Annotated in this window: 49 protein-coding genes and 1 pseudogene (2 of these 50 running past the window's edge); 12 read left to right on the forward strand and 38 right to left on the reverse strand. The window is 72.0% G+C overall.

What is annotated here, in order from left to right; genetic code table 11:
* The 10 genes from OHB41_RS12590 to OHB41_RS12635 form a co-directional block, all read right to left on the reverse strand.
* On the reverse strand, positions 1–1,814 hold the 5' portion of the coding sequence (locus OHB41_RS12590; protein WP_266698025.1) for a DNA polymerase III subunit alpha. It extends 1,675 nt beyond the left edge of the window; only the first 1,814 of its 3,489 coding nucleotides appear in the window; the start codon lies at positions 1,812–1,814; its stop codon lies off the left edge, out of view.
* A gap of 464 nt (positions 1,815–2,278) precedes the next feature.
* A complete protein-coding gene (locus tag OHB41_RS12595) occupies positions 2,279–3,361 on the reverse strand; it encodes a S1 family peptidase (protein ID WP_266698031.1) in 1,083 nt (360 codons plus the stop codon).
* A 278-nt stretch (positions 3,362–3,639) separates the two neighbouring features.
* Positions 3,640–4,647, reverse strand: a complete 1,008-nt coding sequence (locus OHB41_RS12600; protein WP_266705819.1) for a slipin family protein — start codon at positions 4,645–4,647, stop codon at positions 3,640–3,642.
* Positions 4,648–4,870: 223 nt separating this feature from the next.
* A complete protein-coding gene (locus OHB41_RS12605; RefSeq protein WP_266698032.1) occupies positions 4,871–5,776 on the reverse strand; it encodes a S1 family peptidase in 906 nt (301 codons plus the stop codon).
* Between the two features lie 289 nt (positions 5,777–6,065).
* Positions 6,066–6,848 carry a DUF1684 domain-containing protein gene (locus tag OHB41_RS12610; RefSeq protein ID WP_266698033.1) on the reverse strand — a complete coding sequence of 261 codons (783 nt, stop codon included), beginning with the start codon at positions 6,846–6,848 and terminating at the stop codon, positions 6,066–6,068.
* 4 nt (positions 6,849–6,852) lie between these two features.
* On the reverse strand, positions 6,853–8,112 hold the full coding sequence (locus OHB41_RS12615; protein ID WP_266698034.1) for an LLM class flavin-dependent oxidoreductase: 1,260 nt from the start codon (positions 8,110–8,112) through the stop codon (positions 6,853–6,855).
* Entirely contained in the window at positions 8,109–9,161 is a 1,053-nt protein-coding gene (locus OHB41_RS12620) for an LLM class flavin-dependent oxidoreductase (RefSeq protein WP_266698035.1), read from the reverse strand. Before OHB41_RS12620 ends, OHB41_RS12615 begins: the two co-directional genes overlap by 4 nt.
* An 87-nt stretch (positions 9,162–9,248) precedes the next feature.
* The gene (locus tag OHB41_RS12625) at positions 9,249–10,001 is read right to left on the reverse strand and encodes an amino acid ABC transporter ATP-binding protein (RefSeq protein WP_266705821.1); all 753 of its coding nucleotides are present in this window, start codon (positions 9,999–10,001) and stop codon (positions 9,249–9,251) included.
* 123 nt (positions 10,002–10,124) lie between these two features.
* Entirely contained in the window at positions 10,125–12,038 is a 1,914-nt protein-coding gene (locus tag OHB41_RS12630; RefSeq protein WP_266698037.1) for an FAD/NAD(P)-binding protein, read from the reverse strand.
* Positions 12,035–12,886 carry an amino acid ABC transporter permease gene (locus tag OHB41_RS12635; RefSeq protein WP_266698038.1) on the reverse strand — a complete coding sequence of 284 codons (852 nt, stop codon included), beginning with the start codon at positions 12,884–12,886 and terminating at the stop codon, positions 12,035–12,037. The genes OHB41_RS12630 and OHB41_RS12635 overlap by 4 nt, the downstream gene beginning before the upstream one ends.
* Positions 12,887–13,322: 436 nt before the next feature.
* Between OHB41_RS12635 and OHB41_RS12640 the strand changes: the two genes are divergently transcribed.
* Positions 13,323–14,288 carry an ABC transporter substrate-binding protein gene (locus tag OHB41_RS12640; protein WP_266698040.1) on the forward strand — a complete coding sequence of 322 codons (966 nt, stop codon included), beginning with the start codon at positions 13,323–13,325 and terminating at the stop codon, positions 14,286–14,288.
* A 113-nt stretch (positions 14,289–14,401) separates the two neighbouring features.
* Here the strand turns inward: OHB41_RS12640 and OHB41_RS12645 are convergent, their stop codons facing one another.
* Complete coding sequence (locus OHB41_RS12645; RefSeq protein ID WP_266698041.1) at positions 14,402–15,634, reverse strand: DUF5685 family protein; 1,233 nt, start codon at positions 15,632–15,634, stop codon at positions 14,402–14,404.
* A 289-nt stretch (positions 15,635–15,923) separates the two neighbouring features.
* On the opposite strand from OHB41_RS12645, the gene OHB41_RS12650 reads away from it, so the two are divergent.
* Positions 15,924–16,364 (forward strand): cell division protein SepF, encoded by a 441-nt coding sequence (locus OHB41_RS12650; RefSeq protein ID WP_266698056.1) that lies wholly within the window; start codon positions 15,924–15,926, stop codon positions 16,362–16,364.
* 39 nt (positions 16,365–16,403) lie between these two features.
* Here OHB41_RS12650 and OHB41_RS12655 read toward each other — a convergent pair whose 3' ends face one another.
* Entirely contained in the window at positions 16,404–17,597 is a 1,194-nt protein-coding gene (locus OHB41_RS12655; RefSeq protein WP_266698058.1) for an acyl-CoA dehydrogenase family protein, read from the reverse strand.
* A 143-nt stretch (positions 17,598–17,740) separates the two neighbouring features.
* On the reverse strand, positions 17,741–19,351 hold the full coding sequence (locus OHB41_RS12660) for an MFS transporter (RefSeq protein WP_266698063.1): 1,611 nt from the start codon (positions 19,349–19,351) through the stop codon (positions 17,741–17,743).
* A 258-nt stretch (positions 19,352–19,609) separates the two neighbouring features.
* On the opposite strand from OHB41_RS12660, the gene OHB41_RS12665 reads away from it, so the two are divergent.
* Positions 19,610–20,779 (forward strand): glycosyltransferase family 39 protein, encoded by a 1,170-nt coding sequence (locus tag OHB41_RS12665; RefSeq protein WP_266698065.1) that lies wholly within the window; start codon positions 19,610–19,612, stop codon positions 20,777–20,779.
* Between the two features lie 240 nt (positions 20,780–21,019).
* Positions 21,020–22,063: a phosphatase PAP2 family protein gene (locus OHB41_RS12670; protein WP_266698066.1), complete on the forward strand. Its 1,044-nt coding sequence runs from the start codon at positions 21,020–21,022 to the stop codon at positions 22,061–22,063.
* 294 nt (positions 22,064–22,357) lie between these two features.
* On the opposite strand, the gene OHB41_RS12675 is transcribed toward OHB41_RS12670, so the two are convergent.
* The 4 genes from OHB41_RS12675 to OHB41_RS12690 all read right to left on the reverse strand — a co-directional run bounded on the left by OHB41_RS12675 (position 22,358) and on the right by OHB41_RS12690 (position 25,794).
* On the reverse strand, positions 22,358–22,573 hold the full coding sequence (locus OHB41_RS12675) for an I78 family peptidase inhibitor (RefSeq protein WP_266698068.1): 216 nt from the start codon (positions 22,571–22,573) through the stop codon (positions 22,358–22,360).
* Positions 22,574–22,904: 331 nt separating this feature from the next.
* On the reverse strand, positions 22,905–23,942 hold the full coding sequence (locus OHB41_RS12680) for a helix-turn-helix transcriptional regulator (protein ID WP_266698069.1): 1,038 nt from the start codon (positions 23,940–23,942) through the stop codon (positions 22,905–22,907).
* Between the two features lie 88 nt (positions 23,943–24,030).
* Entirely contained in the window at positions 24,031–24,897 is an 867-nt protein-coding gene (locus tag OHB41_RS12685; protein WP_266705823.1) for a hypothetical protein, read from the reverse strand.
* A 192-nt stretch (positions 24,898–25,089) separates the two neighbouring features.
* Complete coding sequence (locus tag OHB41_RS12690) at positions 25,090–25,794, reverse strand: transglycosylase family protein (protein ID WP_266698070.1); 705 nt, start codon at positions 25,792–25,794, stop codon at positions 25,090–25,092.
* A gap of 539 nt (positions 25,795–26,333) precedes the next feature.
* Between OHB41_RS12690 and OHB41_RS12695 the strand changes: the two genes are divergently transcribed.
* Together OHB41_RS12695 and OHB41_RS12700 are read left to right on the forward strand one after the other, a co-directional pair.
* Positions 26,334–27,107: a DUF8842 C-terminal domain-containing protein gene (locus OHB41_RS12695; RefSeq protein WP_266698071.1), complete on the forward strand. Its 774-nt coding sequence runs from the start codon at positions 26,334–26,336 to the stop codon at positions 27,105–27,107.
* 207 nt (positions 27,108–27,314) lie between these two features.
* The gene (locus tag OHB41_RS12700) at positions 27,315–27,731 is read left to right on the forward strand and encodes a hypothetical protein (protein ID WP_266698073.1); all 417 of its coding nucleotides are present in this window, start codon (positions 27,315–27,317) and stop codon (positions 27,729–27,731) included.
* A gap of 73 nt (positions 27,732–27,804) precedes the next feature.
* On the opposite strand, the gene der is transcribed toward OHB41_RS12700, so the two are convergent.
* The 6 genes from der to OHB41_RS12730 form a co-directional block, all read right to left on the reverse strand.
* Positions 27,805–29,292, reverse strand: coding sequence for a ribosome biogenesis GTPase Der (gene der, locus OHB41_RS12705; RefSeq protein WP_266698075.1), 1,488 nt, complete (start codon positions 29,290–29,292; stop codon positions 27,805–27,807).
* Between the two features lie 78 nt (positions 29,293–29,370).
* Positions 29,371–30,084 (reverse strand): lysophospholipid acyltransferase family protein, encoded by a 714-nt coding sequence (locus OHB41_RS12710; RefSeq protein ID WP_266698077.1) that lies wholly within the window; start codon positions 30,082–30,084, stop codon positions 29,371–29,373.
* On the reverse strand, positions 30,042–30,737 hold the full coding sequence (gene cmk, locus OHB41_RS12715; protein WP_266698079.1) for a (d)CMP kinase: 696 nt from the start codon (positions 30,735–30,737) through the stop codon (positions 30,042–30,044). The genes OHB41_RS12710 and cmk overlap by 43 nt, the downstream gene beginning before the upstream one ends.
* A gap of 165 nt (positions 30,738–30,902) precedes the next feature.
* Positions 30,903–31,988 (reverse strand): prephenate dehydrogenase, encoded by a 1,086-nt coding sequence (locus OHB41_RS12720; protein WP_266698080.1) that lies wholly within the window; start codon positions 31,986–31,988, stop codon positions 30,903–30,905.
* The gene (gene aroH / locus OHB41_RS12725) at positions 31,985–32,347 is read right to left on the reverse strand and encodes a chorismate mutase (protein ID WP_266698081.1); all 363 of its coding nucleotides are present in this window, start codon (positions 32,345–32,347) and stop codon (positions 31,985–31,987) included. The genes OHB41_RS12720 and aroH overlap by 4 nt, the downstream gene beginning before the upstream one ends.
* A gap of 129 nt (positions 32,348–32,476) precedes the next feature.
* Positions 32,477–32,974, reverse strand: coding sequence for a YidB family protein (locus OHB41_RS12730; protein ID WP_266698082.1), 498 nt, complete (start codon positions 32,972–32,974; stop codon positions 32,477–32,479).
* A 99-nt stretch (positions 32,975–33,073) separates the two neighbouring features.
* Here OHB41_RS12730 and OHB41_RS12735 point away from each other — a divergent pair, with 99 nt between their 5' ends.
* The 4 genes from OHB41_RS12735 to OHB41_RS12750 all read left to right on the forward strand — a co-directional run bounded on the left by OHB41_RS12735 (position 33,074) and on the right by OHB41_RS12750 (position 35,681).
* Entirely contained in the window at positions 33,074–33,748 is a 675-nt protein-coding gene (locus tag OHB41_RS12735; RefSeq protein WP_266698083.1) for a hypothetical protein, read from the forward strand.
* A gap of 127 nt (positions 33,749–33,875) precedes the next feature.
* The gene (locus OHB41_RS12740; RefSeq protein WP_266698084.1) at positions 33,876–34,460 is read left to right on the forward strand and encodes a DUF6529 family protein; all 585 of its coding nucleotides are present in this window, start codon (positions 33,876–33,878) and stop codon (positions 34,458–34,460) included.
* Positions 34,457–34,894: a Rieske (2Fe-2S) protein gene (locus OHB41_RS12745; RefSeq protein WP_266698085.1), complete on the forward strand. Its 438-nt coding sequence runs from the start codon at positions 34,457–34,459 to the stop codon at positions 34,892–34,894. Before OHB41_RS12740 ends, OHB41_RS12745 begins: the two co-directional genes overlap by 4 nt.
* Positions 34,895–34,916: 22 nt before the next feature.
* A complete protein-coding gene (locus OHB41_RS12750; RefSeq protein ID WP_266698086.1) occupies positions 34,917–35,681 on the forward strand; it encodes a nucleotidyltransferase domain-containing protein in 765 nt (254 codons plus the stop codon).
* On the opposite strand, the gene OHB41_RS12755 is transcribed toward OHB41_RS12750, so the two are convergent.
* The 12 genes from OHB41_RS12755 to pyrG all read right to left on the reverse strand — a co-directional run bounded on the left by OHB41_RS12755 (position 35,586) and on the right by pyrG (position 49,761).
* The gene (locus tag OHB41_RS12755) at positions 35,586–36,359 is read right to left on the reverse strand and encodes a nucleotidyltransferase domain-containing protein (protein WP_526024911.1); all 774 of its coding nucleotides are present in this window, start codon (positions 36,357–36,359) and stop codon (positions 35,586–35,588) included. The two genes, OHB41_RS12750 and OHB41_RS12755, sit on opposite strands and share 96 nt — an antisense overlap.
* A gap of 3 nt (positions 36,360–36,362) precedes the next feature.
* Positions 36,363–37,388, reverse strand: coding sequence for an ADP-ribosylglycohydrolase family protein (locus tag OHB41_RS12760; protein WP_266698087.1), 1,026 nt, complete (start codon positions 37,386–37,388; stop codon positions 36,363–36,365).
* On the reverse strand, positions 37,388–38,143 hold the full coding sequence (locus tag OHB41_RS12765) for an NUDIX hydrolase (RefSeq protein ID WP_266705827.1): 756 nt from the start codon (positions 38,141–38,143) through the stop codon (positions 37,388–37,390). The genes OHB41_RS12760 and OHB41_RS12765 overlap by 1 nt, the downstream gene beginning before the upstream one ends.
* Before the next feature lie 417 nt (positions 38,144–38,560).
* Positions 38,561–39,667 (reverse strand): pseudouridine synthase, encoded by a 1,107-nt coding sequence (locus tag OHB41_RS12770; RefSeq protein ID WP_266698088.1) that lies wholly within the window; start codon positions 39,665–39,667, stop codon positions 38,561–38,563.
* A complete protein-coding gene (gene scpB, locus OHB41_RS12775) occupies positions 39,667–40,332 on the reverse strand; it encodes an SMC-Scp complex subunit ScpB (protein WP_266698089.1) in 666 nt (221 codons plus the stop codon). The genes OHB41_RS12770 and scpB overlap by 1 nt, the downstream gene beginning before the upstream one ends.
* Positions 40,329–41,612 (reverse strand): segregation and condensation protein A, encoded by a 1,284-nt coding sequence (locus tag OHB41_RS12780; RefSeq protein ID WP_266698090.1) that lies wholly within the window; start codon positions 41,610–41,612, stop codon positions 40,329–40,331. The genes scpB and OHB41_RS12780 overlap by 4 nt, the downstream gene beginning before the upstream one ends.
* A gap of 18 nt (positions 41,613–41,630) precedes the next feature.
* Positions 41,631–42,212 carry a hypothetical protein gene (locus tag OHB41_RS12785; protein ID WP_266698091.1) on the reverse strand — a complete coding sequence of 194 codons (582 nt, stop codon included), beginning with the start codon at positions 42,210–42,212 and terminating at the stop codon, positions 41,631–41,633.
* Positions 42,197–43,324, reverse strand: a complete 1,128-nt coding sequence (locus tag OHB41_RS12790) for a ParA family protein (protein ID WP_266698092.1) — start codon at positions 43,322–43,324, stop codon at positions 42,197–42,199. Before OHB41_RS12790 ends, OHB41_RS12785 begins: the two co-directional genes overlap by 16 nt.
* A gap of 425 nt (positions 43,325–43,749) precedes the next feature.
* Entirely contained in the window at positions 43,750–44,874 is a 1,125-nt protein-coding gene (gene ald / locus OHB41_RS12795; RefSeq protein WP_266698093.1) for an alanine dehydrogenase, read from the reverse strand.
* A gap of 163 nt (positions 44,875–45,037) precedes the next feature.
* Positions 45,038–47,119: a tetratricopeptide repeat protein gene (locus OHB41_RS12800; RefSeq protein ID WP_266698094.1), complete on the reverse strand. Its 2,082-nt coding sequence runs from the start codon at positions 47,117–47,119 to the stop codon at positions 45,038–45,040.
* A 237-nt stretch (positions 47,120–47,356) separates the two neighbouring features.
* Entirely contained in the window at positions 47,357–47,983 is a 627-nt protein-coding gene (locus OHB41_RS12805) for an NUDIX domain-containing protein (RefSeq protein WP_266698095.1), read from the reverse strand.
* Between the two features lie 110 nt (positions 47,984–48,093).
* The gene (gene pyrG, locus OHB41_RS12810; protein ID WP_266698096.1) at positions 48,094–49,761 is read right to left on the reverse strand and encodes a CTP synthase; all 1,668 of its coding nucleotides are present in this window, start codon (positions 49,759–49,761) and stop codon (positions 48,094–48,096) included.
* A 496-nt stretch (positions 49,762–50,257) separates the two neighbouring features.
* Here pyrG and OHB41_RS12815 point away from each other — a divergent pair, with 496 nt between their 5' ends.
* Together OHB41_RS12815 and OHB41_RS12820 are read left to right on the forward strand one after the other, a co-directional pair.
* Complete coding sequence (locus OHB41_RS12815; protein WP_194280903.1) at positions 50,258–52,060, forward strand: glycoside hydrolase family 15 protein; 1,803 nt, start codon at positions 50,258–50,260, stop codon at positions 52,058–52,060.
* A 213-nt stretch (positions 52,061–52,273) separates the two neighbouring features.
* On the forward strand, positions 52,274–53,914 hold the full coding sequence (locus OHB41_RS12820) for a PucR family transcriptional regulator (protein WP_266698097.1): 1,641 nt from the start codon (positions 52,274–52,276) through the stop codon (positions 53,912–53,914).
* Positions 53,915–53,938: 24 nt separating this feature from the next.
* Here the strand turns inward: OHB41_RS12820 and OHB41_RS12825 are convergent, their stop codons facing one another.
* From OHB41_RS12825 to recN, 3 genes and pseudogenes are all read right to left on the reverse strand, one after another.
* Entirely contained in the window at positions 53,939–55,075 is a 1,137-nt protein-coding gene (locus OHB41_RS12825; protein ID WP_266698098.1) for a glycosyltransferase family 4 protein, read from the reverse strand.
* Positions 55,076–55,419: 344 nt separating this feature from the next.
* Positions 55,420–56,151, reverse strand: a pseudogene (locus tag OHB41_RS12830) (hypothetical protein); the annotation flags it as partial.
* A 430-nt stretch (positions 56,152–56,581) separates the two neighbouring features.
* Positions 56,582–57,671: the 3' portion of a DNA repair protein RecN gene (gene recN, locus OHB41_RS12835; protein ID WP_266705831.1), read on the reverse strand. 629 nt of this gene lie beyond the right edge of the window; the window shows 1,090 of its 1,719 coding nt (coding positions 630–1,719); its start codon lies off the right edge, out of view — the gene reads right to left on this strand; its stop codon occupies positions 56,582–56,584.

The raw sequence follows: 57,671 nt of genomic DNA on the forward strand, positions 1-57,671 counted from the left end.
ATGCGGTTACCGGTGGTCCGTTCGATCTCGGTGACGGCGTGGGCCATCGAGGACAGCATCCGGACGCCCAGGACGTCCAGTTTGATATTGCCCAGCGCCTCGACCTCCTCCTTGGCCGCCATCGCCATCGGGTAGTCGCCCTGGGGGGTGGGTTGTACGGGCAGGCGGTCCAGTAGCGTCGCGTCGCTGATGACCACGCCGCAGGGGTGCATGGCCATGCCGTGGACCAGGGAGTCGAGGCCTTCCGCGAGCTCCCACAGAGGCCCGTAGCGGTGCGCATCCGCCGCCAGCCGGCGCAGTTCGGGCAGTTCGGCGAGCGCACCGGTGATGTCCGCGGCCCGCAGGTGCGGGAAGCTCTTGGCGATCCGGTCGACGTCCGCGGGCGCGATCCCGAGGGCGAGGCCGGTGTCCCGCAGGGCCCGGCGTGCCCGGTAGGTCTCGGGCATGGCGGTGACCGCCACCCGTTCCTTGCCGAACCGTTCGAAGATCACGTCGTAGCACTCCAGCCGACGGGCGGACTCCACGTCGATGTCGATGTCGGGCAGGGAGGCCCTGCGCACACTGAGGAAGCGTTCGAACAGCAGGCGGTGGTCGAGCGGGTTGGCCGTCGCGATGTCCAGCGCGTGGCAGACCATCGACCCGGCGCCCGAGCCGCGGGCCGCGACCCGGATGCCCTTGGCCCGGATGTCGGCCACGACCTGGCCGACGGCGAGGAAGTACGAGTCGTAGTTCAGCCGGGAGATCACGTCGAGCTCCTCGTCCAGCCGGTCGAGCACCGCCCGGTCGTGGTCGAGGCCCCGCCGGGCCAGGCCGGCCTCGCACTGCCTGCGCAGCAGTTCAGCGGCTCCTCGCGCGCCGGGTTCGGCGCCGAAGATCGACGGCTCCGGGAAGTGCGGGACGCCCAGCCCGAGATCCGCTCGGGGATCGATGGTGCACGTGGCCGCGGTGTCGGCGGTGTCCGCCATCAGCCGGCGGGCCCGCCGGACGTCCGCTCCGGCGCATTCGGCGACCATGCGCGCGACGACCGTCATCGCCCGCTCGTCCTTGAGCCAGCGCTGCCCGCTGTCCAGGCGGCGCCGGTCGATCGGCCGCAGCAGCCGGGCCGCGTCCAGGACGTCGGCGAGGCGGTGCTGGTCGGGGTCGGCGTAGCGGACGGCGTTGGAGAGCACGGCGGTGGTACGGGTGCGGTCGGCCAGGGTGAGGGTGCGGGCGGCCAGGCGCAGCGATCCCGGACCCGTGCCGAAACGTTTCTGCGCAACGACTTCCAATCGGACCTCCCTCCCGAAGATCTCCTTCCAGGGCGCCAGCAGCTTCATCGCGACGTCCTCCCTGCCCACCGCCAGCGCCCGGACCGGCTCCGAGAGCGGCCCGAGCAGCACCGTCAGTCCGGGGCCGCCGTGCTCGCGCAGCGCCTCCCATGGCACCACCGGCGGCGTGCCGGACCCGGCACCGGCATGGGCGGCCGAGGTGATGCGGCACAGCCGCGCCCATCCGGCCCGGTTCTGCGCGAGCAGCACGAACCGCAGAGACGGTTCGATCACGTGGGCGCCGCCGCGCGCCGGAGTGCGGTGGCGCTGAGCGGGTGGCGGGGGCGCCAGGGCCTCCACCGCCAGGTCGACACCGAAGACCGGCCGCACCCCCGCTTCGGCGCAGGCCCGAGCGAACCGGACGGCGCCGGTGACCGTGTCCCGGTCGGTGAGCGCGAGCGCCGTCATGCCTCGCTCGGCCGCCCGCCGGACGAGCTGCTCGGGATGGGCGGCGCCGTAGCGGATGGAGTAACCGGACGCGACGTGCAGATGGGCGAAGCCCGCCATGCCGCACCTCCATCACTCCACCCCTTTTCGGCCATACGCCCGATATCTTCATCGTACGCTCGTTCGATTACTCTAGCCCCATCAGCCCCGGTCAGCGATTAGATTCGAACACATCAGCGATTCTTTGGCGAGCGGAGCGGCGGCCGGAACAGGCACCGCCCCGTCACCTCCCCAGCAGGGCGGCGCAGTTGGGGAAAAACACCCCCGCGAAGCGCTCCATACGCCACCGTTCGACGGTCCGGGAAGGGCGGGCGGTGCCGGTGTGCGACATAGACGGCACTCTCCGTGACATCGGTACGACGCTCCCGTGCCGACGGGGCGCGGTCCGGGGAAGCGGACGGTGACGATGCCGGGGGCGTCCTCGGGGTCGGCGAGAGAGCCCTGCTCGTGGGAGCGCGAACGGCAGAGGCCCCGCCCCCCCGCGGTGCGGGGACGGGGCCTCTGTCGGAGAAGCGGGCGAACGGTCAGCCGATCTGGGCGCCGAACGCCGAGAGCGCCTCGGTGACCGGCTGGAAGAAGGTCTCGCCGCCCGAGGTGCAGTCGCCGCTGCCGCCGGAAGTGAGGCCGATGGCGCTGTCGCCGTCGAAGAGCGAACCGCCGCTGTCACCGGGCTCGGCGCAGACATCGGTCTGGATGAGCCCGTTGACGATGTCCCCGTTGCCGTAGTTCACGGTGGCGTCCAGGCCGGTGACCGTGCCGCTGTGCACCTGGGTCGTCGAACCGCTGCGGGTGACCTTCTCGCCGACGGTCGCCTCGGCCGCCTTGGTGATGGGCTGCGAGGAACCGTTGTAGAGGTCGACGGCGCTCGGGTGCTCGGTGCTCGCGGTGTACTTGACCAGACCGAAGTCGTTGTCCGGGAAGCTGGACTGCTCGTTCGTGCCGATCTGGTTGCCGCTGGAGTCCGACCAGGTGGAGATCGCCTCGGTGCAGTGGCCGGCGGTGATGAAGTACGGCTGGCCGCCCTTCACGACGTTGAAGCCGAGCGAGCAGCGGCCGCCGGAGCCGGTGATGGCGTCACCGCCCGCGATGAAGGGCTTGAACTCCCCCTTGGTCCGCTGGAGTTCGGCCTTGGATCCGAGTGAGTCGACGACCTCGGCCAGCTTGGCCCATTCGGCCTTGGAGACCGTACGGTCCGCGGTGACGACGACCTTGTTGGTCTGCGGGTCGGTCGCCCAGGACGTGCCCGGGATGGTCGCGTCGCTCTTGAGCGTCGTACGGGCGCTCTTGAGCTCGGCGAGGGAGTTCTCGACGACTCTGGCCCGGGCGCCGGCCGACGTCACGGCCTTGGCCGCGGTCTCGTCGAGCACGTTGACGACGAGGTGCCGGGACTTCGCGTCGTAATACGTTCCCGCCGCGTCGGCGCCGAGATCCTCGCCGAGGGTCGAGGCGAGCTTTCCGGCCGCCGCGATCGACAGCGTGTGCGGTGCGGGGGCCTTCGCCGTCTCGCTCGCGTTCGCAGTCTGGAAAGTGGCTCCGGCTGCGACGAGTGCGGCGATGCCCGCACCCGCCATGACGGCACGCCTCGCGGGTATGCGTCGGTGCTTCAAGTCACGTCCTCCTGTGGGGGGTCGGTCAGGGAGGTTGTGGGGACCTCCAGGACCGGAAGGCGTACGGACACACACCCGGCTCACAGCAAAATGCCGTGTCCATGCCCGTTGTTCGCCGCCCACTATTCCGAGGCGCACAGGGAGCACACAAGGTCGACTTCAGGACGCGCATACGGCAACAGCCCCGCGCCCCGCACACCTTGACCGTGCGTGGTCACAGCACACGAGTTCCCACTGCAAATACTGTGTGCGAGGAGTCGGAATGCGGCCTGTGAGGTCTAGTCCTGTCTTGAATTCGCCCTCTCGGGACCCTCTTCCAAGAGGGTTTCGGGAAGCTGCGGTTGCTCCCGCACCGATTGCTGGGCGGCGGGAGGCGCCGGTTCCGGTGCGATCGGATCGGGTGCGATCGGTTCCGGTGCGATCGGTTCCGGTCGCGATGCCGATGCCGATGCCGGTGCGACCGGAACCGGTGCGGGTCCCTGTGCCGGGGCGACCGGCGCCGGTGCGGCCGGTTCCGGTGCGGCCGGCTGCTGGGCCCGCTCCAGGAACCGCAGCAGTTCGACGGGGAAGGGCAGGACGAGCGTGGAGTTCTTCTCCGCCGCCACCGCCACCACCGTCTGCAGCAGCCTCAGCTGCAACGCGGCCGGCTGCTCGGACATCACCCCGGCGGCCTCCGCCAGCTTCTTCGACGCCTGCAGTTCCGCGTCCGCGTTGATGACCCGGGCCCGCCGCTCGCGGTCGGCCTCGGCCTGCCGGGCCATCGACCGCTTCATCGTCTCCGGCAGCGACACGTCCTTGATCTCCACCCGGTCGATCTGCACGCCCCAGCCCATGGCCGGGCTGTCGATCATCAGCTCCAGGCCCTGGTTGAGCTTCTCGCGGTTGGAGAGCAGGTCGTCGAGGTCGCTCTTGCCGATGATCGAACGCAGCGAGGTCTGCGCCATCTGCGACACCGCGAACTGGTAGTCCTCCACCTGGATGATCGCGTCGGCCGCGTCCACCACCTTGAAGTAGACGACCGCGTCCACCCGCACCGTGACGTTGTCCCGGGTGATGCCCTCCTGCGCGGGCACCGGCATCGTGACGATCTGCATATTGACCTTGCGCAGCTTGTCGACGAAGGGCACGACCATCGTGAACCCGGGTCCACGCACCTCCGAGCGCAGCCGGCCCAGGCGCAACACCACTCCGCGTTCGTACTGTTTGACCACGCGGGCCCCGGCCATCACATAGACCAGGCCCACCGACGCGACGGAGACTCCCGCCGCCACCAGTTCCTCGACCATCACGGCCCCCCAGGGTCCGACGTGGCGCATCAGGCGTGTGCCAGACCCTGTCAGGCCTGCCTCACGGGTTCACCTCGACGGTAACCCCGCTACCGGAACAAGGGCGAGCCCCCGCACGCCGGTTGCGTACGGGGGCTCGCCTTCTGCTGGCTGCAGGTCTGGCCGTGCGGGGCACTGTGGGGGTGTGCCGTGGGGGGAGTGTGCCGTGGGGGGAATCAGTCGGTCAGCCGACGCTCACGCCGTAGTAGCTCAGCGCCTCGGTGACCGGCTGGAAGAAGGTCGTACCGCCGGAGGTGCAGTTGCCACTGCCACCGGAGGTCAGACCGTAGGCGACGGAACCCCCGTAGAGCGGACCGCCGCTGTCGCCGCCCTCGGCGCAGACGGTGGTCTGGATCATCTGGTACACCACGTCGCCGCCGCCGTAGTTGACCGTCGCGTTCAGCGCGGTGACGCGGCCGCTGTGCGTGCCGGTGGTCGAGCCGCGGCGGTAGACGGTCGTGCCCACGCTGGGCGTGGCCGCGCTGGTGATGGTCTGGCTGCCGACCGCGCTCGGGTGGGCGACCGAGGAGTTCGTGTAGCGGACCAGCGCGAAGTCGTTGGTCGGGAAGCTGTAGCTGACGTTCGTGCCCAGCGTGGTGGTGTGACCGGAGTTGGAGTACCAGGTGGAGGCGACCTCACCGCAGTGGCCCGCGGTCAGGAAGTAGTAGGTGCTGCCGCTGTGCACGTTGAATCCGAGCGAACAGCGGTAGGAGCCGCCGTAGATGGCGTCGCCGCCGGTGATCAGCTTCTTGAACTTGCCCGGGGTGTGCTTGATCGTGAGGGCCGCCGAGTTGCCGCCCGCGTCCTTCTTGATCTTCGCGATCTCGGCCTGGGAGACCGTGCTGTCGACGGTGACGACGACACGGTTCGTCTTGGCGTCGACCGCCCAGGCGGTGCCCGCGATGTCGGAGTTGAGGACCGACTTGTTCACTGTGCTCAGCTGGGTGGCGCTGAACGTGTGGACGTCGGCCGCGTTCGCGGTGGGGGTGGCGAACGCCGCCGCGGCCACGAGTCCGGTGGTCACGGCCATCAGTTTGACGCGTCTCGCTATGCCGCTGCGAGGAGTGGGGGTGGTGCGCTTGATCCTCACTTTTCGTTCCTCCCGAGGGAAGTAGGGGGCCCGCGTGGGGTCGGGGCCCGTGAGGCGCAGCCGGGAGCCGCCCATCCGGATTCCGGACAAGCCGTGCCCCTGACAAGCGCTGAGGGGGAGTATTCGGCCGCACGGCCGACCGGCGCAAGGGCGCCTTTCGGCCGTGCAGCGTTCAACTTGCGTACTGCCAAGGGGCGTTGATCTCTCCCGGCACGATGGCGCGGAATCCGTGCGGACCGGGGTGCTGCCCGCTCTCCCGCACCCGCTCCCCCATCCCCGCTCCCCCCGCTCAGCTCAGCGTGCGCTCCCCCGCCGCGACGGCCGCGCCCAGCGTATTGCCGGGAGGCGGGAAGGGGCAGACGAAGTGGTCGGCGAACGCGCACGGCGGAAGCACGGCGCGGTTGAAATCCACGGTCGTGCGCCCCTCGCCGTCGGGCGCCGCGGGGCGCAGGAACCGGAAGCGATAACTACCGTCCTCGCTGGTGGCGTCGGCGAACACGGCCCACAGCGAGCCGTCGCTCTCGACCGACACCTGGAGCGTGAGATCCGCGCCGTCCAGGGTGAAGGCGAGGATGCCGCCGAGTTCGAGTCCGCGCGTCTGCCCGTCCGCGTTCTCCACCCGTACGGTGCGCCTCTCGCCGTACGGCGTGAAGTGCCCCGGCACCGACCAGCGCGGATCGTACGGTGTCGCCTCGATGCCCTTGAACGCCGTCCGCGTCGGAGCGGCGGGGTCGAAGTCGCGTACGCCCCAGACTCCTTCGCGCACCAGGACGACGAAGCGGCGCTCGCCGGTCCCGACGCGGGCCCCGGCCGCCGGGCCCACGTCCGCCACCAGCCGGACCTCGCCGGTGAAGGGCTCGCCGTCCACGCTGAGGCCGTCCTCGGGCGCGGCCGTCAGCACGACGTCCTCCTCCTCGGCGGTCCACCGCCCGGGGATGTCCGGAAGTCGCCCGTCCGGATAATCCTCCAGCCAGTGCGTGCCGGTGAGCGCCAGCGGGCCGTAGGGCGCCGACACCGTCTCGATGCGGTGCTCGTGCCACTGCTTCCAGTCCTCGGATGCGTCCGTCGTCATGTGATCAACCTTTCCACAGGGGCCGCACCGACCCGAGGTGTGAGCGGAGCGTCGTACCCGTGTATTCCGTGCGGAAGGCGCCCCGCTCCTGGAGCAGCGGGACCACCCGGTCGACGAACTCGTCGAGTCCGCCGGGGGCCGGACGGGGGACGAGGACGAAGCCGTCGGCGGCGCCGGCGGTCACGAACGCGTCCAGCTCGGCGGCGACCGCCTCCGGGGTGCCGACGTACGAGGGCCGTCCGTAGGCCTCGGAAAGAGGGCCGTCGGGGACGTACGGGCCGGTGCGCCGGACCTCCCACGGCGCGACGGTCGCGTTCCGCGCCGGAATCCCCTGGCCGTGCAGGTCGGCGGCCCGTTCCCTCGCCTCGGCGGCAGTGTCGCCGAGCACCACGGTCACGGCGGGCATGATCTTCAGGTCGCCGGGAGCGCGCCCGTACGTCGCGAGCCGCCTCTCCATGTCCGCGCGGAACTCCCGGCCCGCCTCCGGTGTCCGGTGCCGCGTGATGACGACCTCCGCGGTGGACGCGGCGAACTCCCGTCCCCCGTCCGAGTCGTCGGCCTGGATGATCACGGGGTGCCCCTGCGGCGAGCGCGGCACGCCGAACCCGCTCGCGACGTCGACACGCCGGCGCCGGCGGCCCGAGGGGCGCGGGCCGCCCTCCGGTGGACAGGAGTCCCACAACTCCCGTGCTATCTCGACGAATTCGGCGGAACGCCCGAGAGCGGACTCCGCCGTCCGAGGGGGGCGGGAACCTCCTCGGCGACGAGCGGGCGGTTCCGGGACGCCGTCACGCCGGAGGCCCTCGCCGGGCACGGTGTCGCGGGAGGCGACCGTGGCCCAGGCGGCGCGGCCGGCACTGAGGTGGTCCAGCGTGACGAGTCTGCGGGCGAGCCCGTACGGCTCGTCGAGGGCCGCGCCGACCGCCGCGGCGAGCCCGAGCCGCTCGGTGACGGCGGCGAGCCCGTGGAGAACGGTCAGCGGCTCCGGGTGTCCGACGACATCCGGATCACAGGTCGTTCCCCGGTGTTCGCGCGGTCGCGGGCTCTCGGCGAGGAGGAGGAAGTCGAACAGGCCGCGCTCGGCGGTGCGCGCCAGGTGTGCGAAGGAGGCGAAGTCGCTCCGCGGGCCCGCGTACGGATCGATCTGCGGACCCTCGTACGCGCCGGTCCGCCGGCCCTCGTACGCGCCGGTCCCTGCGACGAGGCTCCCACCGCCCGGCAGATGCGCCGCCAGATGGATCCTGCCGCGCGTCCGTACGGTCATGACGCTCCCCCGGTCACGGCGTACCGGCCTGCGGGCCGGGCCAGTCGAAGGTGCTCCCTGAGCGTGCTTCCCGGATAGAAGGTGCGGAACAGACCGCGGTGCTGGAGCAGCGCCACCGTTCCGTTCACGAGCCGTTCCAGGTCACGGCGTGGCTCGACCGGGGTCAGGTGGAAGCCGTCGACGGCCTCGGACTCGTGCCAGACGGCGATGAGTTCGGCGAGGCCGACGGGACCGCCCCGGTACAGCGGGCCCTGCGGGGTGTGCCGGGGACCGCCGCCGCCGTGGCCGGGCTCGGCCGCGCGTTCCCCGTCACCGAGGTCGACGGTGAGCGCGCCGAGGACTCTCAGCGTGCCGGGGGCGCGGCCGGACTCAGCCGCGGCATCGCGGAGTTCGGCCCTGAGGGCGCGGGCCTGCGCCGGACCGGTGACCCGCAGGAGTGCCACGTCGGCGTACCGGGCCGCGGTCCGGCGGGTGGAGCTCCCGGTGGCGTCCACGACCCGGACGGGGTGGCCCTGCGGAGGGCGCGGCTCGATCGAGGGACCCGTCACGGAGAACGTGCTGCCCCGGAAGTCGACGCGGTGCGGCCCGTCCCGGCCGCCGAAGCCGCCGGTCACGCCGTCACCCGCGCCAACGCCAGTGCCCGCGCCGGCGTCGCCTTCCCCGTCGGCCCGGAACCGGGCCTCATCCTCATCCTCGTACGCGTCGTACGCGTCCTCGTACTCGTCCGTGGGCCCGCCGGACTGCCAGCCGGCCCGGCCGCGGCTGATCCAGTCGAGGGTCGCCACCGCCTCGTGGACATGGCAGGACTCGGTGCGGGTGCCGGACACGGTCGGTACGAGACCGATCCGGCGGGTGGCGGGCGCGACCCGGGCGAGCACTCCGAGCGTGTCGGGGCCGGGGTGCGCGAAGGCTCCGCCGAGCGTCACGAAGTCGAGCGCGCCACGCTCCGCGAGTCGCGCCGGCTCGACGTACGCGGCGGCGTCGAAGGACCCCCGCTGATCGACGGCGGCGGCCAGGTGCAGCAGCCCCCGGCCGTGCGGTGCGGTCATATGAATGACACCTTCCCTTACCCGAATCCATGCGTGGCCATAAAGAGATCAGAAGGCTCAAATAGCCCTGAAATAGCTCGAAAGACATCAGAGGACCTTGGAGAGAAACGCCCGGGTCCGTTCCCGCCGCGGCCGGTCCAGTACGTCGCCGGGGGTGCCCCGCTCGACGATCCGTCCGTCGTCCATGAAGACGACGGTGTCGGCGACCTCGCGCGCGAAGCCGATCTCGTGCGTGACGACGATCATCGTGGTGCCCCGGTGCGCCAGGTCCCTGATGACGTCGAGGACCTCCCCGACCAGCTCGGGGTCGAGCGCCGAGGTCGGTTCGTCGAAGAGCAGCAGCTTCGGCTCCAGGGCGAGCGCCCGTGCGATGGCGACCCGTTGCTGCTGTCCGCCGGAGAGCTGCCCGGGGTAGGCGTCGGCTCTGTCGGCGAGCCCGACCCGGTCGAGGAGCCCCCGTGCCGCCTCGACGGCGTCCTCGCGCGGACGCTTCAGCGCGGAGACCGGCGCCTCGACGATGTTGTCCAGCACCGTGAGGTGCGGGAAGAGGTTGAAGTTCTGGAAGACGAAGCCGATCCGGGTGCGCTGTCCGAGGATCTCGCGCTCGCGCAGTTCGTACAGTCTGTCGCCGGAGCGCCGGTAGCCGACGAGCGCGCCGTCGACGGTGATCACACCCCGGTCCGGTTTCTCCAGGTGGTTGATCGTGCGCAGCAGGGTGGACTTGCCGGAGCCGGACGGTCCCAGGACGACGGCGACCTCGCCGGCGCGCACCTCCAGGTCGACGCCTTTGAGCACCTCCAGCGAACCGAAGCTCTTGTACACGGCCTTGATGTCCACCATGAGGCGGCCGGCGGCCGGCTCGTCCTTGCCGGGCAATGCGCTCATCGGGCGTTTCCTGACGGGTGGGAGGGGACGGATGGGAAGACACGGACGGGAAGGAACGGGGAAGAGGGCGGGACGGGGTCAGGAGACGGGGCGGCAGGCGAGGTCGCGCAGGAACACCAGCGCGGCCCGGGCCGTCGCGTCGTTCTGCCGGAACGCCGGGCCGCCGGTACGCGGCCGGGTGAACGCGCCCGAGCCCCGGGCGTCGGTGTGCGGGCCGAGCGCGAAGCGCCGGGGGTGCGGGACACCGGAGCGGTCCAGGACCCTGCCGTCGGCGGGGTCGACGGCGAGCAGCCCCTCCGGGGTGGCCGCGGCCCCTTCGGCGTACAGCTCGCGCAGCAGCGTGTCGCGGGTCCGCTCGACCGTGGGGTGCGGCAGTCGCGCCTCGACGAGGGCCCGGGCCTCGACCGTCGCGCCGGGCACGGTGGCACTGCCCGCCCGGAAGACGCCCTCGGCGGCGGTGACGGTCATGTCAGCGCCCAGGAACCGCAGGATTCCGGCCCGTGACAGGGCCCGCATCTGGCGCAGCCGCGGTCCGGGCGGCCCCGAGGCGAGGAAGCTGAAGAAGCCGTGCCACCAGGAACCGATGTCACCGAGCCTGACCAACTGCCCGTAGACCGAGAGCAGTCCGAGGAAAACCGCCGAGTCGGCGCTGTGCGCGGGGTCGTGACGTCTGGTCAGGTCGTCCTCGATGTAGGCGCGCAGTCCGGCCTGGAGTGCCTCGTACGAGGTGTGACGCACTCCGTCCAGCGGGCGGTCCAGTGCGGCGAGGTCGAGCCGGTCGGCGGGGTCGGGCACGGCGGAGGCCACCAGGGCCTGGATCTCGGGGCCGTCCCCGGTCCCGTACTTCTCCTCGAAGTCGGTCCAGGTGATCCGCGTGCGCTCGGGGTGGGCGGTGAACAGCCGGTGGTAGTGCGCGAACCCCAGCTCCTTCTCGACCAGCGGCCACACATCCCGCCGGAAGTCGAACCCGCCGGGGCGGGCGAGCAGTTCACCGACCTGGGCAGGCCCGAAGTACCGTGGCAGCGGCGGCCGTTCGCCCGTCCAGGCGTAACCGATCTTGGAGTGGTAGGGGACGCCGCGCCGGGAGCCGACGTACAGAACGGGCTCGCGTCCGGAGGGCAGATAGGTCTCCCCTTCGTACCGTCCGCCGCGCCCCTCGGTGAGCAGCACCATCAGGTCGACGAAGGCGAGCCCGAAGCCGCGGACGAGAACCGGTTCGCCCGGTCTCAGCGCCGCGAGGTCGCTGTCGGCGGTGAAGTCCGGCGGCAGGTGGACCAGGTCGTGCGCGCGGGCGTACGCGGCCAGTTCCCTCTGTTCGGCGTCGAGTTCGGCGTCGAGGTGACCGAGGGTGAGGACGACGAGGTCGGCGCGGAGCGGGTGCGTGCGGCCCTCCAGCCACACCGGTTGACGCCCGTCGTGTCCTTCGTCGACCCGCAGGGCCCGGCACGGATGGTGGTGGACCGTGATGCCCGGCGGCAGGGCGGCCACCGTTCGCTCGTACACCCAGCGCAGGTACGCGCCCTGCCGCTGCCGGTCGGCGAAGACCCGTCCGTCGAGGGCGGCCCACTCGTGCAGCGTGGGGCCGGCCAGGACCGGCCCCGCCATGTCCACCGTCTCGTCGGTGAACATCGTGACGTCCTGGGCCTCGGAGTTCATCCACAGCAGCGGCGACTGCTCCTCGCGCCAGATACGGCCGCCGCCCGGCGGATACGGGTCGACGAGATGGATGTCGAGGCCCGAACCGGCGTACAGCTCCGGTGCGTTGGCGGCTATCCGCTCCAGGAGACCGGTCCCGCGGGGACCGCCACCCACGATCACCAGCGCGGGACGCCCCGCGTTCTCCGGGTGCGTGGTCCCCGGGTGCGTGCCGGTCGGATGCGTGCCGGCCGGGTGCGCGGTCTCCGGCTGGGCGGTCGCCGAGGGCGTGGCCGTCGGACGCGCGGTCGCCGAGGGCGTGGCCACCGGATGCGTGGTCGCCTGACGCGTGCTCATCGGCTGCGCTCCGTACCGCGCGCGTAGTGCCTCTCGACGTGGAACTGGCCGAAGGAGAGCACCGAGGTGACGACGACGTACCAGAGGGTGGCCACCGTGAGCAGCGGGATGACCTGGTAGGTGCGGTGGTAGACGAGCTGCGTGGAGTAGAGCAGGTCCTGCACGGCGATGACGCTGACGATGGAGGTGCCCTTGAGGGTGCCGATCAGCATGTTCCCGGCCGGCGGCACGATCGAGCGCATCGCCTGCGGGAGCACGATCCGCCACCAGCGGCGCCACCGGCTCAGACCCAGCGCCTGTGCGGCCTCGATCTGGCCGCGGTCGACGGAGAGGATGCCGCCGCGCACCACCTCGGCGGCGTACGCGGCCTCGTGCAGGGTCAGTCCGAGGACGGCGACGGTGACCGGACCGAGCAGGTTCACCGTCCGCACGCCGAGTATCTGCGGGTACAGCGCCCCGATGTTGAACCAGAACAGCAGCTGCACCAGGATCGGCATCGACCGGAACAGCCAGACATATCCCCAGCCGACCGCCCGCAGGACGGGGTTGGCCGACAGCCGGCACATGGCGAGCAGGGTGCCCAGCGCGAAGCCGAGCACCATCACGACCGCGGTCAGCCAGAGGGTGAGCCACAGGCCCCGCAGCACGGAGGCGGAGGTGAAGTAGTCGCCCACGACGCCCCATTGGAACGCCTCGTTGCGGGCGACGGAGTCGAGAGCGAGTCCGAGCAGGACCAGGACGACGACGGCGGCGGTCCACTGGCCGAGACGGCGCCGCGGGACGATGCGCAGGGACGCCGTGTCGTCCGGTACGGCTTCGGGAATCTTGGTGAGGGTGTCCGAGGACATGCGGAGGCTCCGTGATGCATCGAGTCGAGCACGGGTGCCTTCACACAGGTCAACGCGGGTGACGCGAGGCGCGTACGGCCGAGCCCCTCAGCAGGGCCGTGCACCGAGAGTACGGGGACGTTTCCCCTCACTGTCAAGGCTGTCCACACTATGAGCCGTTCGTCTCAAGTCAGTTGACGCGGAAACGGATGCCTGTTCCACTTGGGTCCATGCATTCGCAGCAGTGGCTGGTCACGCGCTCCCACATCGACTTCGGTCGAGTGTGGTCCTCTTCCTGTTGAGCTGACCCCCTGCGCGACCGCCCGAATCGGGCGCCCTCCGCGTTTCCCCGCTCCCCCTCAGGCCTTCACACGCGCACCCCTCCCCTCTCCGTACCCCTCCCCTCTCCGTACCCCTCCGCGCTCCTTCGCTCCCCGCCTCCAGGAGACCCCACACCATGCGTACGTTCACGCGTACCCGCAACAGGCGTTTTGCGCCCTTTGCCCTTCTCGCCTCCACGACTCTGCTGCTCACGGCCTGCGGCTCCGGTACCACCGGTTCCGGCGACGGCGGCGGGGGAGGCACCGCCCAGGCCGCGGCCGGGAGCGACGCGATCCCCACCGCGGACGTCGTCTCGGCCGTCAAGAAGGACGAGGCGGCGGCCAGGTTGCTGCCCGCCGGGGTCACCGGCCTCACCGTCGCCGTCAGCGTCTCCGGCCAGCCGCCCGGCACCGCGTATCTCAAGGACGGGAAGACGCTCGCGGGCCAGGACGTCGACTTCGCGGACGCGGTCGCGAAAGCCCTCGGCATCGGCCTGAAGCACGAGTCGGCGAGTTTCGAGGCGATCCTGCCGGCGCTCGACAGCGGCAAGTACGACTTCGGGGCCAGCAACTTCGGCGTCACCGACGAACGCCGCAAGGTGATCGACTTCGTCACCTACATCAACGACGGCCAGGGCTTCGCCACCCGCGCGGACAGCGGGCTGAAGGCCGTCACCGACCTGCGGCAGCTGTGCGGACTGAACGTCGCGACCGGCGCGGGGACGACGTTCGAGGCGACGCTCGAGGACAACAGGAAGGTCTGCGCGGACGCGGGCGAGAAGGCGTACAAGGTGCAGACCTACAGCGAGCAGGGCGCGATCTGGTCCTCGCTCCAACAGGGCCGCAGCGACATCGTGATGTCCACCATCAACGGACTGCGCTACGCCGTCGCGCACCAGACGGGCGTCAAGTTCCTCAACGAGTACCACCGTCTGGACGTCGGCTTCGCCTTCAAGAAGAACACCGCGCTGGCCCCCGCCTTCCAGGCAGCGGTGAACAGGCTGATCGCGGACGGCACGTACGCGAAGATCCTGAGGAAGTGGGGAACGACGGGGTCGGCGATCGACACGTCCCGGATCTCACCGCCGGAACAGAAGAACTGAGACACACTGCGCCGCCCCCGCGGCGGACGAGCCCGCGCGGTCGTCCGCCGCCGGGGCACCGCGCGCCCCTTCCCGCCACGGGGGGCCCGGGTCCGCGGTCGCGGCCCGCGCCCTCAGATCCCGCAGTCGCAGCAACTGCAGCATTCACAGCACTCGCAGGCCTCGCAGCAGTCGCAGCAGGAGCAGTCGCAGTTGCCGCACCAGCCCTCGCGCCGCTGCCGGGACCACGGCCCCTCGAACTCGTCGGCGCAGCACACCTTGCAGGTGCAGCAGAGTCCGATCGCGGCGGCGCACCCGGCCCAGAAGCCGCGCCCACCGGGCCCCGGCGGCCGGAAGGAGGGCCCGCCGCCGAGAGGGTCGCCCCCGCCGACGTAGGGATTCCGCCCGTCGTACGGACGCTGCGGCTGCTGCGGGTTGTACGGGCCGCCCTGCCCCGGTGGCCCGAAGGCGCCCGCCGCTACCGGACCGTCGTGCTCCCCGTGCCCGCACCCCGACGTCCCGAAGGCCCGGTCCACCGAACGCGACAGCTCGTGCGCGAGCAGGACGTGCGCCAGCCTGCCGTCCGTGAACGCGACCTCGCGCAGCGCCAGCCGTATCCCGTGCAGCGCGTCGTCGGCGAGCCGACGGGCCTCGGTGAGTGGCGTCCCGGTTGCCGTCAGTGGGTTCCAGGCTCCCGACGCGGCGTCAGTTTCCCTGTCCTCCACGGCGTCCAGCAGGTGCGCGAGCCGTCCGAAGAGCCGGCCGGCCTCGGCGAGCGGTGCGGCGTTGCCCGGCCGGCCGGCGAGGACGGCGGTGTGGGCGAAGGCGGCCGCGGTCGCGGACTCGGTCGGCTCGGTGACGGTCAGCAGCGGTGTTCCCGGCCCGGCGAGCGTCTCGATGCCGATCTGCCGGTCCACGGCGTCGACCAGGACGGCGGTGTCGAAGCCGACCTCGGATCCGGTGCGGGCCCCGGCGCGCCCCCAGCTCGCGGCGACCCGGCGCGCGGCGAGCGCCACCGGCCTGCGGGCCAACAGACCGTCCCCGTCGGCCACGTGGTCGCGCACCTTGGCGGAGGCCAGTACCAGTGAGACGGCGGCGGCGAGCCGGGCGCCGTCGCCCTGCGCGACGGACGCGGTCCGCATGCCGCGCAGGGGGCAGGGGCCCGCCGTACGCCGGCCCCCGCCGGCGCGCTCGACCTGAGCCTCCGTCAAAACCGATATCAGCAGACCGTCGTAATTGGTGACGATCCGAGCGAACTGCCCGTGGTCCCCGCGCAACGCGAGGCAGAGCCCGCACAGATGCGCCATCCACTGGGTCTTGAGCCCTTCACCGAGCCGGTGGCTGCAGGGCCTCACGATTCCGAACACGACACTCCCCCGTGACTCGTGCGACGTTGAGCTGCGGCATCGTATCGACCACCCTGTTCACCCGTACGCCCCGCGCGTCACCCGAACGCCGTCGAGAATCATATTTCACTCTTAGTCAGCAGCCGTATACGGCAGGGCCCTTGGGAGACGCGGGCTCTCGACGAATTCGCTGTGCACCAGTACCGTCACGAAACCCCCGCGCGGCGTCTATCCACTTGGCGCGACATCCGCATCATGGACGACCATGGGGATGCGGAAGCAAGAAAGACCGCTGTGAGAGGAGGCGTCCATGGGATCGGTGCGCAAGGCGAGTGCCTGGCTTGGCCTCGTCGACGACAACGATGACGAGCGTTACTACGACGACGACAACTACGCCGAGGGGCAGGAGCCCGGCGATGCCTGGGTCACCGACCCGCGCGTGAAGGTCGCGTCCGAGACGGCGGAGGAGAAGGGCCGCCGGATCGGCACGGTCACCCCGGACAGCTTCCGGGACGCACGCGGCATCGGTGAACTCTTCCGGGACGGTGTCCCGGTCATCATCAACCTCACGGCCATGGAGCCCTCCGACGCCAAGCGCGTGGTGGACTTCGCGGCCGGTCTGACCTTCGGCCTGCACGGCACCATCGAGCGGGTCGCCACCCGGGTCTTCCTGCTGACCCCCGCCCACACGGAGATCGTCAGCGGCGAGGCCGCCGGTCGCCAGACGGACGGCTTCTTCAACCAGAGCTGAGGCAGGGCCGCTCACCGGCCCCGCCCTGCGGTGCTCGGTTCACCGGAAGGCGTCGAGTCCGGTGAGCGCCTTGCCCAGTACCAGCTGATGCATCTCCACGGTGCCCTCGTAGGTGAGCACCGATTCGAGATTCGTGGCGTGCCGCATCACGGGATATTCGAGCGAGATCCCGTTGGCGCCGAGAATGGTCCGGGCGGTCCGGCAGATCTCGATCGCCTCGCGCACGTTGTTGAGCTTGCCGAAACTGACCTGCTCGGGACGGAGCCGTCCCGCGTCCATACGCCGGCCGAGATGGTGGGCCAGCAGAATTCCCTTGTGCAGTTCGACGGCCATGTCGGCGAGCTTGGCCTGGGTGAGCTGGAAGCCGCCGATGGGCCGGCCGAACTGTTCGCGTGTCTTCGCGTAGGAGACGGCGGCCTCGAAACTGGCCCGTGCGGCGCCCATCGCACCCCATACGATGCCGTACCGCGCGTGCGAGAGGCAGCTGAGCGGCCCCTTGAGCCCGCGCACCCCGGGCAGTACGGCGTCGGCGGGCAGCCGGACGTCGTCGAGGACCAGCTCACTGGTGACGCTGGCCCGCAGGGACCACTTGTGCTTGATCTCGGGCGCGGAGAACCCGGGCACGTCGGTGGGGACCGCGAAGCCCCTGATCCCGTCGTCGGTCTGCGCCCAGACGACGGCGACCCCGGCGACCGAACCGTTCGTGATCCACATCTTCCGCCCGTTGAGAACCCAGTCGCCCCCGGCGTCGCGCTTGGCGAAGGTCCGCATGGCGCCGGGGTCGGAGCCGTGGTCGGGCTCGGTGAGCCCGAAGCACCCGATGACCTCACCGGAGGCCATAGAGGGCAGCCACCGCTGCTTCTGCTCCTCGGAACCGAAGCGGTGGATGGCGTACATGGCGAGCGATCCCTGCACCGAGACGAGGGACCGGATCCCCGAGTCGGCGGCTTCGAGCTCCAGACAAGCGAGCCCGTACTGCACCGCACTGGCCCCCGCGCACCCGTAGCCCTCCAGCGACATCCCGAGCGCCCCGATCCCGCCCAGCTCCCGCGCCAGCTCGCGGATCCCGGGCAGCTCCCCCTTCTCGTACCACTCGGCCACGTACGGCAGCACGCGGTCCGCGGCCCAGGTCCGGACGGTGTCGCGGATCGCGAGGTCCTCCGCGTCCAGCAGGTCGTCGATGCCCAGTGGATCGGCGGGGTCGAAGGGCGGCAGCTTCGAGGACGCGGACATGGCAGTACCTCCGGCACACTAAAACTAGCAGTGTTAGTCACAACGGCTCCGGGGCCGACGCTACGACGCGGTGTCCCGTACGTCCAGGGTCCACCGGCGCGCGAGCGGGGGAACCCCGCGAGACCCGGCGAAACCTGACGGAGCTACGCGGAGACCCGGGACCCGGACGCTTGCCGGGGCGCGGGAATCTCGGCCGAGCCCGCCGCCGCGGGCGTCTCGCACTCCATGACCCGGGGCAACCGCAGCGCCATCACCGCGCCCAGCAGCAGCAGTCCCGCGCTGACCAGCAGCGTCACATGCAGCCCGTGCACGAAGGAGTCGCGGGCCGCGTGCCGCAGGGCGGCCCCCCGTGCCCCGCCCAGGCGCGCGGCCACGTCGTAGGCCTCGCCCAGCGAGTGGCCCGCCGCGGCCGAGTCGCCCGCCGGGACCCCCCGCACGGACGACAGCCCGGGGGCGTACGCCGCGTTCATCACACTCCCCAGGAGTGCTATCCCGATCCCGGCGCCCAACTGGTACGAGGTCTCCCCTATCGCCGCGGCCCCGCCGGCCTGCGCGGGCGGTGCCTCGCTCAGCATCGACTCGTACGCCCCGAAGAGCGTCGTCTCCAGCCCGAACCCGAGCAGCACGAACCCGACGAGCAGCAGCCCGGCGTTGTCGTCGCCGCCCATCGCGGTGAGCGTGACCACCGCCGCCGCGGTGACGCAGAACCCGGAGCAGACCATCACGCGCGGCCCGAACCGGCGCAGCATCCGGGCCCCGACGAGCCCCGCGGCCATCGCCGCGAAGGTGAGCGGGAGCAGTCGCAGCCCGGTCTCCAGCGGCGAGAGGCCGAGCACCAGCTGCAGGTACTGCGCGGCGATCAGCTCCAGGCCGACCAGCGCCAGCATGGCGAGCACGATGCATCCCACCGAGGTGCTGAACGCGGGCCGCGAGAACATCCGCAGATCGACCAGTGGATGCGCGCGCCGCCGCTGTCGCCGTACGAATCCGAACATCAGCGCGGCGCCGAGGAGCAGGGGCGCCAGCGTGAACGGGCCGAAGGGTGCCTCGCCCCCACCGAGCTGCTTCACCCCGAGGACCAGCCCGAAGAGTCCGGCGGCGGCCATCAGGGCCCCGGTCACATCCCAGGGTCCGTTGCGCGCGCCGCGCGACTCGGGCAGCAGCAGCCGCCCGATCGGCAGGCTGATCAGCATCAGCGGGATGTTGATCAGGAATACGGATCCCCACCAGAAGTGTTCGAGCAGGAAGCCGCCCAGCAGCGGCCCGACGGCGGCACCGACCGCGGCGACCGCGCTCCAGATGCCGATCGCGAGCGCCCGCTCGCGCCGGTCGGGGAAGACCTGGCGCAGGATCGACAGCGTGGCGGGCATGATCATCGCGCCGCCGACGCCGAGCAGGGCACGGGCCCCGATGAGGAGCTGGGCGCTGTCGGCGAGGGCGGCGACGCCCGAGGCGACGCCGAACAGCGCGTATCCCAGCAGGAGGACACGTCTGCGGCCGATCCGGTCGCCCAGCGTGCCGAAGAGAATGAGGAGCGAGGCACAGACGAGCGGGTAGACGTCGACGATCCAGAGCAGCTCTATCGCGCCGGGCTTGAGGTCCTCGGTGACGGCGGGCACCGCGACGTGCAGCACGGTGGCATCGAGAGCCACGAGGAGCAGGCTGACGCACAGCACCACAAGGACGACCCAGCGGTTGGCACCGGCCCCGGTCTCCCGACGGCGACACGTGTCGGCCGTGGTCGTCCCGGACATGTACGTACCTCCCAGATGTTCCCTCGCGTTCGGCGATCCGCTGGGTGGGGACTCCCTGCGGCTGCGGCGGGAGGAACGGCTTTCCCGGGCGCACGCGACCAAGGCGAGTGAGCGGCCAGCGTACGCGAGTTCCCCTTCGCTCCACGTGGCGGACCTCTCACGTTCCCCTGGCCTGGCATGTGGCGTACGCCACGCCCGCCGTGCCGACCCACGCCCCGGGAGGACGGCCGGTTCCGTGAGCCGTCGATAATCGAGCCCGTGACCGATCTTGAGACGCCCGCCGCGGCGCCGCCCCGTGCGGGCGCGCTGCGCCGCGCCGCACCAGCCCTCCTCGGGTACGCGGGCGTCCGCGCCCTGGGCCTGATCGCCCTCTTCCTGTGGAGTGCCGCGAACGGCAAGAGCGCCCACACGCTGCTGACGGCACGCTGGGACTCGCTCTGGTACACCCGGGTCGCCTCGTTCGGCTACGGCTGGCAGGTCCGGCTGCCCAACGGCGACGTGCACTCCAACCTCGCGTTCTTCCCGCTGCTGCCCTGGCTGGAGCGGTTCGTCGCGGCTCTGTCCCCCCTGTCGTACGCGGACGCGGGCCTGCTGGTCGCCACGCTCGCCTCGTTGGCCGCGGCCTGGGGGATCTTCGCGGTCGCGGACCATGTGTACGGACGGCGTGCCGGTGTGTGCGCCGCGCTCGTGTGGGCGGTGCTGCCCGTCGGCATCGTGCAGTCGATGGCGTACAGCGAGTCCTTGTTCACGGCGCTGGCCGCCTGGTCGCTCTACGCGGTGCTGACCGGTCGCTGGGTGACGGCGGGTCTGCTCGCCTCGCTCGCCGGGCTGACCCGCCCGGTGGGCGCGGCGGTGGTCGCGGCGCTCTGGGTGGCGGCGATCACCTCGTTCGTGCGGGAGCGGAGCACGCCTTCCGCGCAGGGCGCCTCCCGGTGGCGACGCGCCCTCGGCATGCTCCTCGCGCCGCTCGGCGCCGCCGGCTACGTCCTGTGGGTCGGCCACCACACGGGCAGGGGCCCGCTGGGGTATCTCGACATCCAGGGGCAGTGGGGCAACGGATTCGACGGCGGATACGCCTTCGCGCGCTTCGTGGGCGACAAGTTCACGTCATTTCCGTCGGCCCTCGCCGGCGTCGGTCTGATCGTCGGGGTCGCCCTGGTGATCTGGCTGTACGTCACCTGTGTGCGACAGGGACAGCCTCTGGCGCTGCTGGTGTACTCGGGGATCGTCACCGCGCTCGCCCTGTGCGCTTCGGGCTACTTCGGCTCGAAACCACGCCTTCTGCTGCCCGCCTTCCCTCTGCTGCTGCCCCTCGCGGTGGCCCTGGCCAGGCTGCGTAAGTCCAGGTCAGCGGCGATTCTCGGCGTCGTGGCCGCGGCTTCGGCGGCCTACGGCGCCTTCTGGCTGAACGGCTCAGGACCGCCATGACCGACCCCCGGACGGCCGGTGAGCAGCCGGAAAATTCCAGTCAAGCATTCGGTGAACGAATTAATAAGCGCCATATAACCGGCCCCGGAACCGACCAATGGAATTACAGGACCGCCCCCCTCGAGGATTAGCGAATCATTAGAAATAAACATCGCCCTGAGAGGAATCCCACATCACATCGTCATCACAAAGCGAGTGATTCGGCCTGGAACGCAGCTCACTCGCTGTAGCGTCGATTGGGTGCGTACCGAACGAAACCTCACCCGTCTGGACCGGGTCTTCGCCCGGCTGGACCGTGAGCCGGAACGACCGGCCCACATCGATGTGCCGAGGATGAGCAGGCACAGGGTTGTGCTCTTCGGAGCCACCCTGGCCTTCTACGTGGCCATCGTGTGGGCCGTGGCGATCACTTCGTGGCTGGTCCGGTTCGACTGGCAGGTCATGTTCTTCCGGCCGTATCAACAGTGGCCGGAGATCCACGCGTTCCTCGACTACTACGTGGTGCTCGGCCAACGCGGCCCCACCGCCGTGATGGTGGCGGCCTGGCTCGGCTGGCGCTCGTGGCGGCAGCACACCCTCCGCCCGCTGCTGACACTGGGCGCCTCGCTGCTGCTCCTGAACATCACGGTCGGCGCCGCCAAGCTCGGCATGGGCCGCCTCGGTCCGCACTACGCCATCACGATCGGCTCGAACGAGATGGGCCTGGGCGGCGATATATTTCCTTCGGGTCACACCGCGAACGCCGTGGTGACCTGGGGGATTCTGGCCTATCTGGCCTCGACCCCGGGGGCGCGGCGCTGGCTGTCCGCGCTGTCCGCCGTGACCTCGCTCGGGGTCGGCCTCACCACCGTCTATCTCGGTACGCACTGGCTGAGCGATGTGCTGCTGGGCTGGGCCGCCGGCCTGCTGATCCTGCTGGCACTGCCCTGGTGCGAGCCGTTGATCGCCCACGCCGAGACCGGGATCTTCACGCTGCGCGACGCCTGGCGTTCCCGTCGCGGCCGCACGGCGCCCGCTCCGGCCGACGTCCCCGTCGGCGCCCCGGTCGGCGCGCCCGTCCTGGTCAAGCAGCACAGCCCCGCGGACGAAGAGGTGCCGGCGCGCGAGACCGTGGCCGCCGCGCGTTCGTCCCGGGGACCCGCCTACCTGGCCCCCGGACCGCACTTGGCCCGCTCGGAGCGCACCCCGGTCACCCCGGCCGGCAGCCGCCGGCCGCCGCACGCGGACCGCGCGGCACGCTCCGCGACCACCACGGCCTCGGCCCGGCCCGCCGCCGGCGGCTGAGCCCGGGAACACGGCGGGGCCGGTACGCACGACCTCCCCGCACGCGAAGGCCCCCGGCTCACCCGAGCCGGGGGCCTTCGCGCGATCCGGTTCCCGGGCCCTACGGCCTTCGGGTTCCCCGGTCCTGTCGATCCCTCAGGACCCTTTTGACTCTTTTGCGGCTTTCGCCCTCCTGGACCTTCGGGATCTCGGGTGCCCGGGTCCCCAGCTCCCCGGGCCCCGGGCCCCGAGCTCCGGGCCCCGGATCCACCGGGGCGAGGTGTCCGCAGCCATGGAGCCGGGACCGGCCTGGTCTCAGCCCTTCCAGCAGCGGGTCACCCGACCGTCGCCGACCTCGAAGTTCAGCCGCCCCACGCGGTACTCCATGGTGATGATCGCGCCGGGCGGGAGCGAGCGCACCGAGGACCAGCCGTGTTCACGGGCACGGCGCTCGGCGCTGCTCGCCTCCATCCCGACATAGGTCTCCGGGCTGTCCTCGGGTTCCGCGGGCGGGGTGGGAATGGGTGCCATGACCGCCACGTTAGGCGGCCCGCCCCTCACGGGGAAGCGCGAACCGGGGACCTGGTGTCACCCGTACCCCTCCGGTCACACTTCTGTCACAGGATCACGACACGCGTTTCGGCCGAACTCCGTCACACGTACGAGCGGTTCGGTAGATGAACCGCACGCCTTCGAACGTAATTCGGGACCGTCCTGGCCCCGTTCCGAATAACACGGAGGAAAGTGCGCGCACCAGCGCCGGGCCCGCACTTTGTATTCCGATTCCACCGCGTGCCACGGAAGCCGGTGCCGCATAGGAAATGCACGGTTCCGACACAGAACCCCCGCACATCCCGGGCCGTCACGCCGCCCCGGATCCGCCCCCGGTCCCCGGTGTTCGGCCCGTGCCGTCCCCCGTCCGGGGCGATTCCCCGGGAGCCCGCTCCAGCGCCCGGGACAGCCGGCCTTGCGCCGTTCTGATCGCCTCGGTCAACGCGGCCGGTTCGAGCACCTCGAACTCGAAGCCCATCAGCATCACGTGGACCACCATCACGTCGAGGCTCGCGGCTCCGGTACGCAGGACGCAGTTGTCGTCGCCCTCGGCCTCCAGCGTGCCCGCCGACGGTGAGATCCGCGCGGCCGCCTCCGCCAGGGGTACGAACAACCGCACCACCGCCCGTGCGGCGTACGCGCCCGTGGAGACGCCCCGGGAGACATAGGCGGCCAGGTCGTCCGCGGGCGGGGTACGCGGTGGGCACCGCGGTCCGTGCGGCGGCGTGGGCCTGACGCGGTCCACCCGGAACGTGCGCCAGTCGTCGCGGTCGACGTCCCAGGCGACCAGGTACCAGCGGCGTTCGGTGCACACCAGGCGGTGCGGTTCGACGGTGCGGCGGGTCGGGGAACCGCCGTGGTCGAGGTACTCGAAGCGCAGCCGCTCGGAGTCCCGGCAGGCGTTGGCGAGTTCCGTGAGCACGGCCGGGTCGACATCGGAGGGCTGCGGGCCGCGCAGCATCGGCACGGTGAAGGCGTTGAGGGTGCTCACCCTGCGGCGCAGCCGGTTCGGCAGCACCTGTTCGAGCTTGGCGAGGGCCCGTACGGACGTCTCGCCGATGCCCTCGATGCCCTGTCCGGCGGCCGTGCGCAGTCCGACCGCGACGGCCACCGCCTCGTCGTCGTCCAGGAGCAGCGGCGGCAGCTCGGCGCCCGCGCCGAGCTGATAGCCGCCTCCGGTGCCCGGGCTGGCGTTCACCGGATAGCCGAGCTCGCGCAGCCGGTCCACGTCACGGCGCACCGTGCGGGGTGTCACGCCGAGGCGGTCCGCCAGGTCGGCACCCGACCAGTCGCGGTGGGCCTGCAGCAGCGAGAGCAGCCGCAGCAGTCGTGCCGATGTCTCCAGCATGGCGTCGAGTCTGCCAGCCCGCGCGGGCGGCCACCGTCCGCAGGGCGGTCCCCGGGGGACGGGAGCCGGTGGCGCGTGCGGGAGGTGTTCAGTCCGCCGGGGTGACCGTCACGGAGAGGTCGTTGTCCCGCGTGTAGTAGGGGCCCGCCACCAGCGGGCCGTGCGGCGTCCGCACGGTGGTTCTGGGATGGAGGAGGACGGTCTTCTTGTCGGCGATGTCGTCGAGCAGCCGCGCGACGCGCACCCGGGGCCCCCGCTCCCCCGTCGGCCGCAGCCAGAGGTCCCAGACGCCGGGCCGCAGGGCGTCGTACGCCACCGTGAATCCGAACCCGGTCTGCTCCACCGCCACTTCGGCGCGCAGCGGGGCCTCGGTGACGTCCCGGTGGCACACCTCGGCGTACGCGTCCGGCGCGAGCCCGACGCCGTACACGCGGCCGCTCACGCCCAGGCCCCGCTCCCCGCCGCTCAGTTCGACCGCCTCCGCGTGCGGGGCGCGCAGCCAGCTGCGGACGATGAGGCGGCCGTGCCGGGGCGAGGTTCTCTCCTGTCCGGGCGGAGCCGGGAAGCCGGAGGCGTAGGGGATACGGACGGCGACGTGGCCGAGCGCGCCGCCGGGGACTCGGGCGACGAGTGAGCGCAGGTCGTTGACGCCGGGGGCCAGGCGGCGCGGTTCACCGCCCGCCACCTGCGCGTACGCGTCCCAACGGCCCTCTGGCAGCGGGACGCTGCTGGGCAGGGCGGCACGCAGCCGGCCGTCTCCGGCGGGGGTCAGCGGCAGCCTGACCTCCTCGTGGCCCACGCGGCGGCGCAGCACGAGGTGCGCGGCGCCCGGCTCGCCGGTGTCGGTGACGTCGAAGGTCAGCCCGCCGGCGGAGTCGGCGATGCAGTCGGCGGTCGGGGGCACGGCGATGTCCGCGTCGGCGCGCCGTCGCGCGGCCCGCGGGACCGGCGTCATCATGCGGGGCGTCCCTTGCTCGCGTGGACCTCTTGGGTGATGAGACCGCGGACCCTGCCGAATGGTTGCCTCCCAGCGGCACATCAGGGCTCAGGGAACAGCTGCGGCCCCACGGGAAGCAGCCGGGCACGGGGCCCCGTCCGGTCGGACGACCGGACGGGGCCCCGTGCCCGGGGTCGGGACAAGCGGTGCTCAGAGGTCGAGCCGCTGGCCGGGCACGATCAGGTCGGGATCACCGCCGATGACCGCCCGGTTGGCCGCGTAGATCTCCCGCCAGGTGGTCGCGTGCCGGGACGCGATGCCGCTGAGGGTGTCGCCGCTGCGGACCGTGTAGTCGCCGTGGCCGCCGCGCGACAGGTCGCGGTTCGTGTGGCCCGACGCGCGCGCGGGCGCCGTCGCCCGCTTCGACGGTGCCGCCTTGGAAGCGGTGGCCGAAGGCGCCTGCCTGGAAACCGACTTGGGTGTCGACTTCGTGGCGGCCGATCCTCCGGCCGATCCGCCACCCGAGGACCCGGGCGCGCTTCCGTAGGCTCCGGCCCGGGCCGAACAGGTGGGCCAGGCGCCCCATCCCTGTGCGTTCTGGACCTTGGCGGCAATGGCTATCTGGGCGCCCTTGGAGGCTTTGTCGGCGGTCGACGCGTAGGCCGTTCCGCCGTACGCGCGCCAGGTGCCGGCGGAGAACTGGAGTCCTCCGTAGTAGCCGTTGCCGGTGTTGATGTGCCAGTTCCCGCCGCTCTCGCACTTGGCGATGCGGTCCCACACTCCGTTGTCGGCCGCGGCGGCGTTGCCGCTCGCCGCGAGCAGTCCGAGCGGGGCGAGCAGAGCCGCTCCGGCGAGGACCGCCGTCGTACGAGTCGTCGTACGGACCTTACGGGTGTTGTCGGCACATGCGGACATGTATTTCCCTCTCGAAACACCCGGGGTCCCCCAAGGCGGTGTGCGACTCCCTGCGTGTAGGACGCGGTCGTCGCACTCCTCCCCGTCCGCCGGCGGTGGTGCTCGAAGCTGACTGTGTGGTGCGGCCGGCGGACGTGCCCGAGTGGTGCTCGTTGCACTCGGGGATGGAATCTATGGAGCTGGTCGCCCCGATATCAACCAACTCCTTGTCATTCGAGGCCAGTTCATGGTTACCGCGGGTATCGGCGACTTTCGGCCACCCATTTCATTGCGTGATTTCCGGATATGTCGACCAGTCGTCCTCTCAGCCTGTGACCCACCTCACCGGTTCAACTTCCTTGGGTCCCGGCCAAGTTGGCTGGGAGTGACGGATTCCGCACCCGAGTTCACCCTGCGCGTCGGATGGTTCGATTCCGTTCGCTTCCGGGCGTGACTCCGGCCACAGATCGCCCGTTGTCATCTTCATGAGCCGGGGCCCCCGGCGTCATGGGCCGGGAGCCACCCGGCATCGCCACGCACCGCATCCCGAGGAGCCACCCGTGCCGCGCATGCTCGACGTCAGCGACGACGTACGCGCCGAGATCGGCGACGAAGAAGCCGACCGGCTGCTCGCCGGAGAGAACACCCCGGGCAGTTACGACTGCACGTCCTGCCGCACACCGGGCGACTCGGAACAGGAGCGCACCAGCACCGTCCTGTTCGTCGGCGACGAGACCGCCGTCCTCGCCTTCGCCCACGCCACCTGCCTGCCCTCGCAGGTCGTGCAGGTCACCGAGGAGCAACTGCAGGGCGCCGTCCGCTCGATCAACCCCGACGGCGCGCCCGGCCAGGCCGCCCCGGAGCAGGCCGTGCTCGGCGTCACCAGCGGACTCGTCCTGCTGGGCGGCGAGTTGCACCCGGCGCTCGTCGTCGAACCGACCGGCCCCATCGTGCGCCCCGGTTCGACCGACATCGGCGACGACTTCCTGCCGCTCCTGATCGAGCAGGGCTTCATGCCGGTGACCCAGCTGCACTCGGTCCCGCCCGTGCTGTACGGCTGGTCGGTGCTGCTCGCCATGGGCCAGCTGCACGCCGTGCTCCAGCCGGGGACCGGCGGCGGCTCGCCCGTCGCCTGGTGGCAGGCGCACCAGGCGCTCCAGGTCGCCGAGAGCTGGCGGGCGGCCGCCAACAAGCACCAGCAGGTGCTGCTGTTCGCGGCTCCGGTCGGCTCGATCGGCCGGCAGCCCCGCGAGGACCTGCTGCGCGACGCGCTGGACAAGGCCGCGGCCAACGGGAAGCTGGTGGCCGCGGCCATGCCGCTCGCCGGTACGTGAGCACTCCCCCAGGGGTGCGGGCAACCGCGGTCGTGCCGACCGCCCCGGTCACCTGGCCGGCGCCGGCCGTCCATGGCTGAGCAGTCGGCCGCCCGCACCCTCCGAGTGGCGTCGAGCGTCCCCCGGATGCGGCATCCGGGTCCCCGCTGACCTGCGAAAGCGACGCGGCGGCCGCATCCGTTGGGCGGTGGGGTCGTTGGCACATACGTGCACACCTACGACGCCCCCCGCCGCCGCCAGTCCCTCCAGCCGATCCCGCCCGCGCGAGCGGCCCAGGACCCGCAGGGCAACCCCTCGGCCACGCCGATCTACGACGCGCTCTACGCCGAGTGGGCCAGATCCTTCAGGGCGCTGCCCGGCGACCGGCACGGCGAGGAGGAGCTCGGCTTCACGGCTTTCGGGACTCTGACGCACGGCACGGGCGGGTACGGATCGTCCTCGTACACCTCGTCGTTCAGCTCCTACAGTGCGGGGGCCTACTCCGCGCGCCACGGCGGTGTGACGCCGGGGCACACCACGACGGCGACCGCCGTCTGGCAGCCGGGCGGGCGGCAGCAGGGCACGGGCATGCACCACGTCCACGTCCCGGCCGCCCTGCCGCCCGCGCCACGCCGGGGGCTCTGAGCGGAAACGAGCGAACGGGTGAGGGGCGGCTCCCGAAGGAGCCGCCCCTCACCCGTTGTCGCCGCTGTCGCGACTACTTCTTCTTGTTGGCGCCGCGCTTCTCGCGCACCCGGACCGAGATGTGGATCGGCGTCCCCTCGAAACCGAACTCCTCACGCAGCCGGCGCTCGATGAAGCGACGGTAGCCGTGCTCGATGAAGCCGGAGGCGAAGAGCACGAACCGCGGGGGCTTGGTGCCCGCCTGCGTACCGAAGAGGATGCGGGGCTGCTTGCCGCCACGGACCGGGTGCGGGTGGGCGGCGACCAGCTCACCGAGGAAGGCGTTCAGACGGCCGGTCGGAACCCGGGTCTCCCAGCCGTCCAGCGCGGTCTCGATCGCGGGGACGAGCTTCTCCATGTGCCGGCCGGTGTGCGCCGAGACGTTCACCCGGGGTGCCCACGCCACCTGGAGGAGCTCGGTCTCGATCTCCCGCTCCAGGTAGTAGCGGCGCTCCTCGTCGAGGGTGTCCCACTTGTTGAAGGCGAGGACGATCGCGCGGCCCGCCTCGACGGCCATCGTGACGATGCGCTGGTCCTGCACGGAGATGGTCTCGGACGCGTCGATCAGGATGACCGCGACCTCGGCCTTCTCGACAGCGGCGGCGGTACGCAGCGAGGCGTAGTAGTCGGCGCCCTGCTGGAGGTGGACGCGCTTGCGGATGCCCGCCGTGTCGACGAACTTCCAGGTGATACCGCCGAGTTCGATGAGCTCGTCGACCGGGTCCCGGGTGGTGCCCGCGACCTCGTTGACGACCACGCGGTCCTCGCCCGCCACCTTGTTCAGCAGGGAGGACTTGCCGACGTTCGGGCGGCCGATGAGGGCGATGCGGCGGGGGCCGCCCACCGCGGTGCCGAAGGTCTGCGCCGGGGCCTCGGGCAGCGCCTCCAGGACGGCGTCCAGCATGTCGCCGGTGCCACGGCCGTGCAGCGCGGAGACGGGGTGCGGCTCGCCGAGACCGAGGGACCAGAGGTACGAGGCGTCGGCCTCGCCGCTCGGGCCGTCGACCTTGTTGGCGCACAGCACGACCGGCTTGCCGGCCTTGCGCAGCAGCCGCACGACCGCCTCGTCGGTGTCCGTCGCGCCGACCTTGGCGTCCACGACGAAGACGACCGCGTCGGCCGCCTCGATCGCGTACTCGGCCTGCGCGGCGACGGACGCGTCGATGCCGAGAACGTCCTGCTCCCAGCCGCCGGTGTCGACGAGCTTGAAGCGGCGGCCCGCCCACTCGGCCTCGTAGGTGACGCGGTCGCGGGTGACACCGGGCTTGTCCTCGACGACGGCCTCGCGGCGGCCGATGATCCGGTTCACCAGGGTCGACTTGCCGACGTTCGGGCGGCCGACGACGGCGAGGACGGGCAGTGGGCCGTGGCCCGCCTCGTCGATCGCGCCCTCGACGTCCTCGATGTCGAAGCCCTCTTCCGCGGCGAGCTCCATGAAGTCCGCGTACTCGGCATCGCCAAGCGCCCCGTGCTCGTGCCCGGCCGGGCCGGCCGAGCCGTCGGGCTGGATGTGGTCGTTCATGAAGTCCGTACCTCGTCGTTCATTCGTGGTGATCGGTGGACCGCCCGCACATCGGGTGATCCACTACTCAAGTGTCGCCTAGTGCCCCGTGGGGCGCCCGGCGGTTTCCGGGCGTCCGGTCAGACGCCTGGCGTGGTCCAGGTGGGCGCTCAACTGCTTCTGGATGCGCGTGGTCGCCTCGTCGAGCGCCCTGCGCGTACGTCGCCCGCTGCCGTCGCCCGCCTCGAAGGGGTCTCCGAAGACGACGTCGACCCGGCTGCGCAGCGGCGGGAGCCCCTTGGTCAACCGGCTGCTCTTCTCGGAACTTCCCAGAACCGCCACCGGGACGATCGGGGCGCCGCTGCGGACCGCGAAATAGGCGAGCCCCGCGCGCAGCGAGGCGAAGTCGCCCTCGCCGCGGGTGCCCTCCGGGAAGATGCCGAGCACCCCGCCCGCCGAGAGGACACCGAGGGCCTGGGTGATCGCGGTGCGGTCGGTGGTCGTGCGGTCGACCTTGACCTGCCCGATACCGAGCAGGAAGGGGTCGAGGGGGCCGATGAACGCTTCCTTCTTGATCAGGAAGTGCGTGGGCCGGGGTGCCACGCCCATGACCATCGGGCCGTCGATGTTGTGCGAGTGGTTCACGGCGAGGATCGCCGGGCCGGTCGCGGGGACCTTCCAGGCGCCGAGCACGCGCGGCTTCCACAGCCCGTACATCAGGCCGACGCCGATACGGCGCCCGATCTCGGCGCCTCTCACGGAGGGTGCGGTCACTTGGCGGCCCGCTTCTCCTCGACGAGGGTGACGACGCACTCTATGACCTGCTGGAGCGTGAGGTCGGAGGTGTCCACCTCGACCGCGTCGTCCGCCTTGGCGAGCGGGGAGGTCTTGCGGCTGGAGTCGGCCGCGTCCCGCTTCAGCAGGGCCTCGCGCGTCGCCTTGACGTCGGCGCCCTTCAGCTCGCCGCTGCGGCGGGCGGCACGCGCCTCCGGGGAGGCGGTGAGGAAGATCTTCAGGTCGGCGTCGGGCAGCACCGTGGTACCGATGTCCCGTCCCTCGACGACGATGCCGTCCTCCGCGCCCGCGGCGATCGAACGCTGCAGCTCGGTGATCCGGGCCCGCACCTCGGGCACCGCGCTGACCGCGCTGACCTTGGAGGTGACCTCCTGGGTACGGATCGGACCCGCGACGTCGGTCCCGTCGACCGTGATGGCCGGCGCGGACGGGTCGGTGCCGGAGAGGATCTCCGGCTTGCCCGCCACGGCGGCGATCGCCGTCGGGTCCGTGAGGTCGATGCCGTTGCTCACCATCCACCAGGTGATCGCCCGGTACTGCGCGCCCGTGTCCAGGTAGCTGAGGCCCAGCTGCGCGGCCACTGCCTTGGAGGTGCTCGACTTGCCCGTGCCGGAGGGGCCGTCGATGGCGACAATCACTGCCGGGGCGGTCCGGGCGGCGCCGTTTTCCACGGTGGAGACACCTTCCTGGTGCGGGGTGGAGGTCTGTGCGGGACGCGAACGCGCCCCGCACAAGGTTACTGGCTCCCAGGGCCCCGTATTACTGGCCCTGTCGCCGCTCCCCGCCACCGGCCCCCTCCGGCGCGCGCCGCGAAGGCCCCGCACCCGGCGGTCGCCCTACTGCCGCAGCGCCCAGCCCCGGTCCCGCAGCGCCGCGCTCAGCACGGGCACCGCCTTGGGCTCGACCATCAGCTGGACCAGACCGGCCTGCCGGCCCGTCGCGTGCTCGATGCGTACGTCCTCGATGTTGACGCCGGCCGCTCCGGCGTCGGCGAAGATGCGGGCCAGCTGGCCGGGCTGGTCGTCGATGAGGACGGCGACCGTCTCGTACGTCAACGGGGCGGCGCCGTGCTTGCCGGGGACCCGTACCTGGCCCGCGTTGCCGCGGCGCAGCATGTCCTCGATGCCGCCGGCGCCCTCGCGGCGCTTGGCCTCGTCGGAGGACTGGAGGGCACGCAGCGCCAGGACCGTCTCGTCGAGGTCGGCGGAGACGTCCGCGAGGAGGTCGGCGACCGGTCCCGGGTTCGCGGAGAGGATGTCGATCCACATCCGGGGGTCCGAGGCCGCGATCCTCGTCACGTCGCGGATTCCCTGCCCGCAGAGCCGTACCGCCGCCTCCTCCGCGTGCTGCAGACGCGCGGCGACCATGCTCGACACCAGGTGCGGCATGTGCGAGACGAGCGCGACCGCGCGGTCGTGGGCGTCGGCGTCCATGACGACGGGGAGGGCGCGGCAGAGCGACACCAGTTCCAGCGCGAGGTTCAGGACCTCGGTGTCCGTGTCCCGGGTGGGTGTCAGGACCCAGGGGCGGCCCTCGAAGAGGTCACCCGTCGCGGCCAGCGGGCCCGACTTCTCGCGGCCCGACATGGGGTGCGAGCCGATGTACGCGGAGAGGTCGAGGCCGAGGGCCTCCAGCTCGCGGCGCGGGCCGCCCTTGACGCTCGCCACGTCGAGATAGCCGCGCGCCGCCCCGCGCCGCATGGCGTCCGCGAGCGTCGCCGCCACGTGCGCGGGCGGGGCCGCGACGATCGCGAGGTCCACGGGCCCGGTGGGCGGCTCGTCGGTGCCGGCGCCGAGCGCGGCCGCCGTTCGGGCCTGATCCGGGTCGTGGTCGGTGAGGTGGACGGCGACGCCCCGCTGGGCGAGCGCGAGCGCCGCCGACGTGCCGATCAGACCGGTTCCGATGACGAGTGCGGTTCTCACTGGGCGATGTCCTTGCGCAGGGCGCCCGCGGTGCCCAGGTAGACGTGCGCGATGTCGGCACGGGGCTTGTCGGACTCGATGTGCGCGAGGATCCGTACGACGCGGGGCATCGCGCCCTCGATGTCCAGCTCCTGCGCGCAGATCAGCGGTACGTCGACGATACCCAGCTTGCGGGCCGCGGCCGCCGGGAAGTCGCTGTGCAGATCGGGCGTCGCGGTGAACCAGACGCTGATCAGGTCGTCCGCGGTGAGACCGTTCCGCTCCAGGACGGCGGTGAGCAGCTCGCCGACCTGCTCCTCCATGTGGCCGGCCTCGTCCCGTTCCAGTTGGACGGCGCCCCGGACCGCTCGTACCGCCACGACAATGCTCCTCGCTGATCTGCGTACACGTCTGTCACACCAGCGTAGTCAGCCCGCCGCCGCGCCGGTGCGCGGCGCCCGCCTGACGAGACGGGCACCGCGCACGGGCCACCGGCCACCGGCCACGGTTCAGAGCGACCGCTGCTTGACGGGGTCCTCCAGGGAGGCGCCGGACCGCGGCAGCTCGCCGCCCGGGGTCAGCTTGTCGACCGCCCGCGGCAGGTACCGGGCGATCTGGTCCGCGGCCTCCTCCGAGCTGACGCCGGTCCGGGCGGCGACCTCCTGGAGGGTGTCGGCGGGCAGCGCCTGCGCGACCTGTTCGGCGGAGACGGGCTTGTTCTCGCCGGTGCCGATCCACGACTGTGCCCGGTCCGCCGGCCCCGACTTCGTGAGCATGTCCATCAGCCCGCCCAGCGGGTTGCCGCCGCCGCCCTGGCCGTTGGTCAGGGACCGGGGCAGCGAGCCCAGGATGTCGCCCCCGCCGGAGGCACCGCCCTGCCCGCCTCCGAGGGGACTGCCGGGCAGGCTGCCGAGATCGTTGTCCGCCGTGGGACGACGCCTTTCGGAGAGTGCGGCCGGGGGTGGGACACCTCCGGCCTCGGACTCGGCCAATGTCACTTGAATCATCCCATTCCGCTACTTGTGGTGAGAATGCGCCCGTGCGCCTCTGGACGCCGCGGCGCCGGTCCGCTCTGATGGCAGAAGACCGCCTCGGGGGAGGCCCGTATGAAGCGCCCAGGACCCCTGCTCACCCTTCTCGCCGGACTGCTTCTCGCCGTGTTCATGCTGTCGCTCAACGCGACGACGGGGGTGAGGAACGCGTCGTCGTCCCGTCCGCGGACGCCCGCCGCCGCGCCCCCTGCGAGCGCGACGCCCGAGAAGTCCACGTCACCGCCGAGCCCGTCACCGTCGGCGTCGCCGTCCGCGAGCCCCCTGCCGAACGCCGACTACGCGGGCCGCACCGACGACGACTCCTCGGCCGTCGCCGTCTCGCTGCGCGACGGCCGCGCGATCGCGTACTTCTGCGACGGCCATGACAAGGAGTCGTGGCTCAAGGGCGACGTCGAGGACGACGGCACGATGAGACTCACCGGAAAGAACGGCGCGGAACTCGACGGCACACTGCGGGACGGCAGGCGGATCCGCGGCACCGTCCACCTCGGCGGGCAGCGCTACGCCTTCACGGCCGACAAGGCGGTCAAGCCGTCCGGGCTCTACCGCGCGACGGCCACGGTGCGCGGCGCCGAGCTGGACGGCGGCTGGATCGTGCTGCCCGGCGGCAGGCAGGTCGGCATTCTCGACCGCGACGGCGAACCCTCCGCGGCACCCGTGATCGACCCGGAGACCGGCGCCGTCACGGTCGACGGAAAGAAGCTCACCGCACGCCCCGTCACGCCGTGACCGCTCGACGCCGTGCCCCGCTCGACGACTCCATGACCCGCTCGACGCCGTGACCCGCTCGACGCCCCTTCCCGACCAGGAACCCATCCCCGCCCCTTCCCGGCCCTTTCCCGACCAGGGAGCCGATATGACCGCGGATCCGAACGCCGCCACGCAGGGCTACCCCGCTCCCCCGCCCGCCCACCGCCGCCCGCACCCGGCGCGCTATCTCGTCCCGGCCCTGGTGGCCGCGGCCGTCGCGGTCGGCCTCGGCGCGTACGGCAGGACGCACCACCCGACCGGGACCGCCTTCAATCTCGCGGGGTTCAGCAGCACGAGCGCCGTGAAGTCGTGGCTGGCCAGCACGGCGTTCGCCTTCGCGCTCGTCCAGTTGGTCTCGGCGTTCATGGTGTACGGGAGACTGCCGGGCCCGGGCTGGGCTCCGGCCCTGCACCGCTGGTCCGGGCGGGTCGCTTTCCTGGTGGCGGTCCCCGTCGCGGTGCACTGCCTCTACGCGCTGGGATTCCAGACGTACGAGCCGCGCGTGCTGTGGCACTCGCTCCTCGGATGCTTCTTCTTCGGGGCATTCAGTGCCAAAATGCTCCTGCTCCGCTCGGAGCGACTGCCCGGCTGGCTGCTGCCCGTGGCCGGAGGACTCGTCTTCGCGGTCCTCACCGTCATCTGGCTGACGTCGGCTCTCTGGTTCTTCCGTACGTTCGGAGTGACGACATGACCAACCCCCCGGCGCGGCGCACCGTTCTCGGCACGGGCGCGGCCGCCGCCCTGCTCGTGGGGTGCAGCAAGTACGGCGACAGCGGCGGCAGTTCGCAGGCGTCCGCCTCGCCGGCCGCCTCAGCACCCACGTCCGGCGCCGCCGGTGGCGCCGAGCTCGCCAGTACGAGCGACATCCCGGTCGGCGGCGGCAAGATCTTCAAGGACCGCAAGGTCGTGGTCACCCAGCCCACGAAGGGCGAGTTCAAGGCCTTCTCGGCGATCTGCACCCATCAGGGCTGCACGGTGAGCACGGTCGCCGACGGCACGATCGACTGCCCCTGCCACGGCAGCAAGTACCGCATCACCGACGCCTCGGTGGTGGCGGGCCCCGCCCCGAGGCCCCTGCCCGCCGAGCGCATCACCGTGGAGGGAAACTCGATTCGCCTGGCCTGAACCACCCCGTAGGCTCCCGGACATGCGATCCGAGGCCCTGGTGCGCGACCACACGATCTACTCCTGCGTGATGGGATCGCGCGCCTTCGGCCTGGCCACCGACGACAGCGACACGGACCGTCGGGGCGTGTTCCTCGCCCCGACCCCGCTGTTCTGGCGCATCGAGAAGCCGCCGACACACGTCGAGGGCCCGGCCGAGGAACAGTTCAGCTGGGAGCTGGAGCGGTTCTGCGTCCTCGCGCTGCGCGCCAACCCGAACATTCTGGAGTGCCTCCACTCCCCCCTCGTCGAGTACGCCGACGAGACGGGCCGCGCACTGCTCACCCTGCGCGACGCCTTCCTCTCCCGCCGGACCCACGAGACGTTCGCCCGCTACGCGCAGGGCCAGCACAAGAAGCTGGAGGCCGACGTCCGCCGGTACGGCGCCCCGCGCTGGAAGCACGCGATGCACCTCCTCCGCCTCCTCATGTCCTCCCGCGACCTGCTGCGCACCGGCACCCTGACCATCGACGTCGGCGAGCAGCGCGAACCGCTGCTCGCCGTGAAGCGGGGCGAGGTCCCGTGGAGCCGGGTGGAGACGTGGATGAGCCGACTGGCGGCGGAGGCCGACGAGGCCGACGCGCGCAGTCCGCTGCCGGCCGAGCCGGACCATGCCCGCGTCGACGACTTCCTGGTCGGCGTCCGCCGCGCCTCAGCCCGTCGCGCCGACCCCGGCGTCCGCCAGGCGCACCCGGACGACGAACGCGTGCAGGGCGTCGTGCACGGACGGGGTGTCCGGCAGCGCTGAGGCCTGCTGCGCCTCGTCCAGCAGAGCGTGCAGCCGCTCCACGTCGTCCGCCACGCGCGCGTGGTCGACCTCCGCGGCTCCGTGCTCCCGCTCCGCCTTCGCCGCCATCAGATCCCGCAGGTACGAGGGAGCGCCCGCCTCCTCGGCGAGCGCGCGCAGATCGGCCTGCACCTCGCCGCTGCGCATCAGATGGACGCCGGTGAGCAGCACCCGGAACGTGTAGAGCAGCGGCTTGAGTTCACCGGTCTTCCCGAAGAGCCGCCACTGTGTCGTGGCGAACCCCCGGTAGTGGTGGGCGTGATGACGGGTGAGGACCCCCGGGGCGAGCGAGACCAGCTCTCGGTGGGCCTCACCGGTGCGCACGACCAGGGGCGAGAGCAGCTGCTCCAGCACATAGCCGTTGCGCCGCAGCATCAGCCGTACGAACTTGCGCAGGTCGTGGGTGACGAGGTCCATCTCGACACCGTCCCGGTCCCACATCCGCGACCGGGTCTCCTCCGGCTCGCGCAGCCCGACCAGTTCGGCCGCCGGCAGCAGGTGCACACCCCGCAGGTCGACGTCCGAGTCGCGCGAGGGGAAGCCGTACAGGTGTGCCCCGGAGACGGTGGCGAACAGCACGGGGTCCGGCTGCTCCGCCACCACCGCGGAGAGGTCGATGCCCAGGACGTCGTCGATCATCCGTCAAGCATCCCAGAGCGCTCCCAGCGACATGAGGTCGCTCTGGTATTCGATGCGGTCGGCCCACTCGGTCGGCCAGATGTCCGAGCCGTGGTGGGCACCCGCGAACGCGCCCGTCAGACAGGCGATGGAGTCGGAGTCGCCGGAGGTGCAGGCCGCCCGGCGCAGCGCGGTGACGGGCTCGTCGACGAAGAGCAGGAAGCAGAGCAGGCCGGTGGTGAGCGCCTCCTCGGCGATCCAGCCCTCCCCGGTGGCCAGGCAGGGGTCGGTCTCGGGCGAGGGCGCGCGCAGGGCGTCCCGGAGCCGGTCCAGCGCGCCCAGGCAGTCGTCCCAGCCGCGCTGGATGAAGTGCTCCGGCGTGGGGTCCTGGCTGCGGGTCCACAGATCGCCGAGCCACCGGGCGTGGTAGTGCCCGCGGTTCTCCTCGGCGTACGCGCGCAGCAGCCCGACCAAGTCCGCGGGCTCGGCACCCTGCACGAGGAGCCGGACGGCGTGGGCGGTGAGGTCGGAGGCGGCGAGCGCGGTGGGATGGCCGTGGGTGAGCGCCGCCTGCAACTGCGCCGCGCCCGCCCGCTGTTCGTCGCTCAGCCCCGGAACGAGACCCACGGGAGCCACCCGCATGTTGGCGCCGCATCCTTTGGAACCGATCTGGCTGGCGTCCTGCCAGGGGCGGCTCTCGTCCTTCAGGAGGTTGCAGGCGACGAGGCAGGTGCGGCCGGGCGCGCGGTTGTTCTCCGGCGACTGGTACCAGTCCACGAACTCCTCGCGCACCGGCCGTTCCATCCGCAGCGGTCCGAGCAGGCCGCGGTCCATGGCCGTGCGCAGGCCCCGCCCCAGCGCCAGCGTCATCTGGGTGTCGTCGGTGACGATCGCGGGCCTGGGCAGTGCCATCTCCCGCCAGGGGCCGCACTTGACGAGGATCGACGGTATGTCGTTGAACTCGGTCGGGAAGCCCAGCGCGTCGCCGAGGGCGAGGCCCAGCAGGGACCCGGTGGCGGCGTGCTTCGCGAGCGTCGGGATGGTGGTCATCAGGGCCGTCCTTCCGAAGGGGGGCGCAGCAGGGGCGGGTGCAGGGCGGTGGCGCCGCCCGCGCGGTAGAGCGCGGCGGGTTTGCCGCGGCCTCCGGTGAGGCGAGCGGCCCCGGGAATCGGTTCGACGAAGCCCGGCGTGGCGAGGACCTTGCGCCGGAAGTTGGGCCGGTCGAGCGCGGTGCCCCACACCGTCTCGTAGACCCGCTGCAGCTCCCCGAGGGTGAACTCGGGCGGGCAGAAGGAGGTGGCGAGACAGGTGTACTCGAGCTTGGCGCCGACGCGTTCGTGGGCGTCGGCGAGGATGCGGTCGTGGTCGAAGGCGAGCGGACCGGACGTGCCGTACGGCTGCCACCGGGCCTGCGCCGCGTCACCGCCGCCGTGCGGCTCCGGAGGGTCGGGGAGCAGCGCGGCGAACGCGACGGAGACGACGCGCATTCTCGGGTCGCGGCCGGGGTCGCTGTAGGTCCGCAGCTGCTCCAGGTGCAGCCGCGAGTCGTCCGACAGGCCGGTCTCCTCGGCGAGCTCGCGCCGGGCGGCCGTCTCCGCGGACTCGGCCGGCAGCACGAATCCGCCGGGCAGTGCCCAGTGGCCCGCGTACGGCTCCTGCCCCCGCTCGACCAGCAGCACCTCGAGCGCGTCGGAACGGATCGTCAGGACGGCCAGGTCCACGGTCACCGCGAAGGGTTCGAACGCGTACTTGTCGTAGCCCTCGGGCGCGCTGCCGCCGGACGAGCGGCCCTGCCGCACGTGCACACCCACCCGTCCCCGCCTCCACGTCCACGCGACTCACGGCGGCCCGAGCGACGGATCCCCTCGGCGCGACCACGAGTAATAGTCACTACGACTATAAAGAGCGCGGGGCGACGGCCACAACCCTCCGGTCACCAGTGGCCCACCCCGTTTCGAGCCGGGCGCACGACGGCCCGAGCCGGGCGCACGACGGCGCGCGTCCGTGATGGAGCCGCTGCGGCTCCTGGCGCCCTGCTGACGGCCCGTGGAGCCGGGAGGCGGGAAAGAGTGCCCGTGCACCGCTCCAGGGCCGTCAGGGCCTCCCCAGGCGTGGAAGCACCCCGGCCGCGGGCGGAAACGCGTCGGCCGGCCCCGGGGCACTCCCGGGACCGGCCGAAACGACGGGGTCGCGAACGAAGGGTGTCGCGAGCGACGGACGCTCTAGAGGTCGACCTCGTTCATGAGCATGCCGACCTCGGTGTTCGACAGTCGGCGCAGCCAGCCCGACTTCTGGTCGCCGAGGGTGATCGGGCCGAAGGCGACGCGTACGAGCTTGTCCACCGGGAAGCCGGCCTCGGCGAGCATGCGGCGCACGATGTGCTTGCGGCCCTCGTGGAGGGTCACCTCGACCAGGTAGTTCTTGCCGGTCTGCTCGACGACACGGAAGTGGTCCGCCTTCGCGTACCCGTCCTCCAGCTGGATGCCGTCCTTGAGCCGCTTGCCCAGGTCACGAGGGATCGGGCCCACGATGTGCGCGAGGTAGACCTTCTTCACGCCGTACTTCGGGTGGGTCAGCCGGTGCGCCAGCTCGCCGTGGTTGGTGAGCAGGATGACGCCCTCGGTCTCGGTGTCGAGCCGCCCGACGTGGAAGAGCCGCGTCTCGCGGTTCGTCACGTAGTCCCCGAGGCACTGCCGGCCCTCGGTGTCCTCCATGGTGGAGACGACACCGGCGGGCTTGTTCAGCGAGAAGAACTGGTACGACTGCGTGGCGACGGTCAGACCGTCGACGCGGATCTCGTCCTTCTCGGGGTCGACGCGCAGCCCCTGTTCCATGACGATCTCGCCGTTGACCTCGACCCGGGCCTGCTCGACGAGCTCCTCACAGGCACGCCGGGAGCCGTAGCCCGCGCGCGCCAGCACCTTCTGCAGACGCTCGCCCTCCTGCTCGGCGCCCGGGAAGGTCTTGGGCACCTTGACGTCGGGCTTGCCCGCGTACCGGTCCCGGTTGCGCTCCTCGGCCCGCGTCTCGTACTCACGGGAGCGCGCGGGCTCCGTACGGCCGCCGCGCTGCTGGCCCTGCTTCGGGCCGCCCTTGGCGCCGCCGCGGGCCGCGTTGCCGCGCCCGGACTTCGGGCCCTCCTTGGAGGCGCCGGGACCCACGTCGTAGCGGCGCTCCTCGGGACGGGGCTTGCTCTCGCGCTTCGGCTTGTCGTCGCGCCCTGCCCCGGCCTTCGGCCGTCCGGCGCCCCCGCCGTCTCCGCGGTAGTTGCCGCGCCCGCCGCTGTTCCTACCGCTACCGCTACCGCTACCGCTGCCGCTGCTTCGCATCAAAGTTCCGTCTGGTCGTCTGCGTCGTCGTCTGTCCCCGGAGCGTCAGGAGCATCCGGGTCGAACGACGGAACGCCTTCCTGCGTCTCGGCCTCGATCGCGTCCGCTTCCGGAAGGAAGGGTGCGAGCTCCGGGAGCTCGTCCAGACCGCGCAGGCCCATTCGCTCCAGGAAGTAGTTCGTCGTCGTGTACAGGATCGCACCTGTTTCGGGTTCCGTGCCCGCCTCCTCGACCAGACCGCGCTGCAGGAGGGTGCGCATCACCCCGTCACAGTTCACTCCGCGGACCGCCGAGACCCTGGAACGGCTGACCGGCTGGCGGTACGCGACGACCGCCAGGGTCTCCAGCGCGGCCTGGGTGAGCCGGGCCTGCTGGCCGTCCAGGACGAAGCGTTCCACGGCCGCCGCGTACGCGGGCCGCGAGTAGAAGCGCCAGCCGCCGGCGATGAGCCGCAGCTCGAAGCCCCGGCCCTGGACGGTGTACTCGTCGGCCAGCTCCCGCAGCGCGTCCCTGACCTGTCGCTTCGGCCGCTCCAGGATCTTCGCGAGGTGCTCCTCGGTCGCGGGTTCGTCCACGACCATGAGGACGGCCTCCAGGGCGGGCCGGAGATCGAGGTCGGCGACGGTGTCCCGGCCCGCCGGGATCCCGCTGGTCTGCTCGCTCACGCCTTCTCCTTCCTGGCGTCTTCCTTCGCCGTCTCGGGCGGCCGGTCGAACTCGTCCGTCACCCTGGGCTCCTCGGCGCTGTCCCCACCCGTCCAGCGCACCACCAGGTCCCCCAGCGCCTCCTCCTGGTCGAGGGCGACCGCCTTCTCCCGGTAGAGCTCGAGCAGGGCCAGGAAACGGGCCACGACGGTGAGGGTGTCGGCGGTGTCCGCGACGAGGTCACGGAAGCTGGCTTCCCCGCGTTCGCGCAGGAGCGCCACCACGATCTCCGCCTGTTCCCGCACGCTGACCAGCGGAGCATGGATGTGGTCGACGTACACCTGCGGCTTGGGCCTGGGCTGCATCGCCTTCACGGCGAGCCGGGCGAATCCCTCCGCCCCGATGCTGATGACGACCTCGGGCAGCAGTTCGGCGTGGTGGGGTTCGAGACCGACGGTACGGGGATAACGGCGGGCCTCCTCGTCGAGGCGGGCGTTGAAGATGTCCGCGATCCGTTTGTACGCGCGGTACTGCAGCAGCCGGGCGAACAGGAGGTCCCGGGCCTCCAGCAGGGCCAGGTCGGCCTCGTCCTCGACCTCGGCGGCAGGCAGCAGCCGCGCGGCCTTGAGGTCGAGCAGGGTCGCCGCGACGACCAGGAACTCGGTCGTCTGGTCAAGGTCCCAGTCCGGCCCCATCCCCCTGATGTGCGCCATGAACTCGTCGGTCACCCGCGACAGCGCCACTTCCGTGACGTCCATCTTGTGCTTCGAGATCAACTGCAGCAGCAGGTCGAAAGGCCCCTCGAAGTTGGCCAACCGCACTTTGAAGACCCCGTCACCGTCACCGGCTTCGGCTTCGGCTTCGGCTTCGGCTTCGGCTTCGGCTTCGGCTTCGGCTTCGGCGAGAATCCCCGAATCGGCGGCGGTGACGGCTTCCGGGTCCGCGGCGAACCGCGTCCCGGCGGGGCGCTCCGGCCCGCCGGGGGTTCCGTGCTCGGCGGACGTCCCGGATGTGACCGAGATCTCGGCTCCGGCTCCGGCTTCCGGGCTGTCGGGAGCGGGAGGAGAGTCCCGAGCGGGAGAGGACCCGGGGTCGGGACGCGCCGTCGGACCGGTCGTTGGTTCGGGCTCCGCGGGAATCGCCGGCTCGGCGGACTCCTCGGCGGCTTCGTCGGCCGGTTCCCCGGCGGGCGGTGCGGCCGGCGGTGCGGCGGGAGCCGGACCGGCCCCCGGTCCTCGGCCGAGCACACGTCGGCGACCGGCGGAGCCGGCGGCGGGGACGGGGGCGTCGTTCGAGGTCATAGCCGTCGCAGGCTACCGCTACCGCCCGCGGAGCCGTCGTACGAGAATGCTCGCGTCCCCACGGGATTCGAGATCGGCGAGCACGACCGCGACCGCCTCACGCACGATCCGCCCGCGGTCGACCGCGAGCCCGTGCTCCCCGCGCAGCACCAGACGGGCGTGTTCGAGGTCCATGAGCTCCTCGGCGGACACGTACACCGTGATCTTCTCGTCGTGCCGCTCCCGCCCGCTGGGCCGCCGGTTGGCGGCACGCTGACGCTTGCGGGACTGCTGCTGGGCGGCAGCGGAGCCGCCGGCAGAACCTTCCTGCGTCGCCTGGCGTCGCGCCGAGCGCTCCGGAGCCGTACCCCTGCTGCGCGACTCCCCCGCGTCGGCGTCGGAGTCGGCCGCGACGTGTTCGTCGCCCTCGCCGTCGCCGCCTTGGACGGGCACCGCGTGCGGCGCGTCCTCCGCCGCGGCGGCCGGGTCGCTCTCGCCGGCCGGAGCCGGCACCCGGGCCTCACCGTTGGCCCGGCGAGTGGGACTGGAGGCCTGGAGCGCCATGCCCCCGGTGGTGCGGAACAGTTCGTCGGCCCCCGGCAGACTCACTCGGCGTGACACCGGGCGAGCACCTCCCTGGCGAGCTGGCGATAGGCGGCGGCACCGACGGAGTTGGAGGCGTACGTGGTGATCGGCTCACCGGCGACGGTGGTCTCCGGGAAGCGGACGGTCCGGCCGATCACGGTGTGGTAGACGTGATCGTCGAAGGCCTCGACCACTCGCGCGAGCACCTCACGGCTGTGCACCGTACGGGAGTCGTACATGGTCGCGAGGATGCCGTCGAGCTCCAGCTCGGGGTTGAGCCGCTCCTGGACCTTCTCGATGGTCTCGGTGAGCAGCGCGACACCACGCAGCGCGAAGAACTCGCACTCGAGCGGCACGATCACCTTGTGCGCCGCCGTCAGGGCGTTGACGGTGAGCAGGCCCAGCGAGGGCTGACAGTCGATCACGATGTAGTCGTAGTCGGCCATCAGCGGCTTCAGGGCGCGCTGCAGCGTGGACTCGCGCGCGACCTCGGAGACCAGCTGCACCTCGGCGGCGGACAGGTCGATGTTGCTGGGCAGCAGGTCCATGTTCGGGACCGCCGTCTTCAGGAGCACCTCGTCGGCCGCCATGCCCCGCTCCATGAGCAGGTTGTAGACGGTGAGGTCGAGCTCCATCGGGTTGACGCCGAGACCGACCGAGAGCGCGCCCTGCGGGTCGAAGTCGACGAGCAGGACCCGGCGTCCGTACTCCGCGAGCGCGGCACCCAGGTTGATGGTCGACGTCGTCTTGCCGACGCCGCCCTTCTGGTTGCACATCGCGATGATCTTCGCGGGGCCGTGGTCGGTCAGCGGGCCAGGGATCGGGAAGTACGGCAGCGGGCGTCCGGTCGGGCCGACGCGCTCACGGCGCTGGCGGGCCGCGTCGGGCGCGAGCGTGGCCGCGTACTCCGGATCGGGCTCGTACTCGGCATCGGGGTCGTAGAAGTGCCCCTCGGGCAGTTCGTCGTAGTCGGCGAAGTGGGTGCGGTTCTCGCCACTTCCGTTGCCGGCCATGGCGTTCACGTGATGGCCATCCATGCTCGGGTGTGCAGTCTGAGTCATCCGGGGACTCTGATGGGCTGCGAAGGTTCGGACAGCGACGGAGCCGACAGCCTCGAGCCCCGTGGGGCCGTGGCCCCGCGTCGGCATTCCTGGTTGACCACCCCCGGGAGTAAATGTCGACTCATTCACAAGTCGTCTTACCTCCTTGGTGACCAGGAAACTTCTCGATAGGTCAGCGTGGCACCATGCCGACGGTTGGCGACTCTATGGCGTGTCACCGCTCCGCAGCAACACAATCCGCCGGACCCGACCCGATGTGTCGGCAACCGAACACCCCTCTGTCAAGGGCGTAAGGCCGTCGCACAGCAGGTTTCACCGGTGTGCGAATCGGTCGAAGAGTTACGTTCGTGGCGAGTTGAACGAGTGTCGCAAAGTGACCCGACACACATCCGGCCGGACCTTGCTGGGCAAGGTCCGGCCGGATGCGGGACGTTGACGACCTGTGTTGACGTATCGCCTTTTGCTCGGCGGCCGGTCCGCGACCGCGCGTCGGCGGGCCGGCCGGGCGCGGGTCAGCCGAGCAGGGACTCCAGCGCCACGTGCTCCAGACCGTGCGCCTCGGCGACCTCGCGGTAAACGACCTTGCCCTCATGCGTGTTGAGGCCCTTGGCCAGCGCGGGGTCGCGGCGCAGGGCCTCGGCCCAGCCGCGGTTGGCGAGCTCCACGATGTACGGCAGCGTCGCGTTGGTCAGCGCGTACGTCGAGGTGTTCGGCACGGCGCCGGGCATGTTGGCGACGCAGTAGAAGACCGAGTTGTGGACCGGGAAGGTCGGCTCGGCGTGCGTGGTCGGACGCGAGTCCTCGAAACAGCCGCCCTGGTCGATCGCGATGTCGACAAGGACACTTCCCGGCTTCATCCGCGACACGAGTTCGTTGGTGACCAGCTTGGGGGCCTTGGCACCCGGGATCAGGACGGCGCCGATGACGAGGTCGGCCTCGAGGCAGGCCTTCTCCAGCTCGAAGGCGTTGGAGACGACGGTCTGGATCTTCGTGCCGAAGATCTTGTCCGCCTCCTTGAGCTTGTTGATGTCGCGGTCGAGCAGGGTCACCTGGAAGCCCATGCCGATGGCGATCTGCGCGGCGTTCCAGCCGGAGACGCCGCCGCCGATGACGACGGCCTTGGCGGGCAGCACGCCGGGAACGCCGCCCGGCAGCACCCCGCGGCCCCCGTTGGCGCGCATCAGCTGGTAGGCGCCGACCTGCGGGGCGAGCCGGCCCGCGACCTCGGACATCGGGGCGAGCAGGGGCAGGGCGCGGTTGGGCAGCTCGACCGTTTCGTACGCGATGGCCGTGGTGCCGGACTCCAGGAGCGCGTCCGTGCACTCCTTGGAGGCGGCCAGGTGGAGGTAGGTGAAGAGCGTCTGGTCCTTGCGGAGGCGGTGGTACTCCTCCGCGATGGGCTCCTTGACCTTCAGCAGCAGGTCGGCCGTGGCCCACACCTCGTCGGCGGTGGCGAGGATCTGCGCACCGGCGGAGACGTACTCGACGTCCGTGATCGAGGAGCCGACACCGGCGTTCTGCTCGACGAAGACCTGGTGGCCGTGGCGCACCAGCTCGTGGACGCCGGCCGGGGTGATGGCCACCCGGAACTCGTTGTTCTTGACCTCGCGGGGGATACCGACCTTCACGTCGATCACGGTCCTTGACTCAGAGGGTTCTGGGGCTATGCACGGCCGGGGCGACGCAAGCCGGGGCAATGCATGTCATACCCGGATGCACGGGCGCGCCGGGAGACACCACGAAAGAACGCAGCGGAGCCAGTCTAATGAAGGGATTCTCTCTGTCTAGCCTTTCAATGCATCAATCTTCTGCGGATGTACTGCGGATTTCGCAGGCGTTAGCGCCCTGTTCCATGGCCATCGCGCCCTCCGGTAGCTCATCACCCAGCATGCGCTCGGCCGCGCCGCGGTGCAGCCGGGCCGCGGCGGGGTCGCCGAGCCGGTCCAGGGTGTCGGCGAGCCTGAGCTGCAGCGCGGCCTGCAGCCGCAGGTCCTCCGCGCGGCGGGCCCACTCGACGGCGTCCTGGCAGGTGCGCAGCGACTCCTCCGGCCGCCCCGCGTACTCCTGCACCCGCGCCAGCTCGCTCAACGCCCGTGCCTGGGCCGCCACATCGCCGTTCCTGCGGTGTCCGGTGACGGCGGCGCGCCAGTTGCGCAGCGCCTCGCCGTAGCGGCCCGCGTAGGTGTGCGCGGTGGCGATCCGGCCGTAGAGCCGGGCGGCGTCCAGCCGCTCGTCGCGTGCCAGGCGCTGGGCGAGCGCCCGGCCGTACCAGTCGGCGGCCCGGTCGAAGTCCCCGAGCTCCAGGTGGGCGCCGCCTACGGATTCCATCGCCCGGCCGGTCGCGTACGGGTCGTTCGCCTCGCGCGCGGCGTCGAGCGCGGCCCGGTAGCGGGCCAGGGCCGCCGCCGTGCGGCCGGTGCGTTCGTCCAGGTCGGCCAGGTTCAGCAGGGCCGCGGCCCGCTCCCGTGGCAGCCTGCGGCGCTCGGCGACGTCGAGGACGAGCCGGTGGATGCCGTAGAGCTCGGGGGCCGCGGCCCGGGTGCCGAAGTGGACCACCAGCGCCCGCACCAGCGCGGCCATCAGGCGGCGGGCCAGGGTGTCCAGCTCGCCGTCGGCGACCGCGAGCCGGGCGGCGGCCAGCAGCGCGGGCTGCCGGATGCGCAGCCAGTCCTCGGCCGCCCTGGGGTTCGGGAAGCGCAGCGCGCGGGGCATTCCGGCGAGCTTCTCGCGGGCCGGCGAGCTGTCGGTCTCGGTGATCGCGCGGCAGGACACCAGCAGCCGCACGGTCCGCTCCAGCATCCGGGCGCGGGCCAGCTGCAGCTCGGCCGGGCGGTCCTCGCTCTCGGTGAGGGCGCGCAGCAGCGGCAGCAGGAAGCCGGGGACCTCGTACTGCGGCAGCGGCGACTCGACGGGCCGCAGGAGCCCGAGCGCGGCGAAGTCGTCCAGCGTGCTGCGGGCGGCGTCGACCGAGCAGCCGGCGAGCGCGGACGCGGTGTGCGGGTCGACGAGCCCGGCCGGCGCGAGCGAGAGCAGTCGCAGGGTCCGCGCGGCGGCGGCGGGCAGCCCGGCGTACGTGAGCCGGAAGATCCGCGCGGACGGCGAGCCCTCCTCGCCGTCCGCGCGCAGCTGCTTGGCGAGGTCGGCGACGGCCGAGGTGGGGCGGGCCGCGAGCCAGCCGCCCGCCAGCACCAGGGCGCTGGGCTGGCCCGCGCACTCCTCGACCAGCCCCTCGGCGGCGAGCGGGTCGACGGTGATGCGGACCGAGCCCGCGAAGCGCTCCAGGAGTTCCAGCGCGGACTTGGTGTCGAGGCCGCCCAGGGTGCAGGGGCGGACGTCCGCGATGCCGGTCAGCGGCCCTCCGGAGACGGCGACCACCAGGCACTCGGGGGTGTCGGGCAGCAGGACGTCGACCTGCTCGGCGTCGGCCGCGTCGTCGAGCAGGAGCACGGCGCGGCGGGTGGCGAGGGCGTCGCGCACCGCCGCGCTCAGGTCCTCGGCGCCGGCCCCGGGCGGCGCGGGCAGTTCCAGGGCCGTGAGAAGGTCCCGCGCGGTGCGCTCGGTGGGCACCGGGGTGCCGTCGGGTTCGGCGAGCCGGGCCCGCAGCACCGCGTCCGGGTAACTCTCGGCGACCTGCCGGACGAGTTCCTCGGCGAGCGCGGTGCGGCCCGAGCCGGGCTTGCCGGCGATCAGCAGAACCCGTGCGCGAGGGGCTTTGCGGCCCGCGAGGGTGTCCAGTCCGGCGCGTTCGATGTCGGCCCGGAGTTCCTTCAACTCTCTTGTACGGCCGAGGAACTGACCCTTGGTAGGAGCGGACCCGGCAGCCGGTCGCTGCCCTGCCGACGACACTTTCGCGCCGTCCGTGTCCACCGCCTGATCTGTCACGGGCCACACTCCCGTCCCACTGCACGCGCAAGCCCGCCGGGACTCCGGTTCGGGCGTTTCCAGAGCCTAGTTCACGCTCTGCGACGAACCGTGCGGAGCACGGCGGAGAGATCCCCCGATCGGATCAGCCGATCGTAGGACCGGATGGGTGCGCTGTGGGACACCGGAGGAGCCCGGAGGGCGCCGAGGACACCGGAGAGCCCCGGAGGCGGTGTCCAGGGCGCCGCGGCGGGCCTGTCAGGCCTCGAAGGGACGCGCCGGCCAGGGCGCCTCGGCCGGACGCAGCGCGTCGAGTCCGTCCCCGGCGCGCGCGGCGAGCAGGGAGAGGACGCCGACCACGAGGCAGTTGTTGTGCAGGTCGCCGTCGAGGACCCCGCGGACGAGTTCGTCGACGGGGACCCGCGCCAGCTCCATGTCGGCCTCCTCGTCCTCGACCTCGAAGCGCTCCCCCACCGCCTCGGAGAGGTCCCGGGCGAGGAAGACGCGCACGGCCTCGGAACAGCCGCCGGGGGTGGTGTACACGTCGGTCAGCACGCGCCAGTTCTCGGCCTTGACGTGCGCCTCCTCGTACAGCTCGCGCTGGGCGGCGTGCAGCGGGTTCTCGCCGGGGACGTCGAGCAGGCCGGCCGGGATCTCCCAGAGCTTCTGGCGCACGGGGTGGCGGTACTGGCGCAGCACCAGCACCCTGTCCTGCTCGTCGAGGGCGACGACGGCGACGGAACCGGGATGGACCTGGTAGTCGCGCCGGGCGACCGACCCGTCGGGCATGACCACGTCGTCGGTACGGACGGAGGTCTTGTTGCCGACGAAGGGGGTCGCGGTGGCCCTGACCTCCCACTCCTCGGCGGTGTCCTTGATCGTCATGCCCTGTCCTCCCACACGTGCAAAAGAAACCGGTCCCGGTGACGAAAACGACCGAAACCGGGGTGCGTGCCCCGCAAGGCACACACCCCGGCCACCGTACAACCCTGGTGCTAGTTGCCCGTCTTGCGCTGCACCGCGGCCTTCACCAGGCCGGCGAAGAGCGGGTGCGGGCGGGTCGGACGGGAGCGCAGCTCGGGGTGCGCCTGGGTCGCGACCAGGTAGGGGTGCACCTCGCGGGGGTACTCGACGTACTCCACGAGCTTGCCGTCGGGGGAGGTGCCGGAGAACTGCAGACCGGCTTTCTGCTCCAGCTCGCCGCGGTAGGCGTTGTTCACCTCGTAGCGGTGCCGGTGGCGCTCCTCGACGTACTCCTTGCCGTCGTACACCTCCCGCGCGATGGAGCCCTCGGCGAGCTTGGCCGGGTACATGCCCAGGCGCATCGTCCCGCCCATGTCACCCTCGCCGGCCACGATGTCGAGCTGCTCGGCCATGGTGGAGATGACGGGGTGCGCGGTGGCGGAGTCGAACTCGGTGGAATTGGCGTCCGGGATGCCGGCCAGGTTGCGGGCGGCCTCGATCACGATGCACTGCAGGCCGAGGCAGAGACCGAGCAGCGGGATCCGGTTCTCGCGGGCGTACTGGATCGCTCCGACCTTGCCCGACACACCGCGGTCCCCGAAGCCGCCGGGGATGCAGATCGCGTCGACGTCACCGAGCTGCTTCGCCGCGCCGGCGGGGGTCTTGCAGTCGTCCGAGGTGACCCACTTGATCTTCACGCGGGCCTTGTTGGCGAAGCCGCCGGCGCGCAGGGCCTCGGTGACCGAGAGGTAGGCGTCGGGCAGGTCGATGTACTTGCCGACCAGCGCCATGTTGATCTCGTGCTCGGGGTTGTGCACGCGGTCGAGCAGGTCGTCCCAGGTCGTCCAGTCCACGTCACGGAACGGCAGGTCGAGCTTGCGGACGACGTACGCGTCCAGGCCCTCGGTGTGCAGGACCTTCGGGATGTCGTAGATCGACTTGGCGTCGATGGCCGCGACCACGGCCGCCTCGTCCACGTCGCACATCAGCGAGATCTTGCGCTTGATCGCGGTCGGCACCTCGCGGTCGGCGCGCAGCACGATCGCGTCGGGCTGGATACCGATGTTGCGCAGCGCCGCGACCGAGTGTTGGGTCGGCTTCGTCTTCAGCTCCCCGGACGGGCCGATGTACGGGAGGAGCGAGATGTGCACGACGAACACGTTGTCGCGGCCGACCTCGTGACGGACCTGGCGGACGGTCTCCAGGAACGGCAGCGACTCGATGTCGCCGACCGTGCCGCCGACCTCGGTGATCACGACGTCCACGTCGTCGGTGGCCATGCGGCGGATGCGGTGCTTGATCTCGTTGGTGATGTGCGGGATCACCTGGACCGTGTCGCCCAGGTACTCGCCGCGCCGCTCCTTGGCGATGACCGTCGAGTACACCTGTCCTGTAGTGACATTGGCGGAGCCGTCCAAGTCGACGTCGAGGAAGCGCTCGTAGTGTCCGATGTCCAGGTCGGTCTCGGCGCCGTCGTTGGTGACGAACACCTCACCGTGCTGGAACGGGTTCATGGTGCCGGGGTCGACGTTCAGATACGGGTCGAGCTTCTGCATGGTGACCCGCAGCCCGCGCGCCTTGAGCAGCGCGCCCAGGCTGGAGGCGGTCAGACCCTTGCCGAGGGAGGAGGCGACACCCCCGGTGACGAAGATGTGCTTGGTCGTCGTGGCAGTGCTGTTTCGGAAAGCAGCGGGCGGCATGGCCAAGAGGGGGCTCCCGTGGTCGCGGTCTGGGGTGCGTACCGGCGTGGTTTCCGAGAATTCTTCGGAGGTGCCGTCGCTGCGGTTCGGGGGTTTCTTGCCCACCGGTCCACGGGCTACCAGGGTATCAGCGACCCGGCGAGGCCGCTTCCGGCCACGCTCCGCACACACGTCGACACGAACCCCGCACGCCACTCACTCGATCAGCCCACCCGGGATACCGGGAGCGGCACGCGGATCTTCCACGTGCGTCGTATCCTGCTCGGACACTCGCTGCCGAGCCCGGCCGACACACGGCACCATCCCCGCCCGTATCCCGGAACAACGAGGGCTCGTCAGTTCGTTTCGCAACGACAATCGGACCAATAATTGACGTTCCGCAGCGACGCTTTACCAACGTTCTTACATTCAACCTTCTAACGTTTTGAACGTTCCCTTGACCGCAGAGCGACCGCCCCTCGTGGGGGGCGACGTGGCCGTTCGACTGGAGATGCACGTGGCCGGGCGCATCGAGGACTACGCACTCATCGGAGACATGCAGACCGCAGCGCTGGTCTGCCGGGACGGCACAGTGGACTGGCTGTGCCTGCCCCGCTTCGACTCCCATGCCATCTTCGCGGGACTGCTCGGCACGGAGGAACACGGATTCTGGCGGCTCGGCCCGGCCCACGCGGCCGACGCCGAACCGCCGACGGCGGCACGCCGCTCGTACCGCGGCGACTCGCTGATCCTCGAATCCGAGTGGGACACCCCCCGCGGCACGGTCCGCGTGACCGATTTCATGCCACCGCGTGACGGCGCGCCGCAGCTCATCCGCATCGTGGAAGGCGTCACGGGCCGCGTCCCGATGCGCTCCGCGCTGCGGATGCGGTTCAGCTACGGGCGGGTGGTGCCCTGGGTGCACAAGCACGAGGGACGCACGGTCGCCGTGGCCGGACCGGACTCGGTCTGGTTCGACACCCCCTGCGAGACCTACGGCAAGGCGTTGACCACGTACGCCGACTTCACGGTGGCACCGGGTGACCGGATCGCGTTCACCATCTCGTGGGAGCCCTCGCACAAGCAGCCCCCCGCGCTGCCCGAGCCCGAGCAGGCCCTGGAGGCCACCGAGGAGTTCTGGCGCGACTGGGTCGACCAGTGCACGTACCACGGCCCCTACCGCGAGGCCGTCGTCCGCTCGCTGATCACCCTCAAGGCCCTCACGTACGCGCCCACGGGCGGCATCGTCGCGGCGCCCACCACCTCCCTGCCGGAGGAGATCGGTGGCGTACGCAACTGGGACTACCGCTACACCTGGCTGCGCGACGCCGCGATCACCCTCTCCTCCCTGCTGCGCACCGGCTACCGCGAGGAGGCCCGGGCCTGGCGCGAGTGGCTGCTGCGCGCGGTCGCGGGCGACCCGGAGAACCTCCAGATCATGTACGGCATCGCGGGCGAACGGGAGTTGGGCGAGGCGGAACTCGACTGGCTTCCCGGATACGAGAATTCGGGCCCGGTCCGGGTCGGCAACGGCGCCGCGCACCAGCTCCAGCTGGATGTGTACGGAGAGGTCACCGAGGCCCTGCACCTGGCCCACATGACCGGTCTGTCCCGCAACGACTACGCCTCGCTGCTCCAGTTGAAGCTGATCCGCTATCTGGAGGACCACTGGGACCAGCCGGACGAGGGCATCTGGGAGGTCCGCGGCCCGCGCCGGCACTTCGTGCACTCCAAGGTGATGGCCTGGGTCGCCGTCGACCGCACCATCAAGCTCATCGAGTCGGGCGACGCGGACGGCCCGCTGGAGAAGTGGCGCGAACTGCGCGACGACATCCACCGGGACGTGTGCGAGAAGGGCTACGACAAGGAGCGCAACACGTTCACGCAGTCGTACGGCTCCAGGGAGCTGGACGCCTCGCTGCTCCTGATCCCGCAGATGGGCTTCCTGCCGCCCGACGACAAGCGCGTGATCGGCACCATCGAGGCGATCCAGCGCGAGCTGTCCACCTCCGACGGCTTCATCCTGCGCTACCCGACCTCCGGCGAGGACGCGGGCGTGGACGGGCTGGAGGGCGACGAGGGTGCCTTCCTCGCGTGCTCGTTCTGGATGGCGGACGACCTGGCGATGATCGGCCGGGTCGACGAGGCCCGCAAGCTCTTCGAGCGGCTGCTGGCGCTCCGCAACGACCTGGGTCTGCTGGCCGAGGAGTGGGACCCGCGCCTGCAGCGCCAGGTGGGCAACTTCCCGCAGGCCTTCAGCCACGTGCCGCTGATCGACACGGCACTGAGGCTGACAGCCAGCGGGGCGTACGGCGGCTAGCAGGTCGACGGCCACATACGACGACGCGACATACGACGACGCGACGTCCGGCGGCCGCCGGACAGTGGCCGCCGTGGGCGCTCCGCGAGGTGCGCGGACCGTGGGTCACGGACGGAGCACGGACGGTGCGGCGCGGGCCTCGGCCCGGCCGGCGCCCGGCGGCCCCGGCCTCGGAGGTGCCCGCGCACGGGGTGCACGGGTAGCGTCCGCAGCATGGACAGCCGTACGGACAGCAGCTTCGACACCCAGGGCGCCGGAATCACCGTGCAGCGGGCGCTGGAGCTGCCCGGGCTGCGCAGCGGACTGCCGGAGATCCTCGCGGGAGCCGACCGGCTGCAGCGCACCGTGCGCTGGGTGCACGCGGGCGAGGTCCCGAACATCGCCTCACTGCTCAAGGGCGGCGAACTGCTCCTGACCACGGGCTACGGCCTCGGCACCCGCCCGGCCGACCAGCGGGCCTTCGTCCGGACACTGGCCGAGCGCGGCATCGCGGCGCTCGTCGTCGAACTCGGCCCGCGTTTCGCACGGCTGCCCGCGGCCCTCGTCGAGACGGCCCGCTCGGCCGGCCTCCCCCTCGTCCAGCTCCACCGGGAAGTGCCCTTCGTCGCGGTCACGGAGGAGATCCACACCGAGATCGTCAACGGCCACTACGCGCTGCTCCAGCAGGCCGAGGAGGTGCACCGGCGCTGCACCGAGGCCCTTCTCGGCGGCGGCGGTGTCCCCCAGGTCCTGCGCATCCTGGCCGACTTCAGCGGCAACCCGGTCTTCCTGGAGACCGCGGACGGACAGCTCCTGTACGCCGCCGGGTCCGGCTCCGCGGGCGCCGATCCGCTCCAGGTGTGGGAGGGTCTGCGCGGCCAGCACAAGGAACAGCCGCCCGCCGGCACGACGCTCGTGGACGTGCCCGGCGGCGGCCCCGGTACCGGCGCGGTACGGGCCCGGCTGGTCCTGCTGCCGGTGGGCGCCCCGATCACCCCCGTGCACCGGATCGCGGCGGAGCGGGCCGCCGGCATCCTGGCCGTCGTCCTGATGCAGGCCCGCCAGGAGGAGGAGCTCGCCGCGCGCGGGCGCGGCGACTTCCTGACCGACCTCGCGGAGGGCCGTATCCAGGCGGAGGACGCTCCCGCCCAGGCCCGGGTGCTCGGTTTCAAGCCGGGCAGGAGCCCGCTCCTGCCCGTCGTGATGCGGCTCGCCGACGGTCTGTCCCCCGGCGGAGGCTGGGCGGTCCTGGCCCGGGCCGTCGCGGAGGAACTGGCTTCGGTGGGGGTACCGGTCCTGCTCGGCGTACGGCCCGTCGAGGGCCGTGTCCCGCTCCTGCTCGGCCTGCGTTCGGAGTCCGAGCGCCAGGCGGTCGCCGACCGGGTGGCGCTGGCGCTGCGGGCGGGCGTGGAGCGCGCGGGGATGCAGCGGCCCGGTGCGCTGCCACCGGTGGTGGTGGTCGGCGTCGCGGGCGGCTGGGCAGCCGCCTCGGCGGGTCTGCGGCACGCGGCGGAGACGGCGACCGCCGCGCAGGGCCTGTCGGACCGCCCCTGGTACGACGCCCGCCGCCTCGACATCGACCTGCTCCTCTGGCGTCTGCGCGACCACCCGGACCTGGCGGCCTTCGTGGACCGCGCCATCGGCCCCCTCCGCGACCACGACCACCGCTCCAGGCCTCCGCTGCTGCCCACCCTGGAGACGTACCTGGCGCACGCGGGCCGCAAGGCGGAGACGGCCCGCGAGCTGCATCTCAACCGGCAGACCCTCTACAACCGCCTTGCCAGGATCGGGGAGTTGCTGGGCACGGACCTGGACGACCCGCAGACGGTACTGGCGTTGAGCCTGGCACTGCGCGCACGAAGGCATGTTTCCTGATCCCCACGCAGGGGCGGGCACGGCCTAGACGAGGGGCCAGGCCTGGGTCAACTCGTCGTAGACACTGAGCACTTGCTCCACCGTCTCGTCCTCGGTCGGCCAGCCGGCGGCCTGCCGCACTCCCCTTTCGCTGAGTTGCTCCCGGCGCACCGGATCACCGAGAAGGCGCACCACGGCCTCAGCGAGCGCCTGCGCGTCCGCGTACGGGACGAGCTCGGCGGCGTCACCGACCAGTTCGGGGATGCCGCCGACCGCGGTCGCCACCAGCGGGACGCCCGCGTGCAGGGCCTCCTGGGCGAGGACGGAACGGGATTCCCAGCCGCTCGGCAGCAGCGCGAGATCGGCCGCGGGCAGCAGCTCGGAGACGTCCTCGCGCCGGCCGAGCAGCCTGACGGGCAGTTCCTCGTCCTCGACACGTCCCTGGAGGACGGTCCGCAGCGGACCCTCGCCGGCGATCACGAGGAGCGGCACGGGATCGAGGTCCCGCCACGCGCGCGCGGCGTCCAGCAGGGTGCCGTATCCGCGGTGCCGGTCGAGGGAGCCCACCGCCATGAGCAACGGGCGCTCGGTGGCGCCGAGTTCGGCCCGCGCCTTGTGACGCAGCCGGTCGGGGTCCCCGTACTCGACGGCCTTGCGCGGCGCCGGAATCGCGACGGCGGAGAGCCGGGCGTCCCGGGCCCCGCGGCGGCGGGCGCGATCCACCAGGTCCGAGGAGGTGGCGAGGACGACGGAGGCGGCCCTGGCGACGCGCCGCTCCAGCAGACGCAGCAGATGGGCCCGGGCCCCCTCGGCATGCGAACGGGTGTGCCACGTGACGACGAGTGGGGTGCGCCGCCCGCTGAGCGCGAGCGTGGCCCGCAGCGCGGCGTGCAGCCCGTGCGCGTGCACGAGGTCGGCGTCCGCGCAGGCGATCCGCAGCGCGGCCACGGAGGCGGGGTCACCGCTGCGCGGCACCGGGACGTGCTGGGCGCCCACACCGGTGAATCCGTACGCGCGGTCGGCCTCGGCAGGAGCGCAGACGGTGACCCGCACACCACGGGCGACGAGGCCCGAGGCCAGCGACCGCACATGCGCGCTGCTGCCCGCGCTTCCGCCGCCGAGCACCTGCACGGTGCGCAGCGGCGACTGGCCGTGCGGTGAGTGGCTGCTCACGTGGCTCACGTGGCCGGGGCTCCTGGTTCGGCGTCGGACGGTCACGGAGAAACGTACAGAAAGGTCTGCAGAGGGGGGTGTACCGCACGTCGTGCTCCGCGTACTACGCCAAGGATGCCAGGCCGTACGGGTGTTCCGGGACCGCCATCGGAGCGCGCTGCGCGGCACACCGGCCGACTCGACCACACCTGTCACCCACACGGGTGAGCAGTCCCCTGCCCTCAGGCCGGGTCGGCGGGGCTCGGCGGGCCTTCGTGGGGCCCGTGGGGGCCGGGGGCCAAGGGGCGGAGGTGCTGGGGGGCGCGGGAGGCCCGGGCGGGCGCGGAGGGCCGGGCCGGGCGCGGGTGCCGTCCGGCTCGCGCCGCCGCGCTGACCCGCTCCCCGCACACCGTCGCGGCCACCAGCGCCACGGCGTGGGCGAGAAGTCCGGCCCGCCCGTTGCCCGCGACGACGGCGGTACCCAGTGCGGCGCCGAGCGCGTGGGCCCCGGTGTCGCCGATCATCACGCGCTCGCCGAGATCGTCGGGGAGGACGGCGGCCGCGGCTCCCGTCGCGGCGGCGGCGAGCCGCCCGGCGTGCCCGCCCCGCAGCAGTCCGGGCGCCCCCAGCGCCAGCACCGCGCCCGCGGCCCGCCCGGGGCGCACATCCACGAGGTTGACGAAGTGCGCGCTCCCGGCGATCACCACTCCCGCGAGCAGCCGGTCCAGGGGCCGCTCCTTCAGCAGCGCCCCCGCCATCAGCCCCGCGGCCGAGATCCCGAACAACTTGACGGCGCCACTGGTGACTTCGCCGCCCCGCAGCGCCCCGAGATGCGCCCGGAACCCACGCCGCGGGTCACCGGCCCCGGCGATGTCGTCGTACGCGCCGCACGCACCGGCCGCCAGGACGGCGAATCCGGCTCCGCGGTGGGCCAGGCCGGCTCCGAGCGCCGCCCCCACGACCACCGCGGGACCCGCGTACAGCTCGACGGTGCGGCCGGCGTGGTTCTCGCGTTCCCAGCGACCGGGACCGCCCGGGGGCTTGGCCCGCAGCGCGGCGAGAAGGGTGCGGGTGGTCGCGGCGGCGGTACCGAACACAGTGATCATGCAGGCCACTCCAGGGGCCCGCGGAGCGGGCCCGGGACGGGGCGCGAGGCGCCGAGAGGGACGGGCGGGGAACTGGCGCGGAGCCACAAGGGCGGAGCGGCTCTCCGCGGACCGCGCGGAGTGACGCCCACGGCGCGACACGGCCGAGGCCCACGAAACGGCCGTGCGGGCCGCGGGGCCGGAGCCTGGTGGTTTCGCGGAGAGGGCGGTGCGCGCCCGGGCACGGGGGGCCGGAGCGGGGCCGGGGCGCGGAGCCCGGCCGAGGTGCGGGGCCAGAACCCGACCAAGGCGCGGGGCCAGGACCCGACCGGGACACGGAGCCCGGAGCCCGACCGGGGCGCGGGGCGTGCGGCGCGGGCGGGCAGAGCCCACCGCATCGCGAAGCGGCGGCGCGCGGCGCGCCGCGAGAGCGCGTGCCACCGCCGGACGGCTACGCGTCGGCCCGCGCGGTGGCCAGCAACTCCTCCGCATGGGCCCGAGCGGTCTGCGAGTCCTCCTGGCCCGCCAGCATCCGGGACAGCTCCCGGATGCGGTCCTCCCCCTCCAGCACCTTCACCCCGGACCGGGTCACGGACCCGTCGTTCGTCTTCTCGACCAGCAACTGCCGGTCCGCGAACGCGGCCACCTGCGGAAGGTGCGTCACCACGACCACCTGCGCGCTCCTGGCGAGCCGCGCCAGCCGCCGCCCGATCTCCACCGCGGCCTTGCCGCCGACCCCCGCGTCGACCTCGTCGAAGAGATACGTCGGTACGGGATCGGTCCCCGCGAACACCGCTTCCACCGCGAGCATCACCCGCGAGAGTTCACCGCCGGACGCCCCCTTGGCGATGGGCCGCGGCGGAGCGCCGGGGTGCGGCGCGAGCAGCAGCTCGACCTCGTCGACGCCCGCGGGCCCGTACGCGACCGTGCGCCCGTCGAGTTCCACGCCCTCGGGGTCGTCGGTCTGCCGGATCTCGAACGACACGCGCGCGTGCGGCATGGCGAGTGAGGCCAGTTCGGCGGTCACGGCTGCGGCGAACCGTTCCGCGGCCTCCGTCCGGGCGTCCGTCAACGCCTGTGCCAGCCCGCCCAGTTCGGCTCGCAGCGCGTCCCGCTCGGCGGTCAGTTCGTCGATCCGTTCGTCGTCGCCGTCGAGTTCGAGGAGCCGCGCGGCGCCCTGCTCCGCATAGGCCAGTACGGCGTCGACGTCCTCGCCGTACTTCCGGGTGAGCTGGGTGAGCGCGGCCCGGCGCTCCTCGACCGCCGCCAGCCGCAGCGGATCGGCGTCGAGGTCGTCGGCGTACCCGGCCAGTTCACCCGCCACGTCGCGCAGCAGGATGTTGATCTCCCCGATCCGTCCGGACAGGCCGCCGAGCGCGGAGTCGTGCGCGCGGACGGCCTCCAGGGCCCGGTGGGCACCCGCGACGAGGGTCGCCGCGTCGATGCCCTCGGGGTCCTCGGGATTGCCCGCGAGCGCCGCGTGCGCGGCGGTGGCGGCCGAGGCCAGCGCCTCCGCGTGTCCGAGCCGCTCGGCCTCCGCC

It is taken from the genome of Streptomyces sp. NBC_01571 (assembly GCF_026339875.1).
Classification (GTDB): Bacteria; Actinomycetota; Actinomycetes; order Streptomycetales; family Streptomycetaceae; genus Streptomyces.

Excerpts from the sequence above, each read along its gene's own strand:
- OHB41_RS12600 (WP_266705819.1), bottom strand. The coding sequence starts at position 4,647 with ATGGTCGAGGAACTGGTGGCGGCGGGAGTCTCCGTCGCGTCGGTGGGC.
- OHB41_RS12610 (WP_266698033.1), bottom strand. The coding sequence starts at position 6,848 with ATGACGACGGACGCATCCGAGGACTGGAAGCAGTGGCACGAGCACCGC.
- OHB41_RS12615 (WP_266698034.1), bottom strand. The coding sequence starts at position 8,112 with ATGACCGTACGGACGCGCGGCAGGATCCATCTGGCGGCGCATCTGCCG.
- OHB41_RS12620 (WP_266698035.1), bottom strand. The coding sequence starts at position 9,161 with ATGACCGCACCGCACGGCCGGGGGCTGCTGCACCTGGCCGCCGCCGTC.
- OHB41_RS12625 (WP_266705821.1), bottom strand. The coding sequence starts at position 10,001 with ATGGTGGACATCAAGGCCGTGTACAAGAGCTTCGGTTCGCTGGAGGTG.
- OHB41_RS12630 (WP_266698037.1), bottom strand. The coding sequence starts at position 12,038 with ATGAGCACGCGTCAGGCGACCACGCATCCGGTGGCCACGCCCTCGGCG.
- OHB41_RS12635 (WP_266698038.1), bottom strand. The coding sequence starts at position 12,886 with ATGTCCTCGGACACCCTCACCAAGATTCCCGAAGCCGTACCGGACGAC.
- OHB41_RS12640 (WP_266698040.1), top strand. The coding sequence starts at position 13,323 with ATGCGTACGTTCACGCGTACCCGCAACAGGCGTTTTGCGCCCTTTGCC.
- OHB41_RS12650 (WP_266698056.1), top strand. The coding sequence starts at position 15,924 with ATGGGATCGGTGCGCAAGGCGAGTGCCTGGCTTGGCCTCGTCGACGAC.
- OHB41_RS12655 (WP_266698058.1), bottom strand. The coding sequence starts at position 17,597 with ATGTCCGCGTCCTCGAAGCTGCCGCCCTTCGACCCCGCCGATCCACTG.
- OHB41_RS12660 (WP_266698063.1), bottom strand. The coding sequence starts at position 19,351 with ATGTCCGGGACGACCACGGCCGACACGTGTCGCCGTCGGGAGACCGGG.
- OHB41_RS12675 (WP_266698068.1), bottom strand. The coding sequence starts at position 22,573 with ATGGCACCCATTCCCACCCCGCCCGCGGAACCCGAGGACAGCCCGGAG.
- OHB41_RS12680 (WP_266698069.1), bottom strand. The coding sequence starts at position 23,942 with ATGCTGGAGACATCGGCACGACTGCTGCGGCTGCTCTCGCTGCTGCAG.
- OHB41_RS12685 (WP_266705823.1), bottom strand. The coding sequence starts at position 24,897 with ATGACGCCGGTCCCGCGGGCCGCGCGACGGCGCGCCGACGCGGACATC.
- OHB41_RS12690 (WP_266698070.1), bottom strand. The coding sequence starts at position 25,794 with ATGTCCGCATGTGCCGACAACACCCGTAAGGTCCGTACGACGACTCGT.
- der (WP_266698075.1), bottom strand. The coding sequence starts at position 29,292 with ATGAACGACCACATCCAGCCCGACGGCTCGGCCGGCCCGGCCGGGCAC.
- OHB41_RS12730 (WP_266698082.1), bottom strand. The coding sequence starts at position 32,974 with ATGATTCAAGTGACATTGGCCGAGTCCGAGGCCGGAGGTGTCCCACCC.
- OHB41_RS12735 (WP_266698083.1), top strand. The coding sequence starts at position 33,074 with ATGAAGCGCCCAGGACCCCTGCTCACCCTTCTCGCCGGACTGCTTCTC.
- OHB41_RS12740 (WP_266698084.1), top strand. The coding sequence starts at position 33,876 with ATGACCGCGGATCCGAACGCCGCCACGCAGGGCTACCCCGCTCCCCCG.
- OHB41_RS12745 (WP_266698085.1), top strand. The coding sequence starts at position 34,457 with ATGACCAACCCCCCGGCGCGGCGCACCGTTCTCGGCACGGGCGCGGCC.
- OHB41_RS12750 (WP_266698086.1), top strand. The coding sequence starts at position 34,917 with ATGCGATCCGAGGCCCTGGTGCGCGACCACACGATCTACTCCTGCGTG.
- OHB41_RS12755 (WP_526024911.1), bottom strand. The coding sequence starts at position 36,359 with ATGATCGACGACGTCCTGGGCATCGACCTCTCCGCGGTGGTGGCGGAG.
- OHB41_RS12760 (WP_266698087.1), bottom strand. The coding sequence starts at position 37,388 with ATGACCACCATCCCGACGCTCGCGAAGCACGCCGCCACCGGGTCCCTG.
- OHB41_RS12770 (WP_266698088.1), bottom strand. The coding sequence starts at position 39,667 with ATGCGAAGCAGCGGCAGCGGTAGCGGTAGCGGTAGCGGTAGGAACAGC.
- OHB41_RS12780 (WP_266698090.1), bottom strand. The coding sequence starts at position 41,612 with ATGACCTCGAACGACGCCCCCGTCCCCGCCGCCGGCTCCGCCGGTCGC.
- OHB41_RS12790 (WP_266698092.1), bottom strand. The coding sequence starts at position 43,324 with ATGCCGACGCGGGGCCACGGCCCCACGGGGCTCGAGGCTGTCGGCTCC.
- OHB41_RS12805 (WP_266698095.1), bottom strand. The coding sequence starts at position 47,983 with ATGACGATCAAGGACACCGCCGAGGAGTGGGAGGTCAGGGCCACCGCG.
- pyrG (WP_266698096.1), bottom strand. The coding sequence starts at position 49,761 with ATGCCGCCCGCTGCTTTCCGAAACAGCACTGCCACGACGACCAAGCAC.
- OHB41_RS12820 (WP_266698097.1), top strand. The coding sequence starts at position 52,274 with ATGGACAGCCGTACGGACAGCAGCTTCGACACCCAGGGCGCCGGAATC.